Annotated in this window: 57 protein-coding genes (2 of these 57 cut by a window edge); 18 read left to right on the plus strand and 39 right to left on the minus strand. The window is 40.7% G+C overall.

The genetic code is table 11. From position 1 onward, the window contains the following. Together ACOFKR_RS05040 and ACOFKR_RS05045 are read left to right on the plus strand one after the other, a co-directional pair. Window positions 1–202: the 3' portion of an asparaginase gene (locus ACOFKR_RS05040; RefSeq protein ID WP_419802929.1), read on the plus strand. 818 nt of this gene lie to the left of the window's left edge; 202 of the gene's 1,020 nt are visible here — the last part of the coding sequence; its start codon lies beyond the left edge, outside the window; its stop codon occupies window positions 200–202. 117 nt (window positions 203–319) lie between these two features. Next, window positions 320–1,204: a neutral zinc metallopeptidase gene (locus ACOFKR_RS05045; protein WP_419802930.1), complete on the plus strand. Its 885-nt coding sequence runs from the start codon at window positions 320–322 to the stop codon at window positions 1,202–1,204. A 193-nt stretch (window positions 1,205–1,397) separates the two neighbouring features. Here ACOFKR_RS05045 and ACOFKR_RS05050 read toward each other — a convergent pair whose 3' ends face one another. The 5 genes from ACOFKR_RS05050 to ACOFKR_RS05070 all read right to left on the minus strand — a co-directional run bounded on the left by ACOFKR_RS05050 (window position 1,398) and on the right by ACOFKR_RS05070 (window position 5,950). Further along, entirely contained in the window at window positions 1,398–1,715 is a 318-nt protein-coding gene (locus ACOFKR_RS05050; RefSeq protein WP_419802931.1) for a YgaP family membrane protein, read from the minus strand. 520 nt (window positions 1,716–2,235) lie between these two features. After that, complete coding sequence (locus ACOFKR_RS05055; RefSeq protein WP_419802932.1) at window positions 2,236–3,513, minus strand: NupC/NupG family nucleoside CNT transporter; 1,278 nt, start codon at window positions 3,511–3,513, stop codon at window positions 2,236–2,238. Window positions 3,514–3,587: 74 nt separating this feature from the next. Next, a complete protein-coding gene (locus ACOFKR_RS05060; RefSeq protein WP_419802933.1) occupies window positions 3,588–4,190 on the minus strand; it encodes a bifunctional nuclease domain-containing protein in 603 nt (200 codons plus the stop codon). Between the two features lie 26 nt (window positions 4,191–4,216). Further along, window positions 4,217–5,200 (minus strand): electron transfer flavoprotein subunit alpha/FixB family protein, encoded by a 984-nt coding sequence (locus ACOFKR_RS05065; protein ID WP_419802934.1) that lies wholly within the window; start codon window positions 5,198–5,200, stop codon window positions 4,217–4,219. 24 nt (window positions 5,201–5,224) lie between these two features. Continuing rightward, entirely contained in the window at window positions 5,225–5,950 is a 726-nt protein-coding gene (locus ACOFKR_RS05070) for an electron transfer flavoprotein subunit beta/FixA family protein (protein ID WP_419802935.1), read from the minus strand. Between the two features lie 44 nt (window positions 5,951–5,994). Here ACOFKR_RS05070 and ACOFKR_RS05075 point away from each other — a divergent pair, with 44 nt between their 5' ends. Then, on the plus strand, window positions 5,995–6,336 hold the full coding sequence (locus ACOFKR_RS05075; RefSeq protein WP_419802936.1) for a tetratricopeptide repeat protein: 342 nt from the start codon (window positions 5,995–5,997) through the stop codon (window positions 6,334–6,336). Window positions 6,337–6,347: 11 nt separating this feature from the next. Further along, window positions 6,348–7,547 carry a chromate efflux transporter gene (chrA, locus tag ACOFKR_RS05080; protein ID WP_419802937.1) on the plus strand — a complete coding sequence of 400 codons (1,200 nt, stop codon included), beginning with the start codon at window positions 6,348–6,350 and terminating at the stop codon, window positions 7,545–7,547. Between the two features lie 168 nt (window positions 7,548–7,715). On the opposite strand, the gene dnaB is transcribed toward chrA, so the two are convergent. Further along, window positions 7,716–9,272, minus strand: a complete 1,557-nt coding sequence (gene dnaB / locus ACOFKR_RS05085; RefSeq protein ID WP_419802938.1) for a replicative DNA helicase — start codon at window positions 9,270–9,272, stop codon at window positions 7,716–7,718. Window positions 9,273–9,577: 305 nt separating this feature from the next. Between dnaB and rlmB the strand changes: the two genes are divergently transcribed. After that, a complete protein-coding gene (gene rlmB, locus ACOFKR_RS05090) occupies window positions 9,578–10,348 on the plus strand; it encodes a 23S rRNA (guanosine(2251)-2'-O)-methyltransferase RlmB (RefSeq protein ID WP_419802939.1) in 771 nt (256 codons plus the stop codon). A 205-nt stretch (window positions 10,349–10,553) separates the two neighbouring features. On the opposite strand, the gene ACOFKR_RS05095 is transcribed toward rlmB, so the two are convergent. Beyond that, window positions 10,554–11,639 (minus strand): mannose-1-phosphate guanylyltransferase, encoded by a 1,086-nt coding sequence (locus ACOFKR_RS05095; RefSeq protein ID WP_419802940.1) that lies wholly within the window; start codon window positions 11,637–11,639, stop codon window positions 10,554–10,556. A gap of 236 nt (window positions 11,640–11,875) precedes the next feature. Here ACOFKR_RS05095 and recQ point away from each other — a divergent pair, with 236 nt between their 5' ends. The 3 genes from recQ to ACOFKR_RS05110 all read left to right on the plus strand — a co-directional run bounded on the left by recQ (window position 11,876) and on the right by ACOFKR_RS05110 (window position 16,199). Further along, window positions 11,876–14,068: a DNA helicase RecQ gene (gene recQ / locus ACOFKR_RS05100; protein ID WP_419802941.1), complete on the plus strand. Its 2,193-nt coding sequence runs from the start codon at window positions 11,876–11,878 to the stop codon at window positions 14,066–14,068. Between the two features lie 324 nt (window positions 14,069–14,392). Then, complete coding sequence (locus ACOFKR_RS05105) at window positions 14,393–15,310, plus strand: DUF72 domain-containing protein (protein ID WP_419802942.1); 918 nt, start codon at window positions 14,393–14,395, stop codon at window positions 15,308–15,310. A 409-nt stretch (window positions 15,311–15,719) separates the two neighbouring features. Next, entirely contained in the window at window positions 15,720–16,199 is a 480-nt protein-coding gene (locus ACOFKR_RS05110; protein ID WP_419802943.1) for a DinB family protein, read from the plus strand. A gap of 78 nt (window positions 16,200–16,277) precedes the next feature. Here ACOFKR_RS05110 and ACOFKR_RS05115 read toward each other — a convergent pair whose 3' ends face one another. From ACOFKR_RS05115 to ACOFKR_RS05140, 6 genes are all read right to left on the minus strand, one after another. Then, window positions 16,278–16,859: a hypothetical protein gene (locus tag ACOFKR_RS05115; protein ID WP_419802944.1), complete on the minus strand. Its 582-nt coding sequence runs from the start codon at window positions 16,857–16,859 to the stop codon at window positions 16,278–16,280. A gap of 197 nt (window positions 16,860–17,056) precedes the next feature. Further along, a complete protein-coding gene (locus ACOFKR_RS05120) occupies window positions 17,057–17,830 on the minus strand; it encodes an SDR family NAD(P)-dependent oxidoreductase (RefSeq protein ID WP_419802945.1) in 774 nt (257 codons plus the stop codon). Window positions 17,831–17,873: 43 nt separating this feature from the next. Beyond that, window positions 17,874–18,689, minus strand: a complete 816-nt coding sequence (locus ACOFKR_RS05125; RefSeq protein ID WP_419802946.1) for a phytanoyl-CoA dioxygenase family protein — start codon at window positions 18,687–18,689, stop codon at window positions 17,874–17,876. A 186-nt stretch (window positions 18,690–18,875) separates the two neighbouring features. Continuing rightward, complete coding sequence (locus ACOFKR_RS05130) at window positions 18,876–19,523, minus strand: phosphatase PAP2-related protein (protein WP_419802947.1); 648 nt, start codon at window positions 19,521–19,523, stop codon at window positions 18,876–18,878. Between the two features lie 239 nt (window positions 19,524–19,762). Continuing rightward, complete coding sequence (locus ACOFKR_RS05135; protein ID WP_419802948.1) at window positions 19,763–20,566, minus strand: amidohydrolase; 804 nt, start codon at window positions 20,564–20,566, stop codon at window positions 19,763–19,765. Between the two features lie 40 nt (window positions 20,567–20,606). Then, entirely contained in the window at window positions 20,607–21,752 is a 1,146-nt protein-coding gene (locus tag ACOFKR_RS05140; protein ID WP_419802949.1) for a methionine aminotransferase, read from the minus strand. A 255-nt stretch (window positions 21,753–22,007) separates the two neighbouring features. On the opposite strand from ACOFKR_RS05140, the gene ACOFKR_RS05145 reads away from it, so the two are divergent. The 3 genes from ACOFKR_RS05145 (at window position 22,008) to ACOFKR_RS05155 (ending at window position 23,357) form a co-directional block, all read left to right on the plus strand. Further along, entirely contained in the window at window positions 22,008–22,205 is a 198-nt protein-coding gene (locus ACOFKR_RS05145) for a DUF2683 family protein (RefSeq protein ID WP_419802950.1), read from the plus strand. 145 nt (window positions 22,206–22,350) lie between these two features. Continuing rightward, window positions 22,351–22,464: a type II toxin-antitoxin system YoeB family toxin gene (locus ACOFKR_RS05150; protein WP_419802951.1), complete on the plus strand. Its 114-nt coding sequence runs from the start codon at window positions 22,351–22,353 to the stop codon at window positions 22,462–22,464. 83 nt (window positions 22,465–22,547) lie between these two features. Next, window positions 22,548–23,357 (plus strand): SDR family oxidoreductase, encoded by an 810-nt coding sequence (locus ACOFKR_RS05155; RefSeq protein ID WP_419802952.1) that lies wholly within the window; start codon window positions 22,548–22,550, stop codon window positions 23,355–23,357. Window positions 23,358–23,571: 214 nt separating this feature from the next. On the opposite strand, the gene ACOFKR_RS05160 is transcribed toward ACOFKR_RS05155, so the two are convergent. Beyond that, complete coding sequence (locus ACOFKR_RS05160) at window positions 23,572–24,072, minus strand: shikimate kinase (RefSeq protein ID WP_419802953.1); 501 nt, start codon at window positions 24,070–24,072, stop codon at window positions 23,572–23,574. Next, window positions 24,069–24,377, minus strand: a complete 309-nt coding sequence (locus ACOFKR_RS05165) for a hypothetical protein (protein ID WP_419802954.1) — start codon at window positions 24,375–24,377, stop codon at window positions 24,069–24,071. The genes ACOFKR_RS05160 and ACOFKR_RS05165 overlap by 4 nt, the downstream gene beginning before the upstream one ends. Window positions 24,378–24,678: 301 nt before the next feature. Here ACOFKR_RS05165 and ACOFKR_RS05170 point away from each other — a divergent pair, with 301 nt between their 5' ends. The 3 genes from ACOFKR_RS05170 to ACOFKR_RS05180 are packed head-to-tail and all read left to right on the plus strand — an operon-like array spanning window position 24,679 to window position 27,858. Further along, a complete protein-coding gene (locus ACOFKR_RS05170; protein ID WP_419802955.1) occupies window positions 24,679–25,377 on the plus strand; it encodes a 3-keto-disaccharide hydrolase in 699 nt (232 codons plus the stop codon). A gap of 33 nt (window positions 25,378–25,410) precedes the next feature. Further along, complete coding sequence (locus ACOFKR_RS05175) at window positions 25,411–27,195, plus strand: GMC family oxidoreductase (protein ID WP_419802956.1); 1,785 nt, start codon at window positions 25,411–25,413, stop codon at window positions 27,193–27,195. Window positions 27,196–27,219: 24 nt separating this feature from the next. Further along, entirely contained in the window at window positions 27,220–27,858 is a 639-nt protein-coding gene (locus tag ACOFKR_RS05180) for a gluconate 2-dehydrogenase subunit 3 family protein (RefSeq protein ID WP_419802957.1), read from the plus strand. Window positions 27,859–27,952: 94 nt separating this feature from the next. Here the strand turns inward: ACOFKR_RS05180 and ACOFKR_RS05185 are convergent, their stop codons facing one another. Genes ACOFKR_RS05185 through ACOFKR_RS05195 form a run of 3 tightly spaced genes read right to left on the minus strand, consistent with a single transcriptional unit; the run spans window position 27,953 to window position 30,711 of the window. After that, window positions 27,953–29,011 carry an ABC transporter permease gene (locus ACOFKR_RS05185; RefSeq protein ID WP_419802958.1) on the minus strand — a complete coding sequence of 353 codons (1,059 nt, stop codon included), beginning with the start codon at window positions 29,009–29,011 and terminating at the stop codon, window positions 27,953–27,955. Beyond that, window positions 29,012–30,160 (minus strand): BT_3928 family protein, encoded by a 1,149-nt coding sequence (locus ACOFKR_RS05190; protein WP_419802959.1) that lies wholly within the window; start codon window positions 30,158–30,160, stop codon window positions 29,012–29,014. Then, the gene (locus ACOFKR_RS05195; protein ID WP_419802960.1) at window positions 30,157–30,711 is read right to left on the minus strand and encodes a DUF1599 domain-containing protein; all 555 of its coding nucleotides are present in this window, start codon (window positions 30,709–30,711) and stop codon (window positions 30,157–30,159) included. Before ACOFKR_RS05195 ends, ACOFKR_RS05190 begins: the two co-directional genes overlap by 4 nt. Before the next feature lie 51 nt (window positions 30,712–30,762). Here ACOFKR_RS05195 and folP point away from each other — a divergent pair, with 51 nt between their 5' ends. The 3 genes from folP (at window position 30,763) to ACOFKR_RS05210 (ending at window position 32,808) form a co-directional block, all read left to right on the plus strand. Continuing rightward, window positions 30,763–31,620, plus strand: coding sequence for a dihydropteroate synthase (folP, locus tag ACOFKR_RS05200; protein WP_419802961.1), 858 nt, complete (start codon window positions 30,763–30,765; stop codon window positions 31,618–31,620). Between the two features lie 60 nt (window positions 31,621–31,680). Beyond that, complete coding sequence (locus tag ACOFKR_RS05205) at window positions 31,681–32,055, plus strand: TlpA disulfide reductase family protein (protein ID WP_419803618.1); 375 nt, start codon at window positions 31,681–31,683, stop codon at window positions 32,053–32,055. Between the two features lie 93 nt (window positions 32,056–32,148). After that, window positions 32,149–32,808, plus strand: coding sequence for a DUF2927 domain-containing protein (locus ACOFKR_RS05210; protein WP_419802962.1), 660 nt, complete (start codon window positions 32,149–32,151; stop codon window positions 32,806–32,808). Between the two features lie 29 nt (window positions 32,809–32,837). Here the strand turns inward: ACOFKR_RS05210 and ACOFKR_RS05215 are convergent, their stop codons facing one another. The 21 genes from ACOFKR_RS05215 to ACOFKR_RS05315 form a co-directional block, all read right to left on the minus strand. Beyond that, the gene (locus tag ACOFKR_RS05215; RefSeq protein WP_419802963.1) at window positions 32,838–33,395 is read right to left on the minus strand and encodes a WcaF family extracellular polysaccharide biosynthesis acetyltransferase; all 558 of its coding nucleotides are present in this window, start codon (window positions 33,393–33,395) and stop codon (window positions 32,838–32,840) included. Beyond that, window positions 33,392–34,807, minus strand: coding sequence for an exosortase Y (gene xrtY, locus ACOFKR_RS05220; protein ID WP_419802964.1), 1,416 nt, complete (start codon window positions 34,805–34,807; stop codon window positions 33,392–33,394). Before xrtY ends, ACOFKR_RS05215 begins: the two co-directional genes overlap by 4 nt. Further along, complete coding sequence (locus ACOFKR_RS05225) at window positions 34,808–35,953, minus strand: XrtY-associated glycosyltransferase XYAG1 (protein ID WP_419802965.1); 1,146 nt, start codon at window positions 35,951–35,953, stop codon at window positions 34,808–34,810. Next, window positions 35,950–37,359: an exosortase Y-associated Wzy-like protein gene (locus ACOFKR_RS05230; protein ID WP_419802966.1), complete on the minus strand. Its 1,410-nt coding sequence runs from the start codon at window positions 37,357–37,359 to the stop codon at window positions 35,950–35,952. Before ACOFKR_RS05230 ends, ACOFKR_RS05225 begins: the two co-directional genes overlap by 4 nt. After that, window positions 37,352–38,509, minus strand: a complete 1,158-nt coding sequence (locus ACOFKR_RS05235) for a glycosyltransferase family 4 protein (protein WP_419802967.1) — start codon at window positions 38,507–38,509, stop codon at window positions 37,352–37,354. The genes ACOFKR_RS05230 and ACOFKR_RS05235 overlap by 8 nt, the downstream gene beginning before the upstream one ends. Beyond that, on the minus strand, window positions 38,506–39,729 hold the full coding sequence (locus tag ACOFKR_RS05240; protein WP_419802968.1) for a glycosyltransferase: 1,224 nt from the start codon (window positions 39,727–39,729) through the stop codon (window positions 38,506–38,508). Before ACOFKR_RS05240 ends, ACOFKR_RS05235 begins: the two co-directional genes overlap by 4 nt. Window positions 39,730–39,798: 69 nt before the next feature. Next, a complete protein-coding gene (locus ACOFKR_RS05245) occupies window positions 39,799–41,055 on the minus strand; it encodes a hypothetical protein (protein ID WP_419802969.1) in 1,257 nt (418 codons plus the stop codon). Further along, window positions 41,039–42,310, minus strand: coding sequence for a glycosyltransferase family 4 protein (locus tag ACOFKR_RS05250; RefSeq protein ID WP_419802970.1), 1,272 nt, complete (start codon window positions 42,308–42,310; stop codon window positions 41,039–41,041). The genes ACOFKR_RS05245 and ACOFKR_RS05250 overlap by 17 nt, the downstream gene beginning before the upstream one ends. Beyond that, window positions 42,277–43,191, minus strand: coding sequence for a hypothetical protein (locus ACOFKR_RS05255; protein ID WP_419802971.1), 915 nt, complete (start codon window positions 43,189–43,191; stop codon window positions 42,277–42,279). Before ACOFKR_RS05255 ends, ACOFKR_RS05250 begins: the two co-directional genes overlap by 34 nt. Window positions 43,192–43,246: 55 nt before the next feature. Beyond that, window positions 43,247–44,293 (minus strand): glycosyltransferase, encoded by a 1,047-nt coding sequence (locus tag ACOFKR_RS05260; protein ID WP_419802972.1) that lies wholly within the window; start codon window positions 44,291–44,293, stop codon window positions 43,247–43,249. Then, entirely contained in the window at window positions 44,280–45,332 is a 1,053-nt protein-coding gene (locus tag ACOFKR_RS05265; RefSeq protein ID WP_419802973.1) for an acyltransferase family protein, read from the minus strand. The genes ACOFKR_RS05260 and ACOFKR_RS05265 overlap by 14 nt, the downstream gene beginning before the upstream one ends. Before the next feature lie 39 nt (window positions 45,333–45,371). Further along, a complete protein-coding gene (locus ACOFKR_RS05270; protein WP_419802974.1) occupies window positions 45,372–46,634 on the minus strand; it encodes a glycosyltransferase in 1,263 nt (420 codons plus the stop codon). Then, window positions 46,631–47,563, minus strand: coding sequence for a glycosyltransferase family 2 protein (locus tag ACOFKR_RS05275; RefSeq protein ID WP_419802975.1), 933 nt, complete (start codon window positions 47,561–47,563; stop codon window positions 46,631–46,633). The genes ACOFKR_RS05270 and ACOFKR_RS05275 overlap by 4 nt, the downstream gene beginning before the upstream one ends. After that, a complete protein-coding gene (locus tag ACOFKR_RS05280) occupies window positions 47,560–48,465 on the minus strand; it encodes a glycosyltransferase (RefSeq protein ID WP_419802976.1) in 906 nt (301 codons plus the stop codon). Before ACOFKR_RS05280 ends, ACOFKR_RS05275 begins: the two co-directional genes overlap by 4 nt. Further along, a complete protein-coding gene (locus tag ACOFKR_RS05285) occupies window positions 48,462–49,406 on the minus strand; it encodes a glycosyltransferase family 2 protein (protein WP_419802977.1) in 945 nt (314 codons plus the stop codon). The genes ACOFKR_RS05280 and ACOFKR_RS05285 overlap by 4 nt, the downstream gene beginning before the upstream one ends. A 5-nt stretch (window positions 49,407–49,411) precedes the next feature. Further along, on the minus strand, window positions 49,412–50,311 hold the full coding sequence (locus tag ACOFKR_RS05290; protein WP_419802978.1) for a glycosyltransferase family 2 protein: 900 nt from the start codon (window positions 50,309–50,311) through the stop codon (window positions 49,412–49,414). Between the two features lie 2 nt (window positions 50,312–50,313). Then, window positions 50,314–51,390 (minus strand): glycosyltransferase, encoded by a 1,077-nt coding sequence (locus ACOFKR_RS05295; RefSeq protein WP_419802979.1) that lies wholly within the window; start codon window positions 51,388–51,390, stop codon window positions 50,314–50,316. A 74-nt stretch (window positions 51,391–51,464) separates the two neighbouring features. Then, on the minus strand, window positions 51,465–53,246 hold the full coding sequence (gene asnB / locus ACOFKR_RS05300) for an asparagine synthase (glutamine-hydrolyzing) (RefSeq protein WP_419802980.1): 1,782 nt from the start codon (window positions 53,244–53,246) through the stop codon (window positions 51,465–51,467). Between the two features lie 80 nt (window positions 53,247–53,326). Then, window positions 53,327–53,833: a UpxY family transcription antiterminator gene (locus ACOFKR_RS05305; RefSeq protein WP_419802981.1), complete on the minus strand. Its 507-nt coding sequence runs from the start codon at window positions 53,831–53,833 to the stop codon at window positions 53,327–53,329. Between the two features lie 19 nt (window positions 53,834–53,852). Continuing rightward, a complete protein-coding gene (locus tag ACOFKR_RS05310) occupies window positions 53,853–56,267 on the minus strand; it encodes a GumC family protein (RefSeq protein WP_419802982.1) in 2,415 nt (804 codons plus the stop codon). Further along, entirely contained in the window at window positions 56,268–57,044 is a 777-nt protein-coding gene (locus ACOFKR_RS05315; RefSeq protein WP_419802983.1) for a polysaccharide biosynthesis/export family protein, read from the minus strand. A gap of 81 nt (window positions 57,045–57,125) precedes the next feature. Here ACOFKR_RS05315 and ACOFKR_RS05320 point away from each other — a divergent pair, with 81 nt between their 5' ends. Further along, on the plus strand, window positions 57,126–57,552 hold the 5' portion of the coding sequence (locus ACOFKR_RS05320) for a glycosyltransferase family 2 protein (RefSeq protein WP_419802984.1). Its footprint extends 311 nt past the window's final position; only the first 427 of its 738 coding nucleotides appear in the window; it begins with the start codon at window positions 57,126–57,128; the stop codon falls past the right edge of the window.

Here is a 57,552-nt window from a genome sequence, read left to right on the forward strand (position 1 = left end):
GCAATGTAAAGTAGGCACAGTGGAATTGGGCCGGTACGAAACCAGCAAGCAACTGAAAGACATGGGCGTTTTGAGCGGTTATGACATGACTTTTGAATCCGCGGTGACCAAACTGATGTATATTTTAGGCCGATATGATGATCCGGCAGAAATTGCTGCTTTGGTGGAAACCAGTTTGCGCGGTGAGATCACGATCAGTTAAACGGATGCTGTTTTTATCACCCCAAATTTAGGCTGGTAAAAGAAGCATCGGCAATAATCCAAACCAGAATTAAAAACTGTTGTTAGCAAATTTCCAAAACTTTAAAATAATAAAATTATGCGTTGGCAAGGACGAGAAGAAAGTAATGATGTAGAAGATGGCGGATCAGGTGGCGGCGGTGGCCAGAGTTTGGGCATTGGCGGCGGCATTATCGGCATTGTTGGTTTCGTAATATATATGTTTACGGGTTACAACCCAACGCAATTGCTTAACCAGGTTGGCGGCAATCAGCAACAACAAACCACACAACAGGTTTCGCCATCTCATTTAAGTAAAAGTGATAGCACAAATTTGCGTTTTTCGAGGGTGATTTTAAAAGATGTAGACACCGTCTGGACTAAAATTTTTGCTGATATGGGCAAAACTTTTGAAAAACCAAAACTGGTGTACTTTCAAAAGGAGGTAGATGCTTCCGGTTGTGGCATGGCAAGTTCGGCAACCGGGCCGTTTTATTGTCCGGCCGATCATAAAGTTTACCTCGATTTTGGTTTTTTTGATGAGCTGAGTAACCGATTTCATGCCAGCGGCGATTTTGCAAAAGCTTATGTAATTGCGCACGAAGTTGGCCATCATGTTCAAAATTTGCTTGGCGTTTCGGATAAAATGGATCAGATGCGGCAGCAGATGAGCGAGACGGACTACAACAAAATGTCTGTTAAATTAGAGTTGCAGGCTGATTTTTATGCAGGCGTTTGGGCGCATTATGAAGCTCAGATGAAAAACAGCGACAACCAAAGTGTGATCGAGCCAGGCGATATTCAATCAGCATTAACTGCCGCAAACGCCATTGGTGATGACCGTTTGCAGCAGGAAGCAACCGGCCATGTTTCACCGGATTCTTTTACCCACGGAACTTCTGCACAACGTATGTACTGGTTTAAAAAAGGCTACGAAACCGGCGACATCAGGCAGGGAAATACCTTTGCAGAAGGTGCTTTATAATTTTTAGCAGGATTTATACCGATAAAAGAAGCATTATTTGAGTTAATGCTTCTTTTTCATTTTAAAAGAAAATTATAAGGGTTGCATTGATATTATTCTGCTTCTGATGCGTCTGAACCTGATGCTGTTTTTAGCGCATAAAAAAAGGGATATTTTCATGTGAAAATATCCCTTTTGATTAAAAAATATCCTATTACAATTGAGAAACAGAAGAAGCTGGGTTAGAATAAGCGTGTGCTACAGCTGCTTCGTTTTCATCCGAACCATCAATAATTTTTTTGATTTCGCAATTTCCGGTTACACCGCGGTGTAGCAAAGTTGCGCCAACACCCAGTTCCGTTAAAGCCAAAAGCGGATGGGAAAATAAATTGGTGATCCCTTTAAACAAAATAAATGTTCCGGTCCCAACAGAAATAATGCGATCGGTTTTGCCCACGTTGGCATTGGGGTTGTTAGTTAATACAGAATCTTTTAAGTCTGTTAACACTTCTTTTATGTCGTCCGTAATCATGTTTTCCAGGTTTAATGTAAATAATGGATGATAACACAGGGATTGAAATTGTGTTTTAAAATAGTGTGATAATCAACGAGCGGTACATACAGAGCCTGTTTGAATTTTTATTGATAAGCTGACAATACTTCTTTTATGACAATAAATCTTACTTTTCCAATTTTATGCCGATAAAAGAAGTATACAAAATAGATCGGATAAAATTTAAACAGGCTCAAAAAAGTTAAAATTGAATTGATGCCGGATAAAAAAGATGCAGCCAAATGTTCTTGCCGAACTTACACAGTTGCAAAATCTGTTTGAAATATTTTCTGCAAAAACCATGATGCTTCTTTTAGCACTATAATTTTGCTGGCTGGTACAATCTGTCCGTAAAAACCAAACTATACTTCACGAAATTTGGTGTGGTAAAAGAAGCATTCTAACTTAAATAAGATTTGAACGAATCCTGAAACTAAAGATTTTGATGAAAATTTCTTCTTTCTGTTGAAACAATAAAAAGTATAATCAAAGCTAAAAGCTACATTAAAATACCTGCAATTGTGGCAGACAAATAGGAAGCCAGCGTACCGCAAACCAGGGCTTTCATCCCTAATTTTGCCAGATCGTGCCTGCGCGAAGGGGCCAGCTCGCCGATACCGCCAACTTGTATGGCAATTGAACTGAAATTGGCAAATCCGCAAAGCGCGAAACTGGCAATTACCAATGCTTTTGGCGTTAAAGCAGCTTTCATTTTGATCAGATCGAGGTAAGCCACAAACTCATTCAGTACCATTTTTGTGCCCATTAGCGAGCCAACCGAGCGTACATCTTTGCCGGGAACACCCATCGCCCAGGCAAAAACTGAAAACATGGTGCCTAAAATCTGTTTCAGGCTCAGCGTTTTTAGATCGATACCAATAAAATTTAGGTTTGCGTGAAGCGTGTTCCCCATAAAAAAACCAACTTTCCCGAGCAGATAATCCACCAAAGAAATAATGGCGATAAAACCGATCAACATAGCAATCACGTTTAAGCCAACTTTTAAACCATCGCTGGCACCATGAGAAATGGCATCAACCAGATTGGCATCAGTTTTTTTAATTTCCAGCGAAACTTTTCCTTTTGTTTCAGAAATTTCGGTTTCCGGCCAAACTATTTTCGAGATAACCAAAGCACCCGGCGCAGCCATAATACTGGCCGCAAGCAAATACTCTGCAGGCACACCAAAAGAAATGTAAACCGCCATTACGCCACCGGCAATGCAAGCCATGCTGCCCGCCATGGAAGCCAGCAATTCAGACATGGTCATGCCTTTTAAAAACGGTTTGATCATGATTTGTGCTTCCACCTGGCCCACAAACGTACTGGCCACGTTGGATAAAGCTTCGGCACCGGAAACGCCCATTATTTTATAAACCACAATAGCAACCCACCTGACAATGCGCTGCATAATGCCCAAATGATAAGCCGCACTTACCAAAACGGCCACGAAAATAATGGTTGGGATAATGCTGAAAAAGAAGATGGTGTTGACATTGGTGCCGAAAGCTTTGTTCAAAAACAAACGGTCAGTCAACGGGCCAAATACAAAAACGGCACCTTCGTGAGAAAAATCCAGGAGGCGGGAAACTTTTTCGCCGAGCCAGGAAAAAATATGTTTGCCCAGCGGCGTTTTCAAAATAAACAGGGCCAAAAGCAGCTGAATGCCTAAACCGGACAGCACAACACGGTAATTAATTGCTTTCCGGTTGTTAGACAATAAAAAAGCGATTGCAAAAATCAGCACAATCCCTATCAGTCCGGTAAATCTTTCCATATACGCTGTTCAGCTTGAAATTAAAGTTGAAAATTAAGGTTTAGATCGGAAATTACAGAAAATGTGGACAAATATCAGGAGGATTTCCGGCGGGTCAGTTCATCCCGGATTTTGGCAGCTTTTTCGTAAGATTCTTCGGCCAGTGCTTCCTTTAGTTTTGTTTCCAGTTCTTCCAGGCTAAAAGAAGTATAACCTTTGGCCACGGCGGCAATGTTTTTTTCATCCTGCGGATCAGCGTTGATGTTTTCGAGATATACGAAATCGTTGCCTTCAATCACAATCCCGGCAGAAGAAAGAATAAATTCATACGTAAAAATCGGGCAGTTAAAGCGCACCGCCATCGCAATGCCATCCGAGGTACGGGCATCAATTTCCATGGTCTTTTTACCGTCTGAACAAATCAGTTTGGCATAAAAAATCCCATCGATCAGGTTGTAAATAATCACTTCCTGAATGGTGATGTGAAATGCCTGCGCGAAAGTTTTGAACAGATCATGCGTGAGCGGACGGCTGGGCGTCATTTTTTCAATCTCGATGGCAATTGCCTGCGCTTCAAAACTACCGATAACGATTGGCAAACGCCTGCGGCCGCTGATTTCGCCTAAAACCAACGCATACGCACCAGATTGCGTTTGGCTGTACGATAAGCCCACAATATCCAGTTTTATTTTTTGCATGTTATTGCCCATCACAAATAGTATAATTAGCTCGTTGCCAGTAGTTTATAATTTTTAACAGCTTGGGTTAATTTAGGCACGATCTCGAAAGCATCGCCCACAATGCCGTAATCGGCCACTTTAAAAAACGGTGCTTCCGGATCTTTGTTGATCACCACGATCACTTTAGAAGCACTTACGCCAGCCAAATGCTGAATGGCACCGGAAATCCCGATGGCCACATACAAATCCGGGCTAACGGAAATGCCGGTTTGCCCAACGTGTTCTTCGTGCGGCCGCCAGCCGGCATCAGAAACCGGTTTGGTGCAAGCCACGGCCGCATCCAAAGCTTCGGCCAGCTCTTCGATCATTTTCCAGTTTTCAGGTCCTTTTAAACCTTTTCCGGCAGAAACAATCCGCTCTGCATCCGGCAGCGAAACTTTTTCGGTTGACCGTAAAATCTCTTTCACTAATATATTGAAATCCGATGCTTCTTTTACCGGTATAAAATCAGCAACCTCCGCAGTAACCTTATTTTCAATTAGTTTAAAAGTATTTGGGTTGAGGGAAATCACTTTTCTGGCCGAAGTCAGCTCCACCAAGGCCGTGGCACGACCGGAAAAAGCAGTTTTTTTAACAACAAATTTTCCATTAGATGTATCCGGCAAATCCGTTGCGCCATCAGCCAGACCGGCCTGTAACTTTACGGCAATCCGGGCAGCTAAACCTCTGCCAGACAAAGAGTTGGAGAGGATTATCACATCTGCATTTTCCTTTTCGGCAACCTCAGCAATAATGGAAGCATAAGCCTGGTCAGCAAACTTTTTCTGCTGATCACCGGAAACGTTCCATACTGTTTTTATGCCATAAATTTCAAGGCTTTGCAGTTCATCCGCAGCTACCGCACCGATTGATAACGCGATTATGACTGTATTAAGCTGATCGGCAAGGGCTTTGGCGTAACAAACGGTTTCCAGAACGGCTTTTTTAAAGCGGCCTTCCGTATTTTCCGCATAAATTAAAACTGGCATAAAAACAGTATTGCTGATTATAGTTTAAATTACTCTGGCTTCCTGGTGCAGGCTGTTGATTAACCCGGCGGTGTTTTCTGCGGAAATCAATTTTACTTTTCCGCGCGGTTCCGGTGTTTCAAAAGCGATAATTTTGGCCAAATCATCCAGGGCAACCGCCTTCAAAACTTGGATAGGTTTCGTCCGGGCCGCCATTGTGCCGCGCATATTCGGTATTTTCCACTCGGCCACACCTTCTGCCGTGCCGATAATTACCGGCAGCTGGATGCTCAGTATTTCTTTTCCACCTTCAATTTCACGTTCGATCAAAGCCGTGTTTCCTTCTATATCCAGTTTTTTTGCTACCGAAACTGACGGTAAATCCAGCATTTCGCCCAGCATGGCCGCCACTTTTGCGCCATTGTAATCGATGGATTCCATCCCGGCCAAAACCAAATCAAAAGGGTTTGCTTTGATAAATTGCGTTAGCTGATAAGCCACAAAATAAGCATCGGCTGGTTCCGCATCAATCCGGACGGCATCAGTTGCGCCAATTGCCAAAGCTTTACGGATCACTGCTTCCGAAGCAATTGCGCCTACATGGATAACCGTTACTTTTCCGCCCAAATCTATCGCCCGGGAAAGGGCAATTTCATCATACGGATTAAGGATAAATTGCACGCCGTTTTTATTAAATTGCGTGTTGTTATCCGTAAAAGTTATTTTTGCCGTGGTATCAGGTACTACGCTGATGCAAACCAAAACGTTCATGCCAGAAATATTTCTGCAAAATTATAAAAAATACCCTGTTTAAGATGCAGCAAACCCGATTGGACAAGCTTTTAGCGTTTTTTAATGATGAGCCGGGAGACGAATTTCTTAAATACGCGCTTGCTACCGAATATCTCCGTTTAAACGATACCGAAAAAGCTTTGGTGTTTTATGAAGATCTGGTGAACAATCATCCGGCGTATGTGGGCACTTATTATCATTTAGGAAAACTGTACGAGGCTTTAAACCGCAAACCTGATGCTGTTTTTACCTATGAAAAAGGCATGGCCGTTGCACAGCAAAAAAACGACATGCACGCTTTTGCCGAATTACAGGGCGTGTACCGCGAATTGATAGGTTATAAAGACGAATACGAGGATGATTAAAACCGGCCGTTTTGAGTAAGCGAAAACTTTTGTTCCTGCGTGATGTGTTTTTTTACACGCTTACTGCTTTTGGCGGTCCGCAGGCGCATCTGGCTTATTTATTACGCGAATTTGTAGAAAAACGGCGTTACATTTCCGAAGAAGAACTGATGGAACTGAACGCCCTTTCGCAGGTATTGCCGGGGCCGTCATCAACCCAAACTTTGGTAGGCATTGCCTGGAAAATGGGCGGTTTGCGCCTGGCATTGTTCACGTTTTTAATCTGGGTAATCCCGTCCGCCTTAATCATGTGCCTGGCAGCTATCAGCTACAAAATGTTTGTAGAAAAAGGCATGTTTACGCACGCTTTCCATTATATCCAGCCGGTTACGGTTGGCGTGGTAGCTTATGCCGCTTATATTTTTGGCCGAAAGTTTTTAAAATCAGAACTCAGTTTTTTGCTGGGGTTATCTGCCATGGCCGTTACACTTATTTTGCGCAGTGCCTATGCTTTTCCGATTTTAATTATGATGGGCGGCATCATTTCTTCAGCTTTTGAAGCCAAAGCGGATGAAGACGCGTTGCGGGTAAAATTGTTTGCCAATATCAACCAGCGGAAAGTGATTTATTTTATCGGAATCCTGTTGTTTTTTGCCGCATTGGGTGCGCTCATCAATCAAACTTCGCCCTTTAGTTTGCCGGTACGTTTGTTTGAAAACTTTTACCGCAACGGTATTTTGATTTTTGGCGGAGGGCAGGTTTTGGTCCCGCTGCTTTTTACAGAGTTTGTGGAGATGAAGCATTACCTCAGCAATTCCGAATTTTTATCGGGCTACGCTTTGCAGCAGGTTTTGCCCGGGCCAACATTCGCTTTTACTTCTTTTATCGGCGGATTAACGTTGGGAAACCGCGGTTATGGCATCAGCGGACAAATTTGGGGAAGTTTTATTTCAATTTTGGGCATCAACTTGCCGGGCTTGATTTTAATACTGTTCATCGTTCCGTTTTGGGACGATCTGAAAAAGATAAGCCGTATCCGTAATTCTTTAAGCGGAATAAATGCCGTTGCCGTTGGGTTTATGGTAGCGGCTTTTTTGTTTTTGGCCGAACCTTTTTTAACCGATTACAAAGCACTTGGATTGATGTTCGGTACTTTTTTACTGCTTAATTTTACCCCTATAAAAACACCGTTCGTTATTTTGCTTGGCGTTTTACTGAGTGTTTTTTTCTGATTGATTTAGGGCCTGTTTAAATTTCTGTCGAATGGTTGATGTGCTTCTTTTATGCCCGTAAATTTTGCTTTTGTAATTGTTGCCAGTAGAAAAAACCCATTGAAACCGCAAGATTTTAGGTGATAAAAGAAGCATGATACCGCTGCACATAAAAATCTAAACAGCTTCTTAAAAGGGCGGATCTTCCAAATCATCCATCCGGGATGGGCGAATGATGAAGTTATTCGGTTTTTCAAATTCTTTGGAAGGCGTTAAACCGGCAGAAGCACTTGGCGCAAAATCGCTTGAATTATCATCCAAATCGGTAAACTTTACATATTTGCCGACAAATTTTAAACGCACACGTCCGGTTTCGCCATTACGGTGTTTGGCAATAATTATCTCGCCAACACCAGCTGTAGGGTTATTGTCTTCATCAAACTCCAATCCATAATATTCCGGCCGGTACAAAAACAGCACCATATCCGCATCCTGCTCAATCGAACCTGATTCCCGCAAATCCGAAAGCATTGGCCGTTTTGAGCCGCCCGGACGATTTTCTACCGCGCGGCTTAACTGCGAAAGTGCAATCACGGGCACGTTCAGTTCTTTGGCAACCGATTTTAATGCCCTGGAAATACTGCCGATTTCCTGTTCTCGGTTTCCGCCGCCTTTGCCTTCGCCTTTTCCCTGCATCAATTGCAAATAATCGATGATGATCATTTGGATATCGTGCTGCGATTTCAGCCTTCTACATTTCGCCCTGAACTCAAAAATATTCAAAGCCGGCGTATCATCAATAATCAACGGAGCTTGTTCTAAACGCCCGATTTTTGAGTGGATTTGCTGCCATTCCCATTCTTCCAGCGTGCCTTTTCGTATTTTTTCCTGTTCGATATGTGTCTCTCCGGAAACCAAACGGTTAACTAATTGGATTGATGACATTTCCAGCGAAAACACCACAACCGGTTTGTTAAAATCAACGGCGGCATTGCGCGCGCAGCTCAACACAAAAGCTGTTTTTCCCATTGCCGGGCGGGCGGCAATAATCACCAGGTCGGATTTTTGCCAGCCGGAAGTCATGCGGTCCAGATCGGTAAAACCGGAAGCTACGCCTGTCAGGCCGTCTTTTTTGTTCTTCAACGCCTCCATTTCCTTTAGCGTTTCGTGCATCAGGTCGTCCATTTTGCGCGAATCCCTGCGGAGGTTGTTTTGGGCAATATCGAACAGGTTTTTCTCGGCCTTGTCCAAAAGGTCTAAAACATCGGTCGTGTCTTCATAAGCCTGACTGATCACTTCCGTAGAAATCCGGATCAGTTCGCGTTGGAGAAATTTCTGGATAATGATGCGCGAATGAAACTCGATATTGGCCGCCGAAGCCACACGATTGGTCAGCTCAGTAATATAATACGCGCCGCCAATCATCTCTAAATCACCTTGTTGTCGCAATTGTGCCGTAACGGTTAAAATATCTACCGGCGAAGTTTTTTCAAATAGTGTTTTTATCGCCAAAAATATTTTCTGATGACTGTCGCGATAGAAAACTTCCGGTTTCAACACATCAATTACAGAGGAAAGCGCATCTTTTTCCAGCATCAGCGCGCCCAAAACCGCTTCCTCCAAATCCGTGGCCTGTGGCTGCAATTTTCCTAAATTGCCACCAGATTGCGGTGTGGAAAAACGTGAACGTTTGTCGGGGTTAAAAGTACCTGAACGGCCTGAAAAATTTTCGCTTTCTGAACTCATGAATTCAAAATTAAACAAAATTGAGCGGTTTGCATTTTCCGTTCATCAACAATGTGTTGGCAAAAATCCTCCAATCCTGATATTGAGCGGATTATAATTTCAGCATTAGCTTTTTTCATCCACTTGTCCACAATAAATGTTGATAACCCGTTTGTAGATTTTATTATGAATTGTAAATCAATGTTTTATGCCGATGTTGATAACCTTTTTTGTGGTGTAAAATTTAGGTTGATAAAAGAAGCATCCGGGCATAATTCTGCTTAACGATAGATTTATAATTACTTTCGCAGCCAAAATAACAGAAAATGATGCAGCACCGCCCGCAGTTTAAAAAGGAAAGCAACCAAATGGTTTTTGGCATTCGTGCTGTGATGGAAGCTATCCGTTCGGGCAAAGAAATTGAGGCTTTGTATGTGCAGCGCGGCTTGGGCGGAGAATTATTTCAGGAGCTAAAAACAGTATTGGCCGAATACCAGGTTATGGCACAGCAGGTTCCGGTGGAAAAACTGAACCGCATCACCCCAAAAAACCACCAGGGGATTATTGCGGTGATCTCCGAAATTACTTACCAAAAAATTGAAGACCTGATCCCGCAGATTTATGAAAGGGGCGAAGTGCCGCTGGTTTTAGTTTTGGACAGCATTACCGATGTGCGCAACATGGGAGCCATTGCCCGGACGGCAGAATGTGCTGGTGTTCAGGCAATTATAATTCCGGCAAAAGGTTCGGCACAAATTAATGCAGATGCGATCAAAACTTCCGCGGGCGCATTGTACCAGGTTCCGGTTTGCCGACATCAAAATTTGCTGCAAACGGTGCAGTTTTTACAAGCTTCAGGTTTGCAGCTGGTTTGCTGTACCGAGAAAACTTCCGAAGATATTTACAAGCCGGATTATTCTGTGCCAACGGCCATTATTATGGGTTCTGAAGAAGACGGAATTGGGAATGAACTGATCCGGATTGCCGATCATCTGGCCAAAATCCCGATGTTTGGAAAGATTGAATCTTTGAACGTTTCGGTATCTACGGGTGTAATTTTGTATGAAGCGGTGAGGCAGCGGACAGCGAAAAGCTGATAACTGTCAGCAATCAGCTTTCAGCCTGAAAAATAGGTGGTAAAAACAGTATTATTGTTTTAAGTGATCAGCAAAAAAAGGTCTATAAAAGAAGTAAAGCCTCACCCCAGCCCTCTCCAAAGGAGAGGGAGTAAAAGCAATGCTTCTTTTATCAACCTAAATATTGAATGTGTTTTTGGCTGAATGCTTACAGCTGAAAGTTTTCCTAAATATAAACCGTCCCGAATTTCTGCTTCACATCGGCCACTACTTTTTTAACATTTTGCTCCTGGCTGCGCGGGCAAATCAGCAGCGTATTGTTGGCTTCCACCACAATATAATCATTCAATCCCTGGATAATCACGAGTTTTTCGTCAGGCACATTTACCATACAATTATTTGATTCATAAAGGATTACTTTATCTGAAGGAATGGCTGCATTGCCTTCGCCGTCTTTTTCGGCCAGTTGATAAATAGAAGCCCAGGTGCCCAGATCAGACCAGCCAAATTCGGAAGGCAACACATACACATTTTCGGCTTTCTCCATGATGCCGTAATCAATCGAAATATTGATGCACTGTTGATAAACCCGCGAAACATAAGCTTTTTCATCGCTGGTGTTGTAAACGGAATTGGCTTCATCAAAAATTTCGTGCATATCGGGCAGATACTTTTTAAAAGCTTCGGTAATGGCTTTGGCCGTCCACACAAAAATCCCCGCATTCCACAAAAAATCACCGCTTTGGATAAAAGTGGTCGCAATTTCCAGCGTCGGTTTTTCGGTAAAAGTTTTTACTTTATGGAAAGCGTTGTCCAGCACATCTTCCATGTATTGGATGTAGCCGTAACCGGTGTCCGGGCGGGACGGCATAATCCCCAGCGTAATCAAACACTGGTTTTTTTGAGCCGTTTCTAAAGATTGGTTGATGGTGCTCACAAAACCGGCCTCGTCCAAAATCAAATGATCGGAAGGGGCCACGGTAATTACGGCATCCGGGTTACTGCTCAAGATTTTGAAACAGCCGTAAGCCACACACGGGGCCGTGTTGCGCATCACGGGTTCGCCCAAAATCTGGCTGTATTCCATGTCCGGCAGTTGGGTTTTTACCAGTTCAATATAACTATCGTTGGTTACTACATAGATGTTTTCTTTTGGGCAGATTTTTAAAAACCTGTTGTAAGTGCTCTGTATCAGCGTTTTACCAGTTCCTAAAATATCAATAAATTGTTTGGGATAAGAAGTCCTGCTGATGGGCCAGAAGCGGCTGCCGATGCCACCTGCCATAATAATGGCATAATAATTTTGATTCATATGAGTTTAGTTACGATCAATATTGTGATGTGAAGATGTGAAAAATATATCAATTACAAGTGATTTGTGCAAAAGCCTTTTGTACGCAGCAATCAAAATTATTCCTGCTTTTTTAAGAGGAAGTTTATGCAGCGTGCTGTTTTTATCAGGCAAAAAGTTAAATTCGCATACGATTTTTCTTTCAATTAAAAGGTTTTAAATTGAAAGTTAATAATTAAATAATATTTAAGGAGATAATGACAGAGACAAAACAATCGCTGTTTGATAATTTACAGAACTTTTTCGGTTTTAACAATTTCAAAGGTGATCAGGAAATAATCATAGAAAACATACTGGCAGATAAAGATACTTTTGTGATCATGCCAACCGGCGGCGGCAAATCCATGTGCTACCAGCTGCCCGCGCTGATGAGTGAAGGCACTGCAATCGTTATTTCCCCGCTCATCGCACTGATGAAAAACCAGGTAGATCAGCTTCGATCCTTCGGCGGTTCCGATAGCATTGCACACTTCCTCAATTCTTCCCTCAACAAAACAGAAATTGCCAGGGTTAAAGAAGATGTGATTTCAGGCAAAACCAAACTGCTTTACGTGGCCCCGGAATCGCTTACGAAACAGGAAAATATAGAATTTTTACAGCTAATAAAAATATCTTTTGTATCAGTTGACGAAGCGCACTGCATCTCGGAATGGGGACATGATTTCCGTCCGGAATACCGCAAAATCCGTCAGGTCATCAGCAACATCGGCGAGAATATCCCGATTATCGCTTTAACCGCAACCGCAACGCCAAAAGTGCAGCAGGACATCCAGAAAAACCTGCAGATGAACAATGCTTTGCTGTATAAATCATCTTTCAACCGCACCAATTTATACTATGAAGTTCGTGCAAAGCGGAACGTTTTGAAAGAAATCGTCCGTTTTGTAAAGCAGCATCAGGGCAAATCAGGCATTATCTATTGCCTCAGCCGCAAAAAAGTAGAAGAAGTGGCCGAAGCCTTAAACCTGAACGGCATCAAAGCTTTGCCTTATCACGCCGGTTTGGACCCAAAAGTTCGGGCTGATACGCAGGACAAGTTTTTGATGGAAGATGTGGACGTGATTGTGGCCACGATTGCCTTCGGGATGGGCATTGATAAGCCCGATGTGCGCTACGTAATTCATCATGATGTGCCAAAAAGCATGGAAGGTTATTATCAGGAAACCGGCCGGGCAGGCCGGGATGGCGGCGAAGGGATTTGTTTGTCTTTTTATTCTGAAAAAGACATTGATAAACTGCAAAAGTTTATGAAAGACAAGCCCGTTGCCGAGCGCGAAATCGGTACGCAGATTTTAAAAGAAGTGATTGATTATGCAGAATCTGCCGTTTGCCGCCGCAAGCAAATCCTGCATTATTTTGGAGAAAACTTTGACGCCAAAGATTGCCACAACATGTGCGACAACTGCCGCGCACAAAAAGAGTTTTTCAGCGTAGAAGCACCATTGCAAAAAGCGTTGAACCTGGTGGTAAAGCTGGGCGAAAAGTTTGATGATTTTCACATCATCAGCGTGCTGATGGGCGTTGATAATCCGCAGATACATAATTACGAACATCATTTACTGCCCGAATTTGGCTCCGGGATTGAAGAAGGCGAAAACCTGTGGAAATCTTTGATGCGCCAGGCTTTGCTCAACAATTTCCTGGTAAAAGATATTGATTACTATGGTTTGCTAAAACTGACAGATGCCGGAAATGCTTATCTTACAGATCCTTATGAACTTAAATGGGTTTTAAACCGGCCAATGGGCACCACTGACGATGATGGAGAAGATGATACACCGCAAGGTTCTGCAGTACTGGACACACAGCTTTTGCAAATGCTGAAAGATCTGTGCAAAAAAGTGGCCAGGCAAAAAAACGTACCGCCGTTTGTGGTTTTCCAAGAGCCGTCCCTTGAAGAAATGTGTTTGCATTATCCGATCAGTATGGATGAACTGAAACAAATTTCGGGCGTTGGCTCTGGCAAAGCATTGAAATTTGGCGCGCCGTTTATCGAAATGATCAAAAAATATGTAACAGAAAACGACATCGATCGTCCGGTTGATTTTGTGATCAAATCTGCCGCCAACAAATCTGCCATCAAAGTTTCCATTATTCAAAATATCGACCGGCATATTGCGCTGGAAGACATTGCTTCCTCCAAAGGTTTATCTTACGAAGATATTTTGCGGGAAATTGAATCCATTGTCAACTCGGGCACCAAACTCAATTTAAGTTATTATATTGATGATGTGATTGACGAAGACCGGCAGGAAGAAGTGTTTGATTATTTCCGTTCTGCCGAAGCCGATTCTCTGGAAGATGCATTAAAAGAGTTGGGCCCGGATGATTATACGCATGAAGAACTACAGTTGATGCGGATTAAATTTATGTCGGAATTAGGAAATTAAGCCGATAAAAGAAGCATTTGTTTCAGTTATTAATTCTGTAAATGCTTCTTTTATCACCTAAAATCTGGTGGTTTTTTTACGAGGTTTTTTATCGATAATAATTACAAAAACAAAATTTACAGGCATAAAAGAAGTATCATAAATTGCTCAACAGGAATTTTTAACAGTTGATAACAATTTAAAAAAATCCGTGGCGATTTGCAGAAGTTCTGTGGATATGCAGCAATATTTGTGATGTTTGACCTCACTCCGAACCACATTAAAGAAAAGAGAAATTTATCCCAAAATTTACCCGGTAAAAGAAGCATTCGTTTATTTTGAATTATGGAATTTGGAAAACTTGAGTTGCACCAAGCCGCTGCAACAGATTTTAGTTTGCCTGCCGAACCGGTTTTTAACACAACTACTTTGCAGCAAAACCTGCATCCGCAGCCATTAAAAGTACATGTTGGCTGTGTAGGCTGGGGCACAAAAGATTGGGTGGGCGAGGTTTATCCCGAAGGGACCAAAGAAAGCAAGTTTTGGGAAGCGTATGCACGGCAGTTTAATTTGATGGAACTGAACGCTACCTTTTATCAGATTTACCCGGCAGAAACACTGACCAAATGGAAGGAAAGAGCAGCCGCAAACCCTGATTTCTTATTTTGTCCGAAGTTTCCGAAACAGATCAGCCATGCGCAAACCTTGTATGGCACACAAGATTTAACGAAGGTTTTTTACGAAAACATCCGGGCTTTTGGTGAAAAATCAGGTCCGCTTTTTCTGCAGTTAAGCGATTATTTCGGGCCGGAACGTTTTGCAGAACTGGAAAAATATCTGCAACAATTACCTAAAGACATGCCGGTTTTTGTAGAGTTGCGGCACGAACGCTGGTTTTCAGATCAGCAGGCGAAGGAAAAAGTTTTTGCCCTGTTCCGCAGCTTAAACATCGGTGCCGTGATTACGGACGTTGCCGGCAGGCGCGATGTGGCGCACATGCATTTAACGGTCCCATCGGCTTTTATCCGTTTTGTAGGAAGCCACGAATTGCCGGAACTGACTTATAAACGCGCTGACGTTTGGATAGAACGCATCAAAAACTGGCAACAGCAAGGTTTACAATCCGTGTATTTATTTGTGCATTTGCAGCAAAATCTGCTTGAACCTAAAATGGTAGATTACTTTATTGAGCGGTTGAATCAAGAACTGGGTTTGAAGGTGAGGAGACCAAAGTTTATTGCGAAGCCATTGGAGTTGTTTTGAGTGAAAAAGGCTTTTTAACAATAAGGGTTATAATTTAATTGCTGCAAAGTTTATAGCTTGTTTAAACTTTTGTCGAAAAAAAACATCGTGCTTCTTTTATGCCTATAAATCTTGCTTTTTAATTTTAGGCCGATAAAATAATCATGGATATTTCGGTTTTTTATAGGATAAAAGAAGCATATAAAATAAACGGAATAAAATTTAAACAAACTTTTAAAACATAAATATTATATAAAAACTTATGCATTATTGTATTTATACTTCTGATATATCTAAACGGACCCTTACTGATGAAAGTTACAATTTGCCTGCAGCTTGAGATAAAGTTTGAATAAATCAGCAGGTAATATTCCTGTAAAAGGGTTTTGGGTTAAAGTATAGGAATGTGTAATCACAAATAAGTAAAATCATGCACGATAATCAATTAATCCGTCAACAATTGGCCCAACTTCTCCAAAAAAGCAATGCCCACGCAGATCTGGAAACAGCTTTAAAAGGATTAGATATTAAAAGCACAAGCATCAAGCTGCCGCATTTACCTTACACCATCTGGCAATTGGTAGAACATTTGCGGATTACACAGCAAGATATTCTGGATTTTTCGGAGCATAAAAATTATAAACCACTGGATTGGCCGAAAGAATACTGGCCGGAAGAAACCACACCTGCAAACGAACAGGAATGGGAATATTCGCTGGCAGAAATCAATAAAAGCCTTAACGCATTTACAAACTTAATTAATGATGAAAACAATGATCTTTTAAAACCTTTTGCACATGGTGAAGGGCAAAATTTATTGCGCGAAGCAATCTTGATTATTGATCATTTGAGTTACCATACCGGTCAGATTGTACTGATCAGGAGGTTGCTGGACAAATGGGAGGAGTAAGTTGCATTTTGCTTTGAAACCAAAAAAGCAATGCTATTTTTAGCACTGCTTTTTTGGTGGATATGTACAAAGACAAATCTAATCGTAGGTTTTTTTACGGTCCGGATGTTCGCCGCCTTGTTCTATTTCCGGCGGGTTAGAAATTTCTTCGCTTGGCTGGTTCAAAGCCGAACTTCCTAAACCTAAACTATGATGCTCATGACTGCTGGCGTCGCGATTGTTTTTTTGCTCCAGTTCTGAAGTGCCGAAATTCTGGCCGCCCATCGGTTCGCCTTCCAAACTTTTTGCTTCTACATCATGTACCGATTTTTCGTTGCCCATCCAGGTTTTGGTCAGTTCACGTTCGGTTGGGTCATCACTGTTAGCATTAAAACCATCTTCATTGTTTAAGTTGTCTTCGCCAACGGTATCATCAAAATCCTCATCGTCATCACGATCAAAACTGCTGTTTTCACCCGAACTGTTTTCAGGGTTTTTAGTTGGTGTCATTGATCGGTTGCCGGCACTGGCATTGGCCGAATTATCGTTATGCGCTACGTCGCGCTCCGTGGTTTGCTCATTGCTATAGGTTCCGCCTTCCCAAACTACTTTATTTTGATCTGGTGTTTTATTTAAACCGTCCGTTTGATGATTTAAAGTATCGTTTTCGTGCTGATTCATAAAATTACGTTTTTAAATTATGTTTCAGAAGGAACGCATCAACCCAAAACTTGTTTCCCGAAAAAAGTATGATAAAAGAAGCATGGCGAATATCAGGAAGTAGTAAAAGTCTGGAAGTCCGAAAAATATTATCAATCAAATGGAAATTGAAAAAGGAGTTGATAATCGAAAATCCACAACCGAAAAGCTAAACCTGATTACTGATAAATTTTCATGGCCGTACGTTCTATAAAACCCTTTGGCAGCAGCCAGGCCGCAAAAACACTAAGTTTGTTAACGGCACCGGCAATCACTTCTGCTTTGCCCCGGAACATGGCTTTTACGGCAATCTTGGCAACGGCTTCCGGCGTCATGTTTACCTGACTGGCGGCTTTTAAGCCTTTCGGGCCAAGTTGCGCCCGCACTACAAAATCAGTATCAGTTGCACCGGGCGAAAGGCAGGTAACAGAAACGTTTGTTTTTTTTAACTCCTGATGCAAACCGCGGCTAAAGCTCAACAAAAACGATTTGGATGCCGCATACAAAGCCAAACCCGGAACCGATTGGTAGGCTGCGGAACTTGCCGTGTTTAAAATATAAGCCTTAGGCTGGGTTTTTAATTGCGCTAAAAACAGCTGTGTCAACGCCACCGGAACCAGCATGTTCAACTGCAGCATGTTTAGGTTTTCTTCCAGCTTATACTTGTCAAAATTTCCGCTTAAACCATAACCGGCATTGTTTACCAAAATATTTATGCTGAAGTTTTCCTTCAAACACCAGTCAAAAACCTGTTGTGCGGCGTTTTCTGCGGATAAATCAATCGGCAGAAATGCTGTTTTTATGCCATGTTTTTTGCCCAGTTCATCTGCCAAAACCTTTAAATCTTCGGCAGATCGCGCCACCAGCAACAAATCAATTTTGCGCAAAGCCAGTTCTGTTGCAATTGCTTTGCCTATGCCTTTGCTGGCACCGGTGATTAATGCGTAAGCCATTTCTGAGGATTAAATGGCCGGTTTTAAGCCAGCCATCAGTAGGTTAAAACTTTACCCTGGAGATAAAATGATGATAAAAAGGTGTTTTGCTGTTTTCGTTTTTTAGGATAGATTTTCCGGTGATGATCGGGATATACATTACGCGCCGCCTGCTTTTTAAACCAGTATAAGGGGATTGCTGTACGCGGTGCCAAAGCCGCCCGTCGTGGATGGTTAAATCCCCGGCCTGAATATCCAGTCCGGTTTCCTGCGGGTCAGGATTATTGTCCACAAAATATTTTTTGGCAAAAAGCAATTTTAAAATCCCCTGTTTGTGCGTGCCGGTCAGGAAACGCAGACCGCCGTTTTCGGCCGGGCAATCATCCAAATGGATACCTACGTTCAGCATCGGCATGATTTTCTGACCTAAAAAAATATCCCGTGGCGCATCTGTATGCCAGCCCATTTGCGAAAAACTGCTGTCGGGCGTTTTGATGTATTGATTGATCACCAGGCCGTCTTTTTCATTTTCGCCGATCCGGCCTTCGTAGGGTACAACCAGTTCCGGCAATGCTTGAAAACGCGGGTCTTGCAAAAACTCATGCAAAACCTGGTTATACATAGATGAAAAACAAAACCGCTGGATAATTTTATTGCCGTTTTCATCTTTGCCAAACTTTAACGGCGTACCGTTCACTTTCTCGCGGCCTTCTGCAATCCAGGTTTTTTGTAAATAATTAATCTCTTTTAAAAGATCTTCAACTGTATTTTTGGTGATGAAATTTCGGAAAACGATAACACCATTCTTGTCAAAAAAACTCAATTGCTCCGGTGTTAGTTTTTCTCCGAGCCTGAAATCCGGACATTCAAGTTTAACCATTTTGTTTGTGTTAGAAATAAGCTGAAAAAAGCAGGAGCAGTTTAGACGAAAATTATGACAACCGTTTAAATCAATCTGCTTAATTAAGGGTTCAAATCTAATCAAAATTGATATATTGTATCAACTCTGTGTTTCTATCGTGTTATTTTTACATTCATCTTTGAAAAGATACCGGTAAAAACAGCATCAATAGGCCGTGATTTTTTTAGAAAGCACGTACAGCAGATAGGTAAAAAACGGGGCCGCAACCACATCTATTGTATAGTGCGCGTGTTGTACCAGCAGTAAAATGGCAATGGCTACGGTGGCAAATAGCGCAAAGGCTTTATCGTATTTGTTTTTAAGGCATAAAAATACCAGAAACATGGTTGCCGTATGGCCGGAATAAAACAAATCTTTAGTAATCAGATGGTTGCCATAAAAAATATTAATGATGGGATCGTGCAGATTGATCAATCCTTTTGGCAAATTTAACGGTACCAGGCTAATGCTGATGATGCGTGAAACGGCCAGCAGCAGATAAGTCCAGCCGAAAATAATCAGAAACCGCGGCTCCTGCACAGCCCGCCACAAAGCCAGGATTACCACACTCCATAAAATGCAGAAAACCGGCACAGAAACATCATACTCCGGGATAAAATTGAGCAGCCAGTCGTTTAATTCAATCCCATTTCTTTGCTGGATATGGGCGAAAAAAAACGGATTGATCAACACCACCAAAAGCAGTGTAAAAAGCGCGGTAAACAGGCGTTTCCTAAAAGCCGAGAGCTTTAGTTCTTCCGTCCACTTTTGTTTGTATGAGTTTGTTGATAAATTGTAATGCTCAATTTCCATTCAGGCTGTAAACTTACCTAGTTTTTCTTTAGCGTTGCAAGTTTTATGTTGATAAACGTTTACGGCGATCATCTGAAACAAGTTATATAAAGAGAAACAGGAAGGATTGATACTGTTTTTATCGGGTAAAATTTGGCTTTCAAACGCCTCACCCCAACCCTCTCCAAAGGAGAGGGAGTTTAGCTGCACTGTGTTTCAAGTCCCTCTCTTTTGGAGAGGGATTTAGGGTGAGGCCTTTATTATCGCTCCGAAGAAACATTTGGCATATTTGTCAGTTCAAACCGGTCCGCATCCTGCAAAAACGGAAAATACCTTCTGTTTTTAACTAATTCATCCGCAGAAACCGAAAACGTGTAAACATCTTCCTCATCTCGTTTATAATAAATCACTTTGCCGTTTGGGTCGATGCAGGAAGAATCACCGGAATGATAAACCTCGTTCCCGTCATAACCCACGCGGTTTACGGCAATTACATACGCCTGGTTTTCTACCGCCCGCGCCGGGATAAGCGTACGCCAGTGCAAAGCGCGTTTTTCGGGCCAGTTGGCCACTACAATCAGCAGATCGTAAGCCGCGTCCAGGTTGCGCATCCATACCGGGAAACGCAGGTCATAACAAATCATCGGACAAATTTTCCAGCCTTTCAACTCTACAATCAGCTTTTCGGTTCCGGCTGTAAATGTTTCATGCTCATTGCCCATCGCAAATAAATGGCGCTTATCGTACTGCGAAAAATTACCGTCGGGCAGCATCCAGATCAGTCGGTTATAAAAGTTGCCCTGTTCTTTTATCATCAAACTGCCCGTAACCGCACATTTATATTTTTGGGCAATTTCCTTCATCCAAACCATCGTTTTGCCCTGCATTTCTTCGGCCAGCAACGTGTTCATGGTAAACCCTGTGTTGAACATTTCCGGCAAAATAATCAGTTCCGTGCTTTCCCGGATGCCTGATGTCAAGCGCAACGCAATGTTTTTGAGGTTCTGGTTAATGTTCTCCCAAAATAAATAACCCTGGAAGGTGGTTACTTTTAGATTTTCCATAACGTTTCATAACTTTAGATGGGCTGATAAATCACAAGGATCAAACTTTTAACAATTGTTCAACGGCTTTTTCCAGCGTTTCTTGCTTTTTGGCAAAACAGAAACGCAGGATGCCAAAATCGGTTTTTTTAGAATAGAAGGCAGAATTAGGCACGGCCGCCACGCCAACTTCGGTAATCAGGCGTTTGGCAAAAAACAAGTCATTATCTTCCGAAAGATGGCTGTAATTTACGGATTGGAAATAAGAACCCGCACATGGCAGCATTTTAAAACGGGAATTTGCTAATCCGTCACGAAAAAAATCCCTTTTCTGCTGATAAAAACCGGCCAGGCCGAGGTATGCTTCTTTTACCTGCATAAATTGGGCAAGTGCCACCTGCACCGGCGTGTTTACCGAAAAAACATTAAACTGATGGACTTTCCTGAACTCCGTCATCAGCCACGAAGGTGCCATGCAATAGCCTATCTTCCAGCCGGTTACATGAAAAAGCTTGCCAAAAGAAGCACAAATCAAACTGCGTTCGGCCAGCTCCGGGTAGCGCGCCATGCTGCGGTGCTGCTGCCCGTCAAAAATAATATGTTCGTACACTTCATCGCTCAAGATCAAAATATCGGTGTTACGGGTCAGCGTGATCAGTTCTTTGATATCTTCCTCCTGCAAAACCGTGCCCGTTGGGTTGTGGGGCGAATTGAGGATGATCATTTTAGTGCGCGACGAGATCAGCCGGCGCACCATATTCCAGTTGATGCGGTAATCCGGCGGCTCCAGTTCCATGCGTTTTACCACACCGCCCATCAGCTGTATGGCCGGGGCATAGCAATCGTAGGCCGGTTCAAAAATAATCACTTCATCATTTGGGTTGATGGTGGCGCAAATTGAGGTAAAAATCGCCTGTGTGCCGCCAGCCGTAACCGTGATTTCGTTTTCAGGATGATAAATCTGTCCGTGTAAAGATTCTGTTTTGGCGCAAATCGCTTCCCGTAAAGCCAAAACACCCGGCATGGGCGCGTACTGGTTTTGGCCGCTTTGCATGGCCTGGTCAACTAATTTTACCAGTTCGGGCGGGCAGTCAAAATCCGGGAAACCTTGGGATAAATTGATGGCACCGGCTTGCTGTGCCAGTGAAGACATTACAGAGAAAATAGTTGTTCCGGTTTGCGGAAGTTTAGATTGAAAAGAAATCATCGATGCTAAAATAATTATTATTTCAAATTAAGGACAAGGTTTTTTAAGCTGAGGTTTAGTATCAATAAGTTTTAAGCTGAAGGATTTTGTGCAAAAAATTGGTAATCAGCGATTAAACATTTTCATCGTTATAAAGCGAAAAAATGATAAATCTCTTTAAATATCGGGATGCTTCTTTTACCAGGTAAAATTTGGCGGGTATTGTTTCCTTCAACCCAAACTCTCCGCAGAAATAAAAAATTGTAAATTCGAGACATGGAAACACTGATTTTACGCCCGAAAACCAAAGAGCAGGCTAAAGCCATTAAAGCTGTAGCCAAAGTTTTAAAAGTTGAGGTTAAAACCGAAGAAAGCCCGTATGACCCGGCATTTGTGAAAAAGATTTTACAAGGCCGGGAAGAACATAAAAACGGAAAAACTATAAAAATTGAGCTTGAAGATCTATGGAAGTAAGATTTTCTTCTAAAGCTTTAATCCATTTAAGTTACTGGAAGAAAACCGGCAGCACGGCTATTCAAAAAAAGATTTCTCAGCTTATTTAAGCTATTAAAAATATCCGCATGAAGGAATCGGAAAACCGGAACCTTTAAAATATGAATTGTCCGGTTCCTGGTCGCTCAGGATCAACAGCGAACATCGTTTGGTTTATCAGATTTTTGAGGATAATATAATTGTAATCCTCGAAATCCAATCTTTGAAAGGCCATTATTAACCTGATAAAAACAGTATCCGGAATTTCATCTAAAAACTTATTCAGCTGATTGCAGTTATCCTCCAAATTAAAAATACAATCAGATGAACCCCAACCCGAAATTAACAGGACAAACTGCTTTGGTAACCGGTGCCAACAGCGGAATAGGCAAAGCCGTAGCCATAGCACTGGGCAATGAAGGCGCAAATGTTGCCGTAAACTACGTGACACACCCCGAAACGGCCAATGAAGTAGTTGATATAATCAAAAACAATGGCGGAAACGCTATTGCGCTGCAAGCCGATGTGAGCAACGAAGCTCAGGTTTTAACCATGTATCAGGATTTGTACAAAGCTTTTGGTACGATTGATATTTTGGTGAACAATGCCGGTTTGCAAAAAGATTCCCCATTAACAGAAATGAGTTTGGCCGATTGGCAACTGGTGATCAGCGTAAACCTTACCGGCCAGTTTTTGTGTGCCCGTGAGGCTGCAAAAGAGTTTATTAAACGTGGCGTTGTGGCCGAAAGGAGCAAGGCTGCCGGAAAAATTATTTGTATGAGCAGTGTGCACCAGGTAATCCCGTGGGCAGGCCATGTAAATTATGCCAGCAGTAAGGGCGGCATTAATATGCTGATGCAAAGTATGGCGCAGGAACTTGCCCCGCACAAAATCCGGGTGAACAGCATCGGGCCGGGAGCTATCCAAACGCCAATCAACAAACAAGCTTGGGAAACGCCGCAAGCTTTGGAAAGTTTATTAACATTGATTCCGTACGGCAGGATCGGGCAACCGGAAGATATCGGTTTGCTGGCCGCCTGGTTGGCCTGCGATGAATCTGACTATATCACCGGTACAACTATTTTTATGGATGGCGGCATGACGCTTTATCCGGGATTCTCTACCAACGGATAACTGATTTTTGTTTTACACAACTTGTTTCGGCACCCAAAAAGCAGATTCATAACTCGTTGAGAGGGTTATCGAAACAAGTTTAAATGTTGCATGTATAAAATCTAATTTTCTGATTTTGACCTTTTTAATCAGGCAAAAAATGATCTGATAAAAAAAATTTTTTATGGTATGGCCAGGAAAAGCTATACTGTTTTTACTGCCTAAAATTCCGGCATTATAGCTTTAACAAACCGGCCATTTTTTTTGCCGTTAAATCCACTCCATCAATAATTAAAGTGGCCTGCCGGTAAAAAGGTTCCCGTTCATCCAGTTTCTGGGTGATGAACTGCAGCAGTTCTTCGCCGGTTTTATACTGAAGTAAAGGCCGTTTGGTTTTGGCAGTTTCCATCCTTGCGGCAATAACCTTTGGCGGAACTTCTAAATAAACAACCCTGCCGTGCTGCTTCATCCAATCCATGTTATCAAAAAAAACAGGCAAACCGCCACCGGTAGAAATGATGGCGTTTTCCGGATAAGCCGTTTGCTTTAATAATTCTGATTCTTTTTGCCGAAAATCAACTTCCCCAAAAGCGTTAAAATAAGCACTGATCGGGCCATTTTCCCGTTCAAAAACCTCATCCAAATCCACAAAACCTACCTTTAAATGTTTTGCCAGTTTGCGGCCATGCGTGGTTTTGCCACATCCCATAAAACCAATTAAAAAAACCAGGCTCATGTATTTTTTTGTTTTTTAAAGATGAAAATAGTAGCGGTCAGAATAAGGGTTTCTGCCACAACTGCCGGCAAGAAAAAAATGCCCCGCATCGGTTGTTTCAAATCAGGCCAGCAAAACCAGGCCAGCAAAGCAAGCAGGTAGGAAAGCCCTAAAGAAATGATCAGTACCTTCCACATTTTTTGTCGCGGTAGTTTCTTCCGAAGTAAAAACCATTGCAACATCCGGCCAAGCCAAACGGTACAAACTCCCATCAGCAGTAAAAGCAGCAGCATTTGGAAGTAATACATTTGGCCGGGTGCATCCATAAACTGACTGGGTTTTTGCAAAAGTGTTCAATTTTTACGGATAAACTGAACCGGTGTTTTTCAAATCAAAATAAAACCACCGTTTGTAATTGTAATTTCTTTAATAGGAAACGCAGTTTGTAAACTCAAGTTAAAATAGATTTAGTAATTTGTCCGCGTTTTAAAAATAAAAACAAAAGCTTAATGCTTCTTTTATAAGGTAAAATTTACATTTTATTTTTACATCATCAGAAAAAGTTGTTTTTTTATGACGTAAAAGAAGCATCGGTAACCACCGTTAAATCTTAAACAAACCAATTATATGAAACCGTTTTTTTTGAATCTATCTTTGCTGTTGGCTTTGACCAATTTAGCTTCGGCCCAAAACAAACTGACCAAAGCGGAGAAAAAACAAGGCTATACCTTGCTTTTTAACGGCAAAAACACCGATGGCTGGCACTCTTACCTCAAGCAAAAACCCGAGGCCGCCTGGACGGTAAAAGACGGCGCGTTAACGCTGGACCCGAAAGCGGAAGGCCAGGCCGATTTGTTGACCAATAATGAATATGAAAATTACGAGCTGGCTTTAGAGTGGAAAATTTCTGAGAAGGGAAACAGCGGTGTGATTTTTGGCGTGCACGAAGACCCGGCTTTCGGTGCAACGTATCTTACCGGTATCGAAATGCAGGTTTTGGACAATGTAGGCGCAGATGATAATAAAAAAGCCACGCATTTGGCAGGTTCTTTATATGATTTAAAAGCACCGTCTGAAGCTGTGGCCAAACCGGTCGGCGAGTGGAACATGGCCCGGATCCGTAAAGATAATGGCCACTTAACGTTTTGGCTGAACGGCACCAAAATTATAGAAACGCAAATAGGCAGCCCAGAGTGGGAAACGCTGCTGAGCAATAGCAAGTTTAGAAACTGGAAAAACTTTGCCAAATATCCGAAAGGTCATATTGCATTGCAGGATCATGGGCACGAGGTTGCTTATCGGGACATTATGATTAAGGAACTTTAACCCGATACTTCTTTTAACAGGTAAATTTTGTAGATGGTTAACGGCAGATGGCCGGAAGCCGATAGCTTAACAATTATGAGTGATTTTCAGATTAAAAAATCGGGTACTGTTTACGATGCCATTGTTGTGGGTTCCGGTGCAGGAGGCGGTATGGCAGGTTATGTTTTGGCCAACGCCGGTTTAAAAGTGCTGATGCTGGAAGCCGGTCCGTTTTTTGACCCGCAGAAAGATTCTCAGCAGCTTAAATTTCCATACGAATCACCCAGAAGAGGTGCCAGTACGGTAAGGCCTTTTGGTGATTTTGATGCGGCTTTTGGCGGCTGGGAAATAGAAGGAGAACCATATACCACGAAAGACAACACGGAATTTGCCTGGTTTCGTTCGCGGATGCTGGGCGGCCGCACCAACCACTGGGGCCGGATTTCGCTGCGCATGGGTCCGAATGATTTCAAGAGTCATCACCTGGATGGTTTAACCGATGACTGGCCGATTACTTATGATGATGTAAAACCTTTTTACGATAAAGTGGACCGCCTGATTGGTGTTTACGGCACTAAAGAAGGTTTGGAAAACGAGCCTGACGGGATTTTCCTGACTCCGCCAAAACCGCGCTTAAATGAACTTTTTATTAAAAAAGGGGCAGAAAAAGCGGGCGTAAAAGTAATTCCGGGACGTGGTTCGGTGCTGACGGAAGCTTTGCCGGGCAACACCAGCCGGGGTTCTTGTTTTTATTGCGGACAATGTGGCCGGAGTTGCAAAGTCTATGCGGATTTTTCGGCTTCTTCCTGCCTGGTAATCCCAGCCATCAAAACCGGAAATTTAAAAGTAATCTCTAACGCCATGGTGCGCGAAGTGCTGACGGGCAAAGATGGTTTGGCCACCGGCGTTTCTTATGTAGATAAAACTGATTTGCAGGAATATCAGGCTAATGCCAAAATTGTGATTGTTGGTGCAAGTGCCGGCGAATCTGCCCGTTTGCTGCTCAATTCCAAATCTGCTGCACATCCGAATGGTTTGGCAAACAATAGTGGTATTGTTGGTAAATATATTCACGATTCTACCGGTTCAAGCCTGGGCGGTTTTTTGCCGCAATTGATGGACCGAAAGCGATATAACGAAGACGGCGTAGGCAGTGTTCACATTTATACGCCTTGGTGGCTGGATAACAAAAAACTGGATTTTCCGCGCGGTTATCATATTGAATATGGAGGCGGATTGCACATGCCTTCTTATGGTTTTGCAAACGGCATTCAGGGTTTAAACGGTTTGGTGCCGGGGCGGGACGGGAAAATGAAAGAAGCAGGCGGTTTTGGTGCTTCCCTGAAAGATGATTACCGTCGTTTTTTTGGCACGCAGGTTGGCATGGCCGGTCGTGGAACAGCAATTGCCCGGGCCGATAATTACTGCGAAATTGACCCGAGTGTTGTGGACAAATACGGCATTCCGGTACTGCGTTTTCATTATAAATGGAGCGATGCAGAGATCAAACAAGCCAAACACATGCAGGAAACGTTTAAATCGATTATGCATGAAATGGGCGCAATTATAACTTCCAGAGAACAAGGGCCAGAAACCAATTACGGTTTGGAAACCCCCGGAAAAATCATCCATGAAGTTGGAACAGTGCGTATGGGCGATGATCCGCAGAAATCGGCCTTAAACAAATATTGCCAGGCACATGATTGCAAAAATTTATTTGTGGTTGATGCCGCACCGTTTGTGCAGCAAGGCGATAAAAACGCTACCTGGACGATCCTGGCGTTATCTATGCGCACCAGCGAGTACATTTTATCCCAAAGAAAAAAACTGAATGTTTAATGCTTCTTTTATCGACATAAAAATATGAACAGACGTGATTCGTTAAAAGCCATTGGTTTAACTGCCGTATCTACTGCTTTATTGGTTGATGCCTGCAAAACAACTCCGGAAAAAACTACGGAAACCAGCACAACAACTTTTACACCCGGCGATATTGCCGGCCGTGAGCCTTTTGAGATTGAGCGCGACAAAAAATTGCACGACGAAACTTTTTTTACCAAGCCCGAAATGGCTACAATAACGGCTTTGGCAGATATTATTATCCCAAAAGATGCGCATTCAGGTAGTGCTTCGGATGCTGGTGTGCCGGATTTTATTGAGTTTATTGTGAAAGATATCCCGGAACATAAAACCCCGATGCGCGGCGGTTTGCGCTGGCTGGATGTGCAATGTGCAAACCGGTATAATCATGCTTTTGTGGATTGCAGCCACGATCAGCAAACTGAAATGGTAACAGAAATAGCCTATCCTAAAAAAGCAAAACCCGAAATGGCACAAGGGGTTACCTTTTTTAACCGGATGCGCGATCTGACCGCCAGCGGATTTTTTACCAGCAAAATCGGTATCAAAGATATTGGTTATGTTGGCAATCAGCCCAACCAGTGGAAAGGTGTGCCGGAAGATGTTTTGAAGCAGTATGGAATGGAAAATGTGGTAGTGTAGCTTTCTCGGCTGTCAGCAATTAGCCTAATGCTTCTTTTATAGCTCAAATTTAAGTGTGTTTTAGCTGATTGCTGAAAGCCTATAGCTCTCAGTTTTATTCTAATTTCACCCTCGGATCAATCCAGACATAAAGGAAATCAACCAGCAGGTTTACCACTACAAAAATAAAGGCGATAAATAAAACAGCACCCATAATAACCGGAAAATCAGAGGTTTCCAGCGCATCAACCGTTGTTTTTCCAAGCCCGTTATAGCCAAAAATATATTCTACAAAAAACGAACCGGCCAGCAGCGAGGCAAACCACGTTGCAATGGCCGTAACCACCGGATTCAAAGCGTTTTTTAGTGCATGTTTATAAATGATGCTGTTTTTATCCAAGCCTTTTGCTTTAGCAGTGCGTATATAATCTTGACTCAAAACCTGCAGCATTTCGCTTCGCGTGAGTTGTACAATGATGGCCAGCGGACGCAACCCAAGTGTAACCATCGGCAAAATCAGGTTTTTCCATACCACAACTTTGCCCTTAAACGGATCAAAATCTGTTAAACTGCCCGACATGTTTAGGCCGGTGTACTTGCTCAGCACAAAACCAAAAAGCCAGGCAATGATAATCCCGGCAAAAAAAGAAGGTGCCGAAATGCCAATGATCGAAAAGCTGACCGCCAGTTTATCAATCCAGGTATTTTGATGAACGGCCGCTATCACGCCCAAAAAAATACCGATAAAAGAAGCAAAGAGCATGGAAGTTGCCGCCAGGATTAATGTGTTCGGGATGACTTCCAGCAAAGTTTTGCCTACATCTTTCCTGGTTTGGTACGAGCGGCGCAAATACGGCCATTTAAAAACAATCACTTGGGTTTTTCCAGCCGAAAACAGTTTGACGTAGCCATATTTCTGCTGCGCTTCAGCTGAATTTTGGTTGATGCTGACCGGCGATAAATCATTTAAATAATAAGCAAACTGAACCGAAATCGGCTTATCCAAACCAAATTCCTTGCGCACGGCCGCTAATGATTGTACATCGGCACGTTGTCCCTGCGTCATCCGTGCCGGATCTGCCGGTAAAATATTGAACAAAAAAAACACCACGCAAACTACGCCAAACATCACGGCAAAACTGTATAGTAATTTGCGGAGGAGGTAGGAAATCATTTACTGTTTCGCAATATATTTATCTACCAACTCTTCATAACCTGGCAAATTGTGGTAATGCCATTTGCCAATTACTGTTCCGTTTTTCATCAGCAAAACGCCGGGATTGGCGCGCACCATCGTTTTCAGCGGAACGCCATCGGCATAAAAAATTTCCATAAAAAGTTTGTGTGCTTTGCTGAAAGCTTCGGCATCCTGAGCCGAATTTGAGGTTAGCAAGACCGTTCGCACGTTAAAGTTTTGGGTGAGGTTGAGCGACAATGCATTGATTTTATTGATCGCATCGCTGTTGGTATTTTGCAGTTGATAGGCCACCACAATAAGGTTGTAAAACGGGTTTTCCAGTAGTTCTTTGGTGTAAGAATTGCCTTGTGCATCGTTGATGTTCAGATCGGCAATTTTTGCAGAAAAACCTTTTTTAATCAACACGCTGGTTGGTTCGCCCACAATTTCCCAGTCGTTATCTTTCCAGATTCCTGATTTCAAGTATTCTTTATTGGTGATGCTTCTTTTATCGCCTGTTTTTTTGTTATGCAGATTATAAGTGATTTCGTATTCGTCTGGTACGGCATTGGCCGGGATTTTCATTTCTTCGGGCAAGTTTGCACCGACTTTATAAGGCAAAAAATCAATCACCGGCAAATAATTATAAGTATAAATGCCAACGCCAAACGAAAAAATAGTGGCTAAAAGAAGCATCGCACTTTCGGTTTTTGGTTTGAACAAAGGCTGGATCAGGTTTCGGTTCAAAAAGATAAAAACGATCAGCAATAGCAAAACCAAATCTTTACTAAATGATTGCCAGGGTGTTAACGGGATTGCATCGCCAAAACAACCGCAGCTTTGCACTACTTTAAATGCTGCCGAATAAAAGGTAAGGAAGCTGAAAAAAACGATCAGCAGCAACAAACCCCAGGCTACTTGTTTGCCACGCGCACCGATCAGCAGGGCAAAACCGAAAAGCATTTCCAGCGCACATAAAAAAATGGCCAGTGAAAGTGCCAGCCCGTTTAAAAAAGTGGTGTGGAAAACCTCAAAATATTCTTCCAGTTTATAGGAAAAACCAAGCGGGTCATTAGCTTTGATCAGCCCAGAAAAGATGAACAACAAGCCGACGGCAATTCGGCAAAACCACAAAAGTTTTTTCATTTTACGTCCTGTTTTATCAGGGCAAAAACAGCATAATTCAGCATATCCTGATAGTTGGCTTCCACGCCTTCGGATGCTAAAGTTTTTCCCGAATTATCTTCAATTTGTCTTACGCGCAACAATTTCATCAAAATTAAATCCGTGAGCGAACTGATACGCATATTGCGCCAGGCTTCGCCGTAATCGTGGTTTTTGGCCAGCATCAGGTCAAAAGTTTGTTTAATTTTTTGGTCGTAAACAGCACTTACTTCCCGGGTATCCAGTTCCAGCGGCATTTCCGGTTTACTATCCAGCTGCATCATCGCAATCACACAATAATTGATGATGCCAATGTATTCGCCCACAATCCCGTCGCCCACTTTATTTACGCCGGTTTCTTCCAACGTCCTGATCCTTTGTGCTTTAATAAAAATCTGATCGGTGATAGACGAAAGGCGGAGGATGCGCCAGGCTGTGCCGTAATCGCTTGTTTTTTTAATAAAAAGCGTACGGCAAACACGGATAACGGCCTGATATTCGGCTTCGGTGCGGTTCAAAATAATAGAATCCAATTTTTAATGATATTTGTTTTGCAGGATTGATGCTGATAAACCCAAATTTACATGGCTAAAGATACGTTTTTTAAGAAAAAGGTTACGCTGAACATAGGCGGAAAACTCCTGGATTTGAGCCGGCCAAAAGTGATGGGCATCATCAACGTTACGCCGGATTCTTTTTTTGCCGGAAGCCGGAAACCGGAAATGGCCGATGCTGTTTTTATGGCAGAAAAAATGCTGAACGAAGGCGCAGCTTTCCTGGATTTGGGCGCCTATTCATCGCGGCCCGGCGCAGCAAATATTTCCCCGAAGGAAGAATCAGATCGCTTATTACCTGTGATTGAGGCGATTGCAAAACAATTTCCGGAAGCGGTTTTGTCTGTTGATACATTTCGGGCTTCAGTTGCCGAGGCAGGGATAAAATCGGGTGCGCAAATGATCAATGATATTTCGGGCGGTGATTTGGACGTGGAAATGTTTGCCACCATTGCCCGTTTGCAGGTGCCTTATATTTTGATGCACACCAAAGGCACGCCGCAAAACATGGCTGCAAAAGCACAATACAACGATGTTTTTACAGAAGTTTTTGATGATTTGTCGGCCAAAGTTTATCGCTTAAAACAACTAAATCTACACGATGTGATTTTGGATCCGGGCTTCGGTTTTGCCAAAACCAAAGAACAAAGTTTTGAACTGTTGCGGAAAATGCAAGGTTTTGAACGGTTAAATCTTCCTGTTCTTGCCGGCATTTCCCGCAAAGGTATAATTTATAAAACTTTAAATGCTACTGCTGAAAAGGCATTAAACGGCACTACAGTTTTAAACACGATGGCATTATTAAACGGTGCAAATATTTTGCGGGTGCATGATGTAAAGGAAGCGGTGGAAGCGTTGAGGTTGGTTGAGGCTTATCAAGCTAAATAATGTCGGAGGATGTATTGCTGAATTCTCGTTAAAAACCTACAATGGCAGTTCTGAAAAAACCTGGCTGATTATCGAGGTAAAGTAGTTTTGTTAACTTATTGTTTTCCAGGCTGCGGCTCTTGCCGAAGAGAATTTCCACATTTTGAATCTGTACTAAAGAAGTTTAATGGAAATGACGTTGCTTATTTGGGCTTGAATGTTGAACCTTCGCAAGATGCAGCAGTGTTGCCAATCATAAAAGAGAACGGCTATACTTTTACACCTTTGCACGATAGTGAGGAAAGGATAAAAGGAAACTTGGGTACGATCGGCCAGCCAACCAATTATTTGATCGACCAAAAAGGACGAATTGTTTTTGCTAATTTCAGGATCAATCAAGAAAATGAAAAAACATTGGAACTGATGATTAAAGAAATATTGGCTGCAAAAGATTAATCTTTCGATTGTAAACTTTGTTTTATGCCGCTAATTAATTTGATTCGTGCTGTTTTTACGGCACAAATTTACTGATTAAACATAAATACAAACATGAAAGTACATTTTATCTTTTTATTGTCTTTTCTGATTTCATTGTCAACTTTCGCCCAAAAAACAATGAACCAGGCTGATAAAGATAATTTCAAAACCGTTGTGCTTTCCAAAGATCAAACCGGTTTGCCGGTAATTAAAAAGTGGGTGGTGCCGGTGCGGTATAAAGTTTACCAGGGAAAAGAAGCCTATCATTCAACAGAAATTGATTCGATTTTCTCAAAAATCAAAGTGTTGACAGGCTTGGATATTGCAGCAACAACAAATGAAGATGAAGTGAATATTTCCATTTTTCTGGGGGACCGCAACGAATTTACTACTCAAATATCCAATGTTGCAGCGCAATATTTTAACCAATATGGTGGAAATTATTACAAGTTCAATAATAAAGGGGAAATTTTTCAGGGACTGACTTTAATTTCAGTTTTAAAATACAATGATCAGCGGGACGTGCGCAATGCCATCCGCAGAAACATCATCCGGTTATTTGGATTTACAAACCCGTTAGAAACAAAACCTGCGAGTATTTTTTATTCGCAAAGCAACGGCGTTGTTAAGTTTGATAACTATGATTCTGCGCTGATCCGTTTATTATACAGCCCGCAGTTTGTGCCCGGTATGAACCAGGTTCAGGTAGATGAAGTTTTGAGTAAAATGTAATTTTGGGTGATAAAAACAGCATTCAATTTTCAACCCTTAATTCCTCTTTTACGAACTTTTACAGCCGGGTTTCCCTGGTAAACAAAATAAGCTTCCATATTTTTTGTGGCGATACTTCCGGCAGTTAAAACTGCATGTTCCCCGGCCACAACATTTGGGCACACAATAGCTTTTGCACCAATCCAAACGCCGTTTTGCAATACAATTTTGCCGGTAAGTAAATCAAAAGTTGATCTGGAATAATCATGGTTTCCGGTGAGCAGCATTGCACCTTGTGATAAGCAAACATTGGAACCAATTGTAACCGGCACTAAATTATCAACCCAAACCTGTTCGCCAATCCAAGTATCATTTCCAATTGTTAAAAACCAGGGATATTTAATATTGACCTGATGCCGGATGATTACATTTTTTCCAATTTTAGTCCCGAAAATTTTCAATAAAAATACTTTAAAAGCTGATGACGGAAAGAGGGAAGTTTTAAATACAATCGCAGCAACATAAAACCACAAAACCCTTTTTGACCAACCTGCACCGGGATGATATTGCCGATTGCTGTATAATTGCAAGTTGGTTTTTCCCATCATAAAATAGATGCTTCTTTTACCGTACTTTTTTCAATCCAGAAGTAAAGTACAACAGCCAACAGCAGATAAATAATGCCATTAAAAACAGTATGATGGTTAATTTGGCCAATGCCTGCACCTTTCCAATACAAAGACAAAAACATAAAACGGCATACATTAAGTAACTGAAAACCAATGATAAATGCAAAAAAGACAGTTAGTTTTGCTTTTCTTTTACCCGGATAAGTAACAAGGAAAGCAGTCAAAAAACTCATCACGCCAAAACCCAGACAATCATAAGCTAAATTAATTTTATTGTGCCCGATGGCAAGTAAAGAATAATGATTGCTGATGGTTGAATAGCCCAACAGTTGTAATCCGGCAGCACTCAATTTTAATAAAAGCTGACGCAAACCTTGTATATAATTAAAATGATTTGCTAAAAAAGAATTATAATTTCCGCCCGGCAACATCAAGCCATTATAATACAAGTTGAACAAATACAAACCCGTAAACAAAAGTGAAAATTGGAATGCGAACCTGACTTCGGGTTTTAACCTGGTAGTTTTGTGGTTTGGAATTTGGATTGAACTTTGCATCAGTTCATCTATTTTAATATCAACAATCAATCTGAACCAAAAGCCTTGTAAAAAATGAAAAATAATACCTTTTTTACCATCTAAAAACCCAAGCTGAAAAGTCATCCGGTACAAAAAATAAATAGTCGGCCGCCAGTAACGCGGCAGTTTCCACCATAAATTTTTCAGCCAGGCGGTACGTTCGTCTGGTGTGCCAAAAAGCTTCGGTTTTAGGGTTTGCTGTCGGGTTTTTTGCAAACGTTCTATTTCTTCCTGTGCCAGTAAGTTGCTGTAAATGTTATGTTTATCAATCCAAAAACTGATTTTGTTTTCTTTCAGGTTTTCTTCGCGGAGATATGCATCTTTCCAGATCAGCGTTTTTCCGGGAACGATGAAACGGTGGTCCATGTTCTCGTTTAGGTCAGAAAAGCCAACATTTGTACGGAACATTTTCAGCAAATAAAATGGAAAATAACCGCCATGTTTGATCCATTGTCCTTTAAAATAATTTTTCCGGTTAAAATAGATGCCATTTACATCTGCATAATTTTCTTCTTTAAAATTTTTGAGGTATAAAAGAAGCTCCGGAGAAACCTGCTGATCGGCATCCAAACAAATGATCCAATTGGTTTGGATATTGAAATTTTTCAACGCAAAATCCCATTGTTTCGGGTGGTTTTCAAAAGGATGGAATGCTGTTTTTACAGCATATTTTTTGCAGATTTCTGAAGTTGTGTCTGTGCTGCCGGAATCCAATACAAAAACCGGTGCATCCAAACTTGTAATAGAATTTAACAATCTTGGAAGATGTATCTCTTCATTAAAAGTAAGAATGATGAAGGAAAAAGGTTTCATCTAATTCGTTGTAATTATCTGCTGATAAAAATCAACATACTTTTTCACCAAGCTTGTTTCTGCAAAATCTTCACGGATTTTCTGCGGTGCTTTACTGCGGATCTCATCTAAGCAAATACTGTTTTTATAGAGGTTTTTTAGTTGCTTTTGAAGTTCTTTCGGATAATTATCAAACGTAAAACCTAAATTATTTTTGATAACATAATCAGCCAAGCCCACATTTTTACTGATTAAAACCGGCGTTCCCACGGCTAAAGATTCGATTACAACATTGCCGAAGTTTTCGTTGTGGGAAGGTAAAACCAGCAAATCATGCTGCTGTAAAATTTTAAACTTGGATTGCTGATTTTGAAACCCAACCCAACTGACAAAAGGTTGCATACTGTTTTTAGCCACTATTTTTTGAAGCGCAATTATATAATCCTGTTCTCCGGTTCCGGCAATGGTTAAATGATAGGGAAAATCAATCCCGGCCAAAGCTTCCAGCAAAATCTCCAAACCTTTTTTTGGATCGATCCTCGACATAAAAAGTAGTTTTAAAATCAGGGTTTTTTTATCGGATTTGATTTCCAAGTTAGTTGGAAACGAAATAAAATTAGCGATAACCTGTATCTTTTTAGGTTGAAATAATTTCAGGATTTCTGTTTTTTCTGCTTCGGAAGTAACATGTAAATAACAATTGGAAAGTAATTTTTTACCTGCTAAAAAATGTATCCAACGTTTAATTAAATTGTGTTTTTTGTTGAAAGAATAATAGCTTAACGTTCCGCGCGGCGACAACACAACCGGAATGTTTTTTAGTTGTGCAATTAAACAAGTAAATATCGAAACCAAATTCCACCAGGCATGAATGTGTATAATTGTTGTTTCCGTTTTTTTTATTTTTAAAAGATGTTTGATCAAGCCCGGCGAGAAATGCGTATGATCTTTGGTGATGCGTTTGAAAAACCGAACGGGCACATTTTCTATATAAATGATTTTTTTGACAGGAAAATTCAATTCATTTTTTCCGTTGGCCAGCGTGGTAATTACTTCTGTATTGATGCCGTTTTTGCAAAGTTCTTCGCTAAGTTTGGAAACCGACATTGTAGGACCTCCATAAATTACGGCAGGTTTGTAGGAAGCATTTACTTGTAAAACTTTCATCCGGCAATTTTTAATATCCGAAAACCATACAGCAAACGCGCCATAATCAACATGCTGACGTAACTCCAAACAACAGAATTCAGTAAAAATTCAAAACTTAAACCCCGCCAAAACATCTGAAACAAACCTGAAAAAACCAAAGCCGAACCAAGCAAATAGCCGCCAAACAAGCTTTCTGCTTTTTGTGAAATCAGTTGCGCCGAGATTCCATACAAAAGCAACGTAAAAAAAATGCCGCCGCCGCCGCCAAACAAATAGGCATCTGCAATTAAAGCCGGTTTTGCGGAAACGTCCATATCTTTTGAGGCAATCCCGGCGTTAACCACACGTTCCATCACCAAGTCTTCTGTGTTTGGTTTGCCCGGCCATAAAGCACGAGGAACTAAAGATGCAAAGGATTGGCCGAGCATTTTCGGGCCATAAAACCCAACATATTTTGGCGTAGAATTGATGTATTTAATGAACATATCGATTTCACTCAGCCTGAAAACCAGAAAAGTCCAGTTGCTGCTTTCCAGTTCTGTAGAATTGTTAAGTGCCGCATCCAAAGCAACTTTTGAAGCATCGTCCGCAGAAAGGTTTCCGGACCAGGCATTTTCCCTGAAAACCTGATTATACGTAGGCAAAAGCAGGAAAAGCACAAGTACAACAGGCGCAAAAACCAATGTGATCGTGCGTTTATAAAATGGGTATAAAAAAATGCCCAGCACCAGCATACTCACAATAATCGGCTCTTTGTAGCCTGATAAAAAAGATTTGTAAAAGTTGAACATAAACAAACTGCCCGCGATGAGGATATTATCGGTTTTGCGCAATGGTACGGCAAAGGCCAAAGCAAGTGTGGCCGCTATAAAACTCAAGGCAGAAAACTGAACGGCAAACTGGTTTAAACCCGGAACGAACAAGAAAAACAAAGAAACCGGAACCAGCACCAATGCCATTTTCAGCAGTAAATTGGCTATATCAACTGTTTGTAACTCATATTTTTTTTTAACCGGATATTGCATAAACAACAAAATTCCGGTTGTAAAAGAAGCATGACCCAGACAGTAAAAACGCTGACATACCGCAATAGCTTCCAGCGTGTGCAGGTTTGGTTTGAAAAGGTGGTTGGTTAAATGAAAGTTTTCGTAACCCAGTTGATTTAAAAAGTAAAATATGGTGGAGCAGCTCATGTAGCCAGTAAAAATTAGCTGTGTCAAAAAAAGCGGCCGCATCAATTGTTCGCTCAAGTTGCGGTCGGTAGGGATTGGTTTTACCCAGCCGGAAATCGAAATCTGCAAAATAAAAAAGGAGCCCAGCCAGGCAGTTAAGTATGAAAGTTGCGGCCACGAACTTAAAAGCCACGACAATAATAAAGGTAGATAAAGCACCAAAAAACGTTCCGGCCGGATTTGGTTAAGCATGGCTGAGGATTTTTTGCTGCATGGCTTTTACCGAATTTTCAAAATTCCAGGGTTGGATAATTTTGGCCGATGAGGTACCAAATTGTGTCAGCAATGTTTTGTCCGCACATAATTGTTGTAGTTTTTGTACAAGATCACTTAGGTTTTCGGATTGAAAAATTAAACCGTTTTCACCATTTGAAACTAAATCTGCCGCACAGCCAACCTGATCAGAAACCAAAACTGCTTTGCCGCAAACCATGGCTTCGTTCAGGGCCAATCCCCAGGTTTCACTTCGGGACGGCAAACAAAATAAATCGCAAGCCTGGTAAAGTGCAGGCATGGAGGTTTGGTTCTGGAAATCTAAAAAATGAACCCGCGATGCTGTTTTTATCAACTCTTTTTTGACTTTTAATGCCGTTTCTAAAGGCCCGTTCCCGGCAAAAAGTAAATGGGCATTGGGTTGGTTTAATTTCCCGAAAGCATCCAATAACAAATCCGGATTTTTGACCGGTTCTAATTTTCCGGCAAAAAGAATCAGGATTTCTTCCGTAGCGAGGCCTAATTTTTTTCGTAAAGCAGATGCTTCGTTTGTATGATCTTTTACAAAACGTTCATTATCAATGGCGTGGGGTGCAAAGCTGAGCTGCTTATTTTTCAGCCCAAATTTTTTAAAATAGGTTTTGTTGTTTTTTCCTACATAAAAAGCGTGGTCGATATTGGTGTAAACCCAGGTTAAAAACAGGCTTTTGATGCTGTTTTTAAGCGTCTTTTTTTTGTTGAGCAGGGTAGAATCACCCCGAAAAAAAACAGGGATTTTGTTTTTGAAGTGCCTGATTGCTTTTAAATGCGCCTGATAAGCCCAGCCGTAAACCAGAACGGCATCTGCGCCCCAGGCTTCAATTTCCATGGTCAGGTTTGGGTTGATGATCCCCCAAAAGCCATCAGAACCGGGCTTTCGAGCTGTATTTTGTTGAAACTGAAACTCATATCCTTCCAGCAACGGAATATCCCAACTGATTTTTTGATTGAAACCCGGGTCGTACTGGTTCTTTCCGATTTCGCCTAAAGTATAAAAAACTTTAATTTTCAAAGTTTTATGCTGCGCCATCAGCTTAAAAACCGGTGCATAATATTGGATGGGATGCGTGCTGATGATGGCCAGTTTCATCTTTTCGTGATCATTTCAAAAATTTTTACCTGTTTAGCAGTCCTTTGCTTTGCGGTAAATTCCTGGAAGTTTTTACGATCGACCGGGTTTTTAGTTGTAGAAAAATTTGCCCAGGAGTTTAAAGCTTGTCTGATTTTTTGCTTTGAAGTTTCGTGCTGATCCGGAAAAGTAACCACCGTGCTTTGCGGAGAACATTGCTGGATCAGGTTAATGGCACTGCTTTTTTGATGAAAAACTGCCAGCAAAGGTTTTTCGGCCAGCAGGTAAGGATAAGTTTTGGATGCCGTATATGCCGGGTCATCAGAACCGGGAATCAGCAGCGCATCGGCAGCCAAAAGTGTGTTGATGGTGTTGTAAAACCCAATCCTGTCCGTAATTTCCGTTACCTGATTTTGAACGTTAAATTGCTGTGCAACAGGATAAATGGTTGCTTCGGCCAGTTTTTTTGGTGCATAACTGGTGCCGATAAAATAGAAATGCAGCCGACTAAAAGTTTCCTGATCTTGCTGCAATGCTTCTTTTAGCACCTCAAAAATAAGCCCGACAGCGGGTTGCATATCTTTGCCGCCGCGACCCACATAAACCACTTGTATTTTACCAGGTTTGGGTTGAAGGGCGGGCAAACAAGCCGCGTAATTATTTCGCGCAATCTCAAAATCCTTCTCAAAAGCACCAAATGGAACCACCGCGTTTGGTTTGGTTTTAAGTGCCGGATAACGCTGCTGTAAAGTATCAATATAAGCCTGCGAAACACTGATCAAACCATCACAATTTTGCATGGCCAAAGGCTCTAAAAACCGGTGCAAGCGGTACGAAAACCAGTGTTTTTTTGGTCTGTCTTTTTTAGGTTTATTTTGATAATAATCTGAATGCCAGGCATCCTGCATATCAATTAAGTAAGGAATGCCAAACCGTTTTTTCCAAAATTGACCTAAAACACAAACCGGAAACTCGGTAGTTGAAAAATAAATCAGATCGTAATTTTTTGCCTGTAAAAGAAGCATTACCTTCTTTCGGTAAAACCAAATCGAGCGCAAAGCCAAACTGCCCAAGCCAAATTTGGAGGTCCAATTTTTTGAAAAAGTCCCAACTTTATGTATAATACAGTCTGACGGCAAACTTTGCAGCAGCAGTTCATCTTTTTCCAAATCCGAACCATGTTCATCCGCACAAACCACTTCTGCTTCCCAGCCCAAATCTTTAAAAAAAGACAAACTCATTCTAACCCGCTGACTGTCAGCCGTATTATAAGGATAAAAATATGGGGAAATGATGAGTACGCGTTTCAATTATGCAAGCGTTTGTGCAACTACGTTTAAAAATTTCCGGCTTTCTGTTTCCCAGTTAAAGGTGTTTTTGGCCGCATTAAAAGCAGCTTGTTTGGTTTGCAGCAATACATCCGGCCGATCGATAAACTGCTTCAAAATGGCCGCCAACCCGGTTCCATTTCCTTTTTCATAACAAAAACCCAAGGCCGGGTTTTCGTTTAAAAACTGCTTTTGCGCCGTTGTATCGGTTGCGGCAACAGCCAATCCGGCTTGCAAATAAGTAAAAATTTTATTGCTGAGGGCTGCATCATTGTTTGTACAAAAAGCAGGTTCTAAAGCCAAGCCAACATCAAATTGTGCTGCAAACGCAATGAGTTTATCGGCATAAACAGGTTGATGAAACAGGATGTTTGGCTTGCTGCCGAACTTTAAACTGGCTATAAATTCCTTTAGTTTTAAGTCGATTTCACTGGACAGAAAACCTAAAATATGCAATTCTATTTTTTCGTTTTCCAATAATCTGATAGCTTTTAAAACATCCTGCAAACCACGGTTTAAGCCAACGGATTGCGAAAACCAGAACAGCTTTAACGGCTGATCCGGCTGTGTAATTGGTGCCGATACTTCTTTTACCACCGGAAAAACGTTGAGGATAGGATAGATTTTTTGCTGCGGAAACAACGCCTGATACAAGTTAGCGATAGGCAAACTGCCCGCAGTTAGATAGTTGGTTTGCGGGAAATATCGATTTTCGATCCCCGTTTTCAATATTACATCCGGGTTTGCAGCATCGTTGGAAGTTTCGTTCCGATGAAAATCTTCCGCATCAAAACCGCATTTGACTTTGTTTTTTTTTGCCGCAAAAACAGCAACCGGCAACGCGGCCAGATTGTGTGCAATGTATAAATCAGCTTTTGCGGCAAGGGTTTTTTTTAACTGCCAGGAAAAATAACGGTTGATGGCATGGCAAAAAATGAAATCCGATTTTTTGCCCCGTAAAAGAAGCATGGCACACAGTTTTTGTACCGTGGCTGCTATATGATCACGGATTTTTGTACCGTTTGATTTTGATGTCCTGTTTAAAGAATCAAACGTAAAATCCGGATTTTTTTTGAGGATAACTGCATCAAAATCAATTAAATAAGGAACGTATCGTGTACAAACCAGATGTACTTTGTAACCATTAGCGGCCAACGCCTGTGCTTCTTTGACCAAACGCGGGTTGCTGGCCAAATGGCCCGGCGTAATCAGGCAGATTTTTTTAGTTGCTGTTGCCAATCCGGTCTGTAATTTCTGTAATCAACTGTTTTCTAAAACTTGCCCAGGGATAAGTTTTTGCTTTTTCCAGCGCAAGTATCCGCATATTTTTCACTTGGTTTTTGTTCAAAACACAACATTTTAAGCAATTGGCCAGTTGTTCTACACTGCCAGCATCCAGCAAAAAACCATCTTTGCCAGCAGTAATTACATCCGGTCCGCCAGAGTTGTAAGTGGTTATCACCGGCAAACCCTGCGCCATGGCCTCGGTAATCACCATTCCAAAACCGTCGCACAATGTAGGTAAAACCAGCAAATCTGCTTTTGCCATCAGTTGCAGCAGTTCCGGTTGCAGTACGTTGGGTATAAATTTTACATTTTCACTTAAACCTTGCCTGATTTTTAGCGGTAACTGGTTGCTGCCGATCATCCATAATTCTGCTTCTTCAGCCTTAAAATCACAATTTTTCCAGGCCTGGTAAAGCAGGTGCGTCCCTTTGCGCAAACTTTGGTTGCCTGCGCAGATAAAAATCGTTTTTGCAATGCTGTTTTTATCGATGTTTTTTACGGCATCCGGGAAACCTAACGGAATGGTGATGATTTTTTCTGCCGAAACCTGTGCATCGACCAATGTTTTTTTGGTGAACGCGGAGTTGCAGATAATGTAATCGCAAAGGTTCAATTCCTGCTCGCGGCGGTGGTTCCTTCTTTCGGATTTTTGATCGGTAAGCAGTCGGGTTTCTGCAGAAATCAGTTCCGGGTATTTTTTAAGCTGATCTTTGGCCATGTTCTCAAAAAAAGCAAAATGCTGACTGGGCTGCTCGTAAAAAGATTTAATCCCGACGTTTTTAGCTTGTTTTAAGGTTGATAACGAGCAATGTTCGTAAACATGTACCCAATTTGTTGCCGGGTTGAGTTGTTTGCCCACCCAATTATCAAAAGCCAGTTCGCCAGATTCCCAAATAAAATCTGTAACGATTGGCGACAATATTTTAGCAGAAATAATCCGCAGTAATTCAAACCGGTTAAGTGTTTTTATTTTTTGCGGAGGAATGTTTTTCAGCGTTCTCCGGGACAGCTGCCGAGCAAAATCCGGAAAACTTTGGGAAAAATACCCGCTAAAAACAGCATCAGGCCGATAGTATAAAGTGGTGTAAAATGCGTGCAGCAATTGATGCTCCTGATAAGCAGTTGCGGTTTGCTGTACATGCGGGCCAACGCCCGGATTTGCAATAATGCCTTTCAATAAGCTACAGGCTGCAAATATTTTTCCCACGCTGGCAAATCCAAAGTTTCCTTATTGGCCTGCCCGTTTGGGTAATTTCCTTTTTCAATTTCTAAAATAATCTGTGGCAGCAAATCTAAAAACAATTGATTTTTTTGTTCAGGATGGATCAGCCAGCCGTGGTTCAGCAGATAATAATTTTTAAAACCGGCACTTTTTAGCCGGTTGCAAACCATGGTTTCCAACGCTGGCGGATAAGTTTTTTGCATCCATTTCCGCAGTAACAACTCGCGCCTGTATTTTCCATAGATAAAAGGAGTAGTGCTGAGCATTTTTAACCGGTCGAACAAGGTGCAACGTGTACTAAACCAGTAAGTTGGGTCAATTTCTACAGCCATGTCCTGTTTCATTACTGATGGTGCCGGTTGCGGCGAAACGGCGATACAATCCGCATGTTTCCGCAACAGATCAATACCGGTCAGCACCCAGTCAACCGTTAGTTGGTGCAGCAGCATATCACCATCGTACCTTACCAAATATTGCGTTTTGCAGGCTTCAAAACCAGCCAGATAAGCCGTAATAGGCGCACCGCGGTAATCATGTGTGGCGGTTACGCGGTTGTTTAAATATTTTTTGTGCAGATGCGTTTTTTCGGCATATTGGCTTAAAATCAACACTTTATCTGCCAGGCCAACAGCTTGCATCTGGCAGGCAACAGCCGTTATTTTGGCTAAACTGATGGAATATCCGGGTTCTTGGTAACGATTTTTATGATCGTAAAAAGCGGAATACTGTGCTTTGGTATCATCAATAATTACAATGATTTCCTGTGCCTGCCAGCGGTGTGCTTTTGCTAAATGTCCGGCTGTTAAAGCGGCATAAGCAGCATCGCCGGGGCATAGATTGATAATGAGCGTAAGGTCAGCAGGCATAAAAAATACAGGTAAAAACAGTATGAAAATGCTTGCTTTGCCCCGGCCTGTTACCTCATGTTTTGCTGTTTAATCTGGTGTTGATCAATTTAAAATACAGCTTTTCAAAACTTCCGACCAACACCTGCTGACTAAAGCGCTTTTCCGCGTCATGGCGGCAGTCGTGTCTGCTGATGTGGTTTAGCCGGGCAACAGCATTTACCATATCCTGGTTTGTACGGCAAAGCCAGCCGTTTGTTCCGTTCAGTACAACTTCTTTTGTGGCACCGCGTTCAAACGCAATCACGGGCGTTCCGCAGGCTAATGCTTCGGCCATTACAATTCCGAAAGGTTCGTTCCATTCAATTGGCATCAGTAAAGCACTTGCAGTTCCAAGTAGCTCATTTTTTTGTAAATCGTTTACTTCCCCAATATAGCTGATTTGTTTTTGATCGATAAAAGGAGCAATTTCCAAGTCAAAATATCCCTGCGCATATTTCGGGACATTTCCTGCAACAATCAGTTTTCTGCCTACTTGTTGTGCAACTTTTATAGCGGTATGCGTTCCTTTTATCGGTTCAATCCTTCCTAAAAAAACAAGCGGCGCATCATCGGTAATGCTTTCATTAAACTGATAAGCTGCCATAGAAACCGCATTGTAAACCGTATTTGCCGGGACAAAAGGCTTAATTTGATTGGTTATATAATCACTGCAACCTGTAAAATGCATACTGTTTTTAGCGGCTGATTTTATGGCTTTTTTTACCTGCGCAATAGTTGGTTCACGCTGATAACTCATGATTTTCGGAATACGGAACGGTAATAATGCTGAAAGATAAGCCAGCCTTCCAAAACTATGGACAACATCCGGAGGGTTTATCAAGAGCCTGCTTATCAAAAGCGTGTTTCTGATTAAATCATATTTAGTTTGACCCATTGCCGGGTAAGCATAAAAATGATCTGCCGAGGTTATAGAATCACGGTGGGCAAACAGCGTAATTTCATGTCCGTTTTTTTTCAACCCTTTAATCAGTAAGTCAATGATTCTTTCAATTCCGCCGTAATGTGTTGGCGGGACAGGTATTTCCGGATCTGCAATGAGGGTAATTCTAAGTTTCGCCACAAATAGAATATTTTATTTTTTTAGACCAGTTTATTGTCGGTTTTTCAATAACAATATGAAAAAGATAAGCAGCAATGATGCTAATCAACAAGGCTGTTATAATTGCAACATCTTTTTGAAAATCAGTTTTTGCAAATCTTAAAGACAAGTTAATTACGCGCCCGCCAATTGGTATATGTACAAGGTATAAAGGGTAAGAAATGGCAGAAAAAAAACTAAAAATTTTATTCTTTGGAAAAGGGATTATAATAATTGATATAGTAATCAGGCTAATGACAAAAATTACAATATTGCTTAACATAGCCATTAAAGTTATTGCCGAGAGTAACAGCAAAATGGGTTTCGGATATTTATCATCGTAAAGAATAAAATAGATTAAAATGCCGATGCAAAATAAAGGCAGATGTTCAAATATTAAACTTGTGTTGCTAATCCGGATATAACTTAATGCCAACAAGCCAATGATGATCAACATAAAAACACAAACAGATTTATTAAACAGCGGGAAAAGCAGGCCGATTAAAATATAGAATTGAAATTCGATGCCCAATGTCCAATACACATTGTTGATATAAGTATTAGTTGTGAAATTGTTTAAGTATCCAAGATGATATAATAAGTTTTTGTAGGAAACAGATACTGTATTGTGCGTAACAAGGGCCGCAATATAGGCTACAGTTAATGTAAGCAGGATGGAAATAAGATAGGACGGCTCTACGCGGACTAATCTTTTTTTTAAAAAAGTACTAAAGTTGTTTAGTTTATAATTTACCGGTAAACTGTAACAAATGATAAAACCCGATATAATAAAAAACACTTGGACACCTAACCAACCATAACTAAAATAATTGAAAACAGTTAAATGGCTGTTTTTTAAAAAGCTTGAATTGCCGCGCACTAAATGAAACATGCACACACTTAATGAGGCCGCGCCCCTCAAAAAATCTATTTGATAAAGATTTTTTTTACTGCCAATTGCCTTAGCTTTAACTGTTAAAAAATTACTTGTGTTAATTGCCGAACTGTAATTATTGTTCACGCCGATGGTGGTTAATCAGATGGTTTTTCTTTGATGTTTTTATAAGTCATTATAAATTAATATCATTTCTTCTGCCAGTTTATTTAAAGGCCGTGCAATAGGTTCAACATCTTTTAGCAATTTGCCAACAGATTTTTGTGTGATAAAAGAAGCAATGAGCGAACCCAAATATTTTTTGTCCTGATGAGGAAACAGCCAGCCGTTTTTGCCTTCCGAAATTAGTTCTGCAATTCCGCCTAAATTACTCCCCAAAACCGGAACTCCTTGTGCCAAAGCCTCATAAACAACAAAAGGGCCGGTTTCCAAAACTTGTGAAGGGACACAAAGCACATCCAATTCACTTAAAAAATCACGCACTTTATCATTAGATAAATTTTCAGTCCAGCTTGCATTTGGCATGTTTTCAACCCTGTTTTTCAGTTGCTGATAATAAGTTGATTCTGCCAAAACCGGAATGGCGGCAATCTTTAATTCAAAATTTTTGACAGCAGTATTTTTTAAAGCATCAAGCAAAACATGCAAACCTTTTATGGCAGAAACCCGTCCGAGAAATCCAATCACAAGTTTACTTTTTTCAATCTTTTTTGTAGTTGCTATTTGACAAGTTTCGATTGCTTGTCGGCACAATGCTGTTTTTACCTCACTAAGATTGTTTTCTGTAAAAGCTGCTTTTTGCCAATTGCTTACTACAACTAATCTATCCAAGTTTAAGTTTAACTTTGCAAGTTCGTTTTTTTTTCGGGTTACAACTTTTGCCAGATTTTTTGGAAAACCGGTTGCCCTGACCGCAAAAGTAAGTAACCGGTTTAAAGGCTCCGGCACACCTTGATTTTGCAAATAGCAACTTAAACATTTCTGTTCTTCAACTTTTCCGTTGCAAACTTTCTTTCCATTTTGCATCAAAGTGCCGCGTAAGCAAGTATGTGAAGCAATGTGCGAAGTAAGTACCGTTTTATATCCGTTTTGCTTAACTGCTTCTGCGTGAAAAGCACTAATTGAAGTGGTTAATGTATGAAAATGCACCACGTCTGGATTGATTTTTTGTACAGTTTCAACAAAAAAACCCAAGTTATCTGACGGTTTTTCTCCTGAAATTACAATTGTTTCTGGGTTTTGATTGAAGGGTATATAGTGTACAACAATCCCGTTATAGTTGGATACTTTTCGCCCGGAATCTGATACACTCAAAACTTCAACCTGGTGCAACTTTTGTTGCAAAGCTTTCGCCAGGTTGTAAACATAAAGCTCAGTTCCGCCGGAACTTTGCGGATAAAAATATTCTGTTACCAGTAATATTTTCAAATCAGTTTTCTTTTTAATGAAGCTATTTTTTCTGCATTTCGATAGCCAAAAACCTGACTTGTTCTTTTGATCAAAGTTGATTTCTGCGGAATGTAGCCAGGTGCAATTTCCAAAAGTAAATCAATTGCCTGATGAAAAAGTTTTTGATCATTGATTGAAAATTCGGTAATACAATAGCGCAAACTTTCTATCAATACAGATTTTTTTTCAGGATTGTTTTGTAAATCATTTTGCCAGATGTGATAAACTTCGCTGGTATTTAAAAAACAATCTTTCACAAAACTCAAGCTGTTGCGTTGTGATAAAGATCCCGCTTGATTAATTCGGTATTTAGCCATAACGCCAGGTGTGTAAACCAATTTTCCACCCATAAAAACAGCATCCAGTAAATAACGGGCATCCTGGATAACTGGTAAATTATTATTCCAAGTCAGCTTTTCTGCAATACTACGGGCATATAAAATTGCAGCAGGCGGTCGCCAAAAATTCTTGAAAATTGTAATTTCCGGATCATCTAAAACGAGACCTTCAACCAAACCTTCTGTTGTAGTTTGATTGTTTTTTTCAGAAAACTTCTCAAAATCGCCGTAAGCTATGTCTGCATTATTAGCTAAAAGTGCTTTCAGTTGTAATTCAATTTTACTTTTTGCCAACAAATCATCAGCATCTAAATACTGAATATAATTACCTTTGCAAGCATTAAAACCATTTTGCCTGGCTGTACTTGTGCCCTGGTTTGCTTGTGTGATAAATGTACAATCGGATTGATAATCCTGTAAAATCAGCGCCGTTTCATCGGTAGATCCGTCATTAATTACAATAATTTCTATGTTAAACAAACTACTTTTTTGTTGCAAGGCTGATGCTAAAGTTGCAACAATTGTTTGTGCCGAATTATAAGCAGGGATAATTATCGAAACCAAAATCATCTGTAAAAAATAGATTTGATTTTGATGATGATCCGGCTTGAATAACTCCTTTCAAACCATTCTTTCAACATAAATGAAATTGGAAAATTGCATTTTACCGGTTCAGGATTTTTGATGACATATTGGTACCAAAGATCATGATAGGCAGTTGGTGGTTTGGCCGGAGATCGGGTAAACAGCCAGGGCTTATCTTTGCCGGTACAATGCAGAAAAGCCTGCGGCCTGAAGTTGGCAATATGGTAAAACGGATGTTGATTGATGTTTACCGCGCGCCAGTCGGGCATTTGTATGCTGGCCATTTTGCTGGTCGGCAGGTTTTGGATTACGGCGTTAAATGTGTCCTGATCGCCCATTGGTAGTTTTGGATTGCTGAACAAATAGGCTTCCGGATCTAAATAAGTTTGGTTTAATTGTTTCCAGTCTTCTAAAATCCAATTATGATTTTTGAAAAAGCCGGCAAAAAAACCGGAATTGTAATACCAGCAAGTTGGATTGCCTGATGCTTCTTTTACCGGGTAAATTTCCTGCCAGTATTGCCTGCGGATTTCGTGCTCGGTAACGATGCCATCTACACAAGTAAAAAACTTATTTTCAAGTAATCTTTTTTCAATTTCTGTTATTAATCCCCCATCCGTCAGGATAATATCGGCATCAAAATAAATAAAATATTCTGATGGATGTTCAAGTAACAAAACGGGTTTTAAATTGATACCATTCCAGTTAGAATTTAGTACAACTTGCGTTACTTGTTCAACGTATTCTAATTCTTTCAAATACACATCCGTACCAACAACAACCTGATTTTTAACACCATTGGCCCGTAAAGAATTAATCAACGCAAAAGCACCGTACTTGTAATTGCCTTTTGCTATCGTGTAAATTGTTGCCAGGGGAACGTTCACAAAGGTTTCTGAATTTGAATGTTCGGAGAAGAAAAAAACCTGAACTTAAGCAGGTAATATATAAAATATATAAAAATTTTTGGCGAAACAAACCAAACTTGTTTTCGGCTTTGTAAAAACATACTTCTTTTACGGGTTAAAAGTAAGCAGGTTTGTGCCCAAACTGATGCCCAGGTTTTACATTGTGCTACGTTTAGTTTAATATTGTATTTTTTTTTAAGGTAAGCAATTACTTGTAACCCTTCAGAAACAAACAATCCTTGCTCGGTTGCTTTTAGTGACGTATTTTGCTGATGTTTCCTGAAAAAATTTAGTTTTTCCGGATAGAAAGCAACCTTGCCTTGCATTGCAATGTTACACCAAAAAAGCCAGTCGAAAGCAGTTTTGTAATTGTTGCTTTCCAATAGTAAGTTTTTTTGTACGGCTTCTCTTCTAAATAAAACTGCACTTGCATTAACAATTGACGGGCTGGTCAACATTTTTTGTCGTACAAAAATGTCTCCTTCAAAAAGTTTAGATTCAATGTTGTGTTTTTGTTCAACTATTCTCCAGCCAAAATCATCGCTTTCAGAATCAGAATAAACAAGTGTTAGTTCCGGGTTTTTTTCTAAGATCGTAACCAGGGTTTCTAAAAAATCAAGCCGGGAAGTATCGTCGCTTTCTGCAATCCAAACATATATTCCTGTTGCAAGTTCAAGTCCTTTTTTCCATTGTAAAAACGGGCTTCCACTGTTTGTTGGATTATAAATAACATGTGTTACTTTTTTGTTTGTTTTGTAATTATCGATGATTGTTTTACTTGAATCTGTAGAAGCATCATCCAGGATAATAATCTCAAAATTAGTATAAGTTTGATTAATGACAGATTCAATACGTTGTTTTAAATAATTAGCATGGTTATAGCTGGGTATTACTACAGAAATAACGGGAGCGAATTCCATCAATTTTATTTGCTGCTGCTAATTAGTTGCTTAAAAAAAGAAAAGGGTTTTAAAACCAGGTTTCCGACTTTATAAGAATAGGATTTTTTTGCTAATTGCAAATCTTTTTTATTTTTTTTTATTACTTCCGTAGAGCAATGATGATATTTACTAAATATAATGTTTTTAAGTTCGGGGGAATTAACAATGTTATGGGCAAATACATAGGCGGATAATGTATTTTCTTTTATAAATTCATATTCGTTTGTCATATTGTTGTTATGCCTTCTGTAAAAGGCATAAAATTCATTTATGAAATGGTAATCTTTAATATGTTTGAAAATCTCAATCCAAAACAGCCAATCTTCTTTTGCTTTTAATTGCTCATTAAACTCAGGCATAATTTCCTTTTTTATAATTCCGCAATGAATAGGAATAACAAAGGCAATATCCCAATCAGTAATAATATCTTTAAATGTGATGTGCTTGTTTATACTAAATTCAGGGAGTGTATATTGATTTAAGTTATCATTATATAATTTAAAATTACAAAGTACTAAATTGCATTCAGGAAAATTATTTATATAATTAGCAGCGGATAAAAACTTCTCTTTATGGATAAAATCATCTGCATCTAAAAATTGTATATATACTCCTCGGGCAAATTGTAAACCAGCATTTCTGGCACTCGAAAGCCCTCCGTTTTCTTTTTTAAGGTATTTAAAGCGTTTATCCAAATTGCAAAATCTTTTTGCAACATCGGCAGTGTCATCCGGAGATCCGTCATCTACAATGATACATTCCCAACTGGTGTAAGTTTGATATTTTACACTATCCAAAGCTTCTGCTAAATATCGGGCTTGATTATAACACGGAACAATTACCGAGATTAACATGTCAGCTTTAGATTGAATTTTATCTGCCATGCTTATACAAGTTCTGCTATAAATTTTTCCATTCTCTGCTTGTATAATTCTATTGTAAAATATTTCTTGTACAAATCCTGGTTTGCCCAAACCATCTCTGCTTTATCGGCTAAAGTTGGTTTCTGGATGTTCAAAAGCAAAATATATAAAGAATTAAAATCCAAAGTATCTAAAGTTAGTATTCCTGATGATTTATCTTTAAAAAAAGTATGGCCGCCAGTTAAAGTAAGAATTATGGGTGTGCCTACGCTTAAAACCTCCATAACACTTAAATCAAAATAACTGTTTTCATTTGTATTTATCACAAAATCTACACTTGCAATCCAATTGGCAGGGTTTACTTTTCCTAAGGATATTACTCCTTGCTGGTTTTTTTCTTCACCTTCTCCTGCAAGAAAAAGGTTTATATTTTGACGATGTACTCTGGTTTTTTCAAATGTTTTTATCAAAACATCAAATCCTTTAATATGGTTTCTTCTTCCAACAAATAGTAAATTTACGCTGTCCTTATCTAATGGAATTGTAAATGCGTTGTTAATAGACTGCGATGAAGAAAGTATATAATTAATTTTTGAACTTTTACAAATCAAAGATTTATAAATCAAAGATGAATCAGGGTTTGGAAATATTAAATGGTCCGCTTTTTTAAAAGTAACAAGTTCAATTTCTTTAATTTTGTTTATACTGTCTTCACCGCTATCCAGATTTTTAAACTCTTCTGAAACCAACTCTGGTGCATGTGATTGTAAGATTATTTTCTGTGTTTTTGGAATATAATTTAAGCAACCATATAATGAAAAAATATCATGAAAGTATATATAATCAAACTTAGCGCAATTATAATATTGATAGATTTTGCCAGCAGAGCCTGTAAAATTAACTAACCAGGAATTTTTTTCTTCCTCGTTAAATACCTGACTTAATTTTTTTCTTACTTTTTTAAAAAAATCAGGTTTATAGTTCTGCTGAAGTGTCTGAAGCGTAATCAATCCCTCAATTTTTTTGTCAAGGATATTCTGTCTGATAAAACCAGATGGCCCACCCTGGAACTCATCTAAATTATACTTTGAGAATACCAAGACTTTATTCTTGTATGATTTTAAGTGGTTCAGGGTTTAGATAATTTTAAAAATCACAAGTTGATATGGAACAATTATTTAGATACAAAATATAAAGCCAGCAACTTAGACCAATGCAGCTTATCTTCCAAAAATTGTTGTGTAAAAGAAGCTATACTTGCATTTTTACTTGTGGCTAAGTTTGCAGTGATTGGATTCGTTTTCATCCATTTTTGCAATGGAAAAGAGAAGCCCATTTTTTTACGGTCCCAAATTTCTTTTGGAAGCAAATCCTGATAACTTTTGATCAATAATCCTTTCGGTAGCTTTTGATCAAAGCGGATACTTGAATGAATATTATTTACAGTTTGGATGAAATCTGTATCTAAAAAAGGCATCCTGATTTCGATACCATGCTGCATACCCATCATGTCCGAATCGTGCAGTAATTGGTTTTTCATGTACAAATCCTGTTCTATTTGTGCCGCAAATAAATTTGAATTGGGCTCGGAACAAACAGGATAATCAAAATTACCAATGGTTTGCCATACTTCTTTTATCGGTATATTTAAGATGGACGCAATTTGGTTTGGCGCAAAATAACCACGCAAGCTTAAATAATAACCAATTGAAGAATGCAAGGATAAATAAGTTAATTTTTGATAAGCTTCTTTAGGTAACTTCTGCAATAAATTAAATGCAATATCAGGTAGATAATGAGTTAATTTTTTCAGGTATTTTATTCTGCGGAAAGACGGATAACCACCAAACAATTCATCCCCGCCCAAACCGGACAATACTGCTTTTAGCCCCTGTTTTTTGGCGATTTGTGCCACAAACCAAGTGTTTATCCCGTCTGCAGATGGCTGATCCATTGCTTGCAAAACACTTTCTGCCTGTTCGGTAAAAACTTTTTGGCTGAGGTTTAATATCTGATGTTTACTTTTGATTTTTAATGCCATGATCAGTTGATACTTGGATTCATCATAATTCAAATCATCAAAAGTAAGTGATAAAGTATGCAAGCCTGAACCTTTTGCTTGTGCCGCTTCTAAAGCGATAATGCCCGAATCAATGCCGCCGCTTAAAAACAAACCAACCGGTGCGTCTGCGATTAAATGTCGTTGTACGGCTTTGCTGAAACTTTGCCGGATAAGTAATTTTGCTTCTTCTAAATTGGTTATATAAGTTTGTTTTTTAGGCTGAATGTAAGTTTCAATTTTAGCCGATTCTGCTTTAATATCCCATTCCAAAAAACATCCTTTGGGCAGCATGAAAACTTCATACAAAATTGTAGCCGGTTCCGGGATAAAACCGAATGCCAGAAACAATATTTTCCAATCAGGATTTTCCTGGTCAATGCCAATTTTACGGAAGGCAAGTATCTCCGAAGCAAACAAAAGTTCCCGGTTTTTAATCCGGTAATACAATGGTTTCATCCCGCTTTGATCCCGGACCAAATAGGTTTTTTGTAAATGTTTATCATATAAAGCAAAAGCAAACATGCCGTTAAACCGGGCAAAAGCGGTAGTTCCCCACAAAGTATAAGCAGCCAGAATAACTTCTGTATCTGATTGATTATTAAACGTATAACCTAATTTTTGCAATTCAGCTTTGATGGTTTGATAGTTATAAATCTCGCCGTTAAAAGTAATGGTGTAATTGCCGGTAACATCCGTCATCGGTTGTGCGCCATCTGCAGAAAGATCAATCAAAGCCAGGCGGCGATGGCCAAAACAGATGCTGTTTTTATCACCTAAAAATTGTCCTTCATCATCCGGGCCGCCATGCTGCATGGCCAGCATCATGGCGGCAACATTGCTTTGTTTTGAATCCGCGTTTGTGTGTAAAGAAACCTGTCCTGCTATCCTGCACATCTTGTTTGCGTGTTATACAGCTTCGCCCTGTCAGTTACAATTGCAGTTGTAATTGTTTAATAATTTGTATTTTATACAGATCAAATCCGATCAACCAGCGCTACTGATGCATTAATCACAATGGACTGCCCCATGTTTTCCAGTCGGATAATCAATTGTTTTTGCGATTTGTAACTCACCATTTCGCCCGTTAAACCAATCAGCGGACCGGCTTTGATCACCACTTTTTCGCCTGGTAAAATATGTTCTGCCGTTACCTCCAGTTCCATATCCGATGACAAAAGCAGCTGTATCTCGTTGATTTGCTGTTCGGGCATATCGGCAATCCGGCCGGCATGGTACAGAAAACGCACAATCCCCTTCGTCATCAAAACTTCAGTTTGCTGTTTTGGCAAAATGCGCACAAACAAATACGATTGAAAAAGCGGCTCTGTAACCCATTTTTTGCGGTCGCTCCATTGTTTTAGCGTTCGCTGGAGTGGCAGATAAACCTCTATCCCTTTTTTTTGCAATAACTCAAACGCTTGCTTTTCAGCTCGTGATCGTGTATAAACCGGGTACCATTTTGGCGATGCTTCTTTTACCATACTTTTTTTATAACAGGTTTTAGTTTAGCCAGCGGTTTTTTCGCCACCATTTTAAAGTGCCGTTTTCCGTTTGGTTTTCAGAACCTAAATAACCATTATAATCTGTGTAATAATAACTGCCGTTTTGATTTTTGTTGCCTGATGTATAAATCCGCGAATGAAAGTTTTCCTCTTCGTAAGCGTTCAGCAAAATAACTGTATTTGTTAAATTGTATTTTTCGGTTAACTGGCCCGGAAGTTCTGCGGCATGAAAAGAGGATTTCCCGGCCCGCACCACAAAAATATTAATGTCGCTCAGGCGGATCACCGGTATCGAATCCGAAACCAGGCCAACAGGCGCAGTGTCGATCATCACAATATCATACTTCTTTTGCAGCTCTAAAATCAGTTTTTCCATGTTGGGGTGATGCAGCAATTCGGATGGATTTGGCGGCACCGGCCCGGAAGCGATAAAATCAATATTGGCCTGTTCTGTGCGGGTGATAATTGCTGCCGCGCTTACCTGATTGGCCAGATAACTGCTCAACCCAACCAAATTATTATACTTGAAAACATGGTGCAACCTGGAGCGGCGCAAATCCGCAGCAACCACAACCACTTTTTTATCGATCAAACCCAGCGTGCTGGCCAGGTTTACCGCGATAAAAGATTTTCCTTCGCCGGCCACTTCCGAAGTGATACAAATAACCTTGCTTTGCTTATCGTTCGCCATAAAACTCAGGTTGGTTCTTACCGCCCGCACAGATTCTGCAAAAACAGAGCGTGATTTTGCCTGCGATAAAATTTCTGTATTGTACTCGTCCAGCTTGTACGGAAACTTGCGGATAATACCGATCACCGGTACATCGGTCAAACTTTCAACGGTTTCTTTATCATAAATGTACGGGTTGAGTACACGCAGCAACAAGATCAGCCCGAAACCAATGAGCAAACCCAGAAAAATCGATTTTTGGTAAACGCTGCTTTCATTAGGCGAAACCGGGCCAAAATTGGGCTGTGCCTGCTCAATAATTGTGGCACCGGCGAGAATGGAAGAACGGCTGATTTGCGCCTCCAGCTTTTTTTCAGACAAAAACGAATAAACTTTTTCGTTGATTTCAAAATCACGTTTCAGGCTAACCATGTCGCGTTCGGCAGTTGGCAAAGCGGCTACCTGGCGGTTTGTAGTTTGCAATTGCGCGTTTAAATAGCTTAGAGTGCTTTGGATATGTTTGGCAGAAGCATCAATATTGGCCAGTGCAGAATTACGGATTTGCACCAGTTGTTTATCAAGTTCTGCTACGGGCTGCGAGTTTAGATTAAAGGTTTTCAGTAAACTTACCTTTTCGGTTAGTAAGGTATTATAACGCTGCAGCAAACTGCTCAGCAAAGGGTCAACCGTGCCTTGCATGTTGAAATTAAGGTTAACGGCATTTTTTTCGTTGCTGATTTGCTGTTTAAGCTGATCAATGGCAATAAGCTGAATGTTGAGCAGGGACTTCTGCGATTCAAACTCCTGCACTTTACCAAGCACCATGTTTGCAGAGGAACTTACATCAAATACTTTCGAGTTTTTTTTGTAGGATTCTAAGGAACTTTCAGATGATTTTACCTGTTTGGAAAGGAAATCCAACTGATTGTCAATAAAAGAAATGATCTGCGAGGCCGACTGCATTTTGCGGTTTTTGTCAAATTCCAGATATTCCTGCATCAGAGCATTCAAAATATCGGCTGCAAACTGCGGGTTCGAGTCTGTTTGTTCCAGGCTGATCACGTTGGAGTTTTTGATGGCTTCGCTCGTGGTCAATCCGCCGGAAATGCGCGGATAAAAATCTTCCGGTGCGTTAAATTTAAACAGGTAAACGGAGTTGGTTGCATACCGCGCATCCGAAGAATGAACCATAAAACCTGTTTTGCCAATATTGATTACTGTGTTATATGGATAAACGCGCTTAACTTCCTGATTGTTGATTTTATACTTCAGGCTAAACTTATCTTTGTTGATGGCTTGAAACGAGATCAGATCTTTATAAAGCGAAGTGCTGTCTTCTTCCAAAAGCTCAATGTTCAAAGGTTTGTCCGGATAGGTTTCGTAACGGCGGATGCGGCCTTCAATAAAAAAACTAATCTTATAATCCAGATCTTTAACGGCACTGATGATCAGGCTCCGGCTCCGGATCACATAACTTTCGCTTTGTACTTTTGCCGTAGCCCGTTCTGCATTATTGATTACGCTGACCAGTTCCGATATTTCTGATTTTTTTTCATCAAACTTCATGATAGAATTAGTGGCATAAACTTTTGGTGTGTACCACAAATACAGCTTGGCCATAAAAAAACAGATCAGCACGGCCAATGCAACCAAATACCATCTGCTCAAAATCATCCTGAGCAGCCTAGCGTAGTTTAGCCGGTCTGTTGGTTTTTGCAGATGGATGGAATCGTTATCAGGCATCTATTTTTTGGTGAGCGTAAAAATGATCAAAGCTGTGTTTAGCAAAACCAGTACAGCTTGCAAAATACCCGATGCGTTTTGTGTTGCCTCGTTTCTAAGTGCGCGGTTGTTTTGGCCGATGTAAACGATATCATTGTTTTGCAGGTTCAGTTCGGGGTTTGCCAAAGTTCTGATGTCGTTCAAATCAGCTGTAATTAGCTGCGGATGAGCTTTATCACCCCGGATAATTTGGATGTTTTTTTCATTTGCTTTGTCTGTCAGGCCGCCTGCTTCCCCTATAATGTCCACCAAACTGGTTTTATCTTTTAACAACAAGTAATTGCCCTGTGTACGTATTTCGCCCAGTACGGTTACCTTTAGGTTAATAATTTTTAAATCGATTATCGGATCTTTTAATAATTTCTCTTTGTACAGACTTTCCACTTTTCGGGCCGCCTGGTATCTGGTTAAGCCTGAAACCATTATGCGCCCGATAACCGGCAGCGCAACTGTTCCGTCTTCTTCAACCTGGTAAGCAGTAGCTTGTGGGGCAGAAGTGGCCAGGGACTGCTCATTGGCGATGTAACTGATGTTTTGCAGGTTGCGGATCTGGAGCAGATCATCCGGCCCAATTTTGTAACCCGCATTTCCAACAGAAGGGGCAGAACTATAAACCGGTGCAGGTGCAGCAAGATCTGTTTTAAATAAAGCATGTTGCTGCTTATAAGAACAGGAACACAAAAAAAACAGTGCTAAAAACAGCATTACAGAAATATTATTACTAAATATCATTTTCATAAACAGCGGATTAAACTATTAGTTAAATTTGGCATTTAAAAATTTTGTGGAAAAAATATTTTTTTCGCGTATAAACAGCTTATGAAAGTTTCTGTAATCACGGTTTGTTACAATGCAGTTTCTACTATCGAAGCCACTATTCTTTCGCTGCTAAACCAGGATTACGAAAACTTGGAGTATTTAGTTATCGATGGCGGCTCCACAGACGGCACAATTGACGTTGTGAAACGCTTTTTGCCCCGGATTGCGCATTTCATTTCTGAACCGGACCAAGGTATCTACGATGCCATAAATAAAGGGATTGCACTGGCCAGCGGAGAGGTAATCGGTTTGCTACATGCCAATGATTGTCTGGCTTCTGCAAACGTGATCAGCACGGTAGTGCAAACTTTACACCGCACTAAAGCTGACGCTGTTTACGGAAATCTTAATTTTTACAGTGAAAAAGGCTGTTTGATCCGAAAATGGAAATCGGCCAGCTGCCGCCGCCTGTTGTTGGAAATGGGCT

Origin of the sequence: Mucilaginibacter sp. (genome assembly GCF_965201005.1) — a bacterium.
Taxonomy (GTDB): domain Bacteria; phylum Bacteroidota; class Bacteroidia; order Sphingobacteriales; family Sphingobacteriaceae; genus Mucilaginibacter_A.

What these genes read in the sequence shown, in the direction of transcription:
- ACOFKR_RS05140 (WP_419802949.1), bottom strand. Translation starts at nt 21,752, where the DNA reads ATGATTTCTTTTCAATCTAAACTTCCGCAAACCGGAACAACTATTTTC.
- ACOFKR_RS05110 (WP_419802943.1), top strand. Translation starts at nt 15,720, where the DNA reads ATGCACGATAATCAATTAATCCGTCAACAATTGGCCCAACTTCTCCAA.
- ACOFKR_RS05075 (WP_419802936.1), top strand. Translation starts at nt 5,995, where the DNA reads ATGCAGCAAACCCGATTGGACAAGCTTTTAGCGTTTTTTAATGATGAG.
- ACOFKR_RS05115 (WP_419802944.1), bottom strand. Translation starts at nt 16,859, where the DNA reads ATGAATCAGCACGAAAACGATACTTTAAATCATCAAACGGACGGTTTA.
- ACOFKR_RS05310 (WP_419802982.1), bottom strand. Translation starts at nt 56,267, where the DNA reads ATGCCTGATAACGATTCCATCCATCTGCAAAAACCAACAGACCGGCTA.
- ACOFKR_RS05065 (WP_419802934.1), bottom strand. Translation starts at nt 5,200, where the DNA reads ATGCCAGTTTTAATTTATGCGGAAAATACGGAAGGCCGCTTTAAAAAA.
- ACOFKR_RS05170 (WP_419802955.1), top strand. Translation starts at nt 24,679, where the DNA reads ATGAAACCGTTTTTTTTGAATCTATCTTTGCTGTTGGCTTTGACCAAT.
- ACOFKR_RS05160 (WP_419802953.1), bottom strand. Translation starts at nt 24,072, where the DNA reads ATGAGCCTGGTTTTTTTAATTGGTTTTATGGGATGTGGCAAAACCACG.
- ACOFKR_RS05125 (WP_419802946.1), bottom strand. Translation starts at nt 18,689, where the DNA reads ATGGTTAAACTTGAATGTCCGGATTTCAGGCTCGGAGAAAAACTAACA.
- ACOFKR_RS05240 (WP_419802968.1), bottom strand. Translation starts at nt 39,729, where the DNA reads ATGAGTTTGTCTTTTTTTAAAGATTTGGGCTGGGAAGCAGAAGTGGTT.
- ACOFKR_RS05235 (WP_419802967.1), bottom strand. Translation starts at nt 38,509, where the DNA reads ATGAAACTGGCCATCATCAGCACGCATCCCATCCAATATTATGCACCG.
- ACOFKR_RS05130 (WP_419802947.1), bottom strand. Translation starts at nt 19,523, where the DNA reads ATGGAAATTGAGCATTACAATTTATCAACAAACTCATACAAACAAAAG.
- ACOFKR_RS05135 (WP_419802948.1), bottom strand. Translation starts at nt 20,566, where the DNA reads ATGGAAAATCTAAAAGTAACCACCTTCCAGGGTTATTTATTTTGGGAG.
- xrtY (WP_419802964.1), bottom strand. Translation starts at nt 34,807, where the DNA reads ATGAAACCTTTTTCCTTCATCATTCTTACTTTTAATGAAGAGATACAT.
- ACOFKR_RS05105 (WP_419802942.1), top strand. Translation starts at nt 14,393, where the DNA reads ATGGAATTTGGAAAACTTGAGTTGCACCAAGCCGCTGCAACAGATTTT.
- asnB (WP_419802980.1), bottom strand. Translation starts at nt 53,246, where the DNA reads ATGTGCAGGATAGCAGGACAGGTTTCTTTACACACAAACGCGGATTCA.
- ACOFKR_RS05145 (WP_419802950.1), top strand. Translation starts at nt 22,008, where the DNA reads ATGGAAACACTGATTTTACGCCCGAAAACCAAAGAGCAGGCTAAAGCC.
- ACOFKR_RS05230 (WP_419802966.1), bottom strand. Translation starts at nt 37,359, where the DNA reads ATGCTTAACCAAATCCGGCCGGAACGTTTTTTGGTGCTTTATCTACCT.
- ACOFKR_RS05050 (WP_419802931.1), bottom strand. Translation starts at nt 1,715, where the DNA reads ATGATTACGGACGACATAAAAGAAGTGTTAACAGACTTAAAAGATTCT.
- ACOFKR_RS05045 (WP_419802930.1), top strand. Translation starts at nt 320, where the DNA reads ATGCGTTGGCAAGGACGAGAAGAAAGTAATGATGTAGAAGATGGCGGA.
- recQ (WP_419802941.1), top strand. Translation starts at nt 11,876, where the DNA reads ATGACAGAGACAAAACAATCGCTGTTTGATAATTTACAGAACTTTTTC.
- ACOFKR_RS05225 (WP_419802965.1), bottom strand. Translation starts at nt 35,953, where the DNA reads ATGAAAGTTTTACAAGTAAATGCTTCCTACAAACCTGCCGTAATTTAT.
- ACOFKR_RS05060 (WP_419802933.1), bottom strand. Translation starts at nt 4,190, where the DNA reads ATGCAAAAAATAAAACTGGATATTGTGGGCTTATCGTACAGCCAAACG.
- ACOFKR_RS05070 (WP_419802935.1), bottom strand. Translation starts at nt 5,950, where the DNA reads ATGAACGTTTTGGTTTGCATCAGCGTAGTACCTGATACCACGGCAAAA.
- ACOFKR_RS05315 (WP_419802983.1), bottom strand. Translation starts at nt 57,044, where the DNA reads ATGAAAATGATATTTAGTAATAATATTTCTGTAATGCTGTTTTTAGCA.
- ACOFKR_RS05210 (WP_419802962.1), top strand. Translation starts at nt 32,149, where the DNA reads ATGAAAGTACATTTTATCTTTTTATTGTCTTTTCTGATTTCATTGTCA.
- ACOFKR_RS05185 (WP_419802958.1), bottom strand. Translation starts at nt 29,011, where the DNA reads ATGATTTCCTACCTCCTCCGCAAATTACTATACAGTTTTGCCGTGATG.
- dnaB (WP_419802938.1), bottom strand. Translation starts at nt 9,272, where the DNA reads ATGAGTTCAGAAAGCGAAAATTTTTCAGGCCGTTCAGGTACTTTTAAC.
- ACOFKR_RS05165 (WP_419802954.1), bottom strand. Translation starts at nt 24,377, where the DNA reads ATGGATGCACCCGGCCAAATGTATTACTTCCAAATGCTGCTGCTTTTA.
- ACOFKR_RS05305 (WP_419802981.1), bottom strand. Translation starts at nt 53,833, where the DNA reads ATGGTAAAAGAAGCATCGCCAAAATGGTACCCGGTTTATACACGATCA.
- rlmB (WP_419802939.1), top strand. Translation starts at nt 9,578, where the DNA reads ATGATGCAGCACCGCCCGCAGTTTAAAAAGGAAAGCAACCAAATGGTT.
- ACOFKR_RS05275 (WP_419802975.1), bottom strand. Translation starts at nt 47,563, where the DNA reads ATGATTTTGGTTTCGATAATTATCCCTGCTTATAATTCGGCACAAACA.
- ACOFKR_RS05215 (WP_419802963.1), bottom strand. Translation starts at nt 33,395, where the DNA reads ATGATGGGAAAAACCAACTTGCAATTATACAGCAATCGGCAATATCAT.
- ACOFKR_RS05055 (WP_419802932.1), bottom strand. Translation starts at nt 3,513, where the DNA reads ATGGAAAGATTTACCGGACTGATAGGGATTGTGCTGATTTTTGCAATC.
- folP (WP_419802961.1), top strand. Translation starts at nt 30,763, where the DNA reads ATGGCTAAAGATACGTTTTTTAAGAAAAAGGTTACGCTGAACATAGGC.
- ACOFKR_RS05120 (WP_419802945.1), bottom strand. Translation starts at nt 17,830, where the DNA reads ATGGCTTACGCATTAATCACCGGTGCCAGCAAAGGCATAGGCAAAGCA.
- ACOFKR_RS05255 (WP_419802971.1), bottom strand. Translation starts at nt 43,191, where the DNA reads ATGCCTGCTGACCTTACGCTCATTATCAATCTATGCCCCGGCGATGCT.
- ACOFKR_RS05285 (WP_419802977.1), bottom strand. Translation starts at nt 49,406, where the DNA reads ATGGAATTCGCTCCCGTTATTTCTGTAGTAATACCCAGCTATAACCAT.
- ACOFKR_RS05155 (WP_419802952.1), top strand. Translation starts at nt 22,548, where the DNA reads ATGAACCCCAACCCGAAATTAACAGGACAAACTGCTTTGGTAACCGGT.
- ACOFKR_RS05290 (WP_419802978.1), bottom strand. Translation starts at nt 50,311, where the DNA reads ATGGCAGATAAAATTCAATCTAAAGCTGACATGTTAATCTCGGTAATT.
- ACOFKR_RS05180 (WP_419802957.1), top strand. Translation starts at nt 27,220, where the DNA reads ATGAACAGACGTGATTCGTTAAAAGCCATTGGTTTAACTGCCGTATCT.
- ACOFKR_RS05175 (WP_419802956.1), top strand. Translation starts at nt 25,411, where the DNA reads ATGGTTAACGGCAGATGGCCGGAAGCCGATAGCTTAACAATTATGAGT.
- ACOFKR_RS05190 (WP_419802959.1), bottom strand. Translation starts at nt 30,160, where the DNA reads ATGAAAAAACTTTTGTGGTTTTGCCGAATTGCCGTCGGCTTGTTGTTC.
- ACOFKR_RS05095 (WP_419802940.1), bottom strand. Translation starts at nt 11,639, where the DNA reads ATGAATCAAAATTATTATGCCATTATTATGGCAGGTGGCATCGGCAGC.